This window comes from Mucilaginibacter sp. SG538B (genome assembly GCF_013376065.1).
Classification (GTDB): domain Bacteria; phylum Bacteroidota; class Bacteroidia; order Sphingobacteriales; family Sphingobacteriaceae; genus Mucilaginibacter; species Mucilaginibacter rubeus.
This window is the reverse complement of record NZ_JABMJI010000001.1, coordinates 6,330-64,000: the sequence shown is the minus strand read 5'-3', so window position 1 is coordinate 64,000 and position 57,671 is coordinate 6,330. Positions and strand designations below refer to the sequence as shown.

Sequence of the window (57,671 nt, the reverse complement as noted above, 5' to 3'; positions counted from 1 at the left end):
GGTAATTAGTTATTAAACAAATTTAACGGAAAATGCCACCTTTATTATACAGCGAAACCGCTTGTTTTCAATTAGCTGCCTTCAAATGTTAATAGATGTTAAATATGCCTTGTGCAGCACCTGAAATTGGGTTTCCATACAACAGATACCGTACTTTCGTCGGCACATTTTGCCCCATCGTCTATTACATTGAATGCGGGTTTAAAATGAGGCTACCTTAGCATGATATGTTTAAACGGATAAAGCCGGCGTTGATTATCGAAATTTGTATCCACCTGTTATTTTGGGCATTGATCATTTTTACGCCCATCATTTCCAGGCCGGATATGCGCGGTTTTCCGCAGCCTGCTTTTTCACCGGGACACATTATCAGTTTTAACCTGGTGCTCGCGGCCGAATTTTATCTGAACGCTTTTTTCCTTATTCCCAGGATCTTAAAAAATAATATCTGGCTTTACTTTTTTGCCTTGCTTGCCTCCTTTGTGGTGTTCAATGCAATACTAATGGAAGTACGGCATTATTTCCCTGTGCCTCATTTTCCCTGGATGGGGCATCATCGTCGCCCCCCGGGGCCGTTCCTGGTTATTTTCCCCTTATTATCTGTTACCGCCGGCAGCTTTGCCTATCATTACCTGGCCGATCAGTTTAAGGCTATCAACAAAAAAAAGGATATTGATAATGCATCACTGATCTCTGAACTGGCTTTTTTACGCTCACAAATCAGTCCGCATTTTATTTTTAATGTGATTAACAGTGCGGTGGCGCTTTCGCGTTTAAACCCTTCGGCAGTTGAACCTACACTCATCCAGCTTTCTAAATTGCTTCGTTATATGCTTTATGTAACCGATGCCGAAAAAGTTACGCTTTGCCAAAAGGAAGATTACCTCCGCAGCTATATCGAGCTGCAACAACTCCGTTTCCGCGATCAGGTAAAGATCAGCTTCAGCTCGGATATCAAAGCTCCCGAAAAAAGTATTGAACCCATGCTGCTGATCCCCTTTGTTGAAAATGCCTTTAAGCATGGCACGGGCGATATTGAGGCGCCGGCTATAGCCATCACTCTTTTTACCGACGAAAAGAACCTGCGTTTCAGTGTACAAAACGTGTACAACCCAACCGAAGAAAGTAAAGATAATGCCTCGGGTATTGGTCTGGCTAATGTTAAACGCCGGCTTGAGCTGTTATACCCCGGCAAACACAATCTATATATCAACAAAAACGAGCAGGCTTATATAGTTATGCTACAACTGGAACTTAAATGATGCGATGTTTAATAATTGACGATGAGCCACTTGCGCTCGACTTGCTGGAAGATAACCTGAAGCATGTAAACACCATACAGGTAGTGGCGCGTTGCCGCAACGCGGGCGAGGCGATCATTGCCATGCAAAAAGAACAGATAGACCTTATCTTCAGCGATATATACATGCCCGGCATCAATGGTTTACAACTCATCAGGAGTTTGACACAGAAGCCCATGGTGATATTTGTAACCGCTTATGAAAAATTTGCGTTGGAAGGTTTTGAACTTGATGTGGTTGACTACCTGGTTAAGCCCGTACCCTTAGACCGCTTTTTGAAGGCCTGCCACAAAGCGCTCGACTTATATGAGCTTCGCCGCAGTTATGTGCCGCAGCCAACCACTAAAAACTATTTCTTTTTGCATGCTGATTATAACCTCGTTAAGATCAGCTTTGACCAGGTTGAATACATTGAGGGGCTTAAAGACTATATCAAAGTACACCTCATCAATCAGCAAAAACCTGTATTATCCCGCATCAGCCTCAAAGCTATTGAGCTGCAATTACCGCCCGACCAGTTTTTCCGGGTACATAAATCATACCTCGTTAACCTCGACCATGTATCCCAAATGCGCCGTGCCCGTATCAAACTCATCAATACCGAGATACCTTTAAGCGACGGATATCGCGATGTGATCAACAGGATGATTGGGAAGGTGTAGGGTATTTCCTATTCATCTTGGTTCTGTTTTTGAGGCCTTTGCCTTCAGACAAGGTTAAAGGCAATTTCCAATTAACATATGCAACCGCCCGCCATTGCCTCTAACTAATATTCTTTTTCCAACCTGCAACTGCTACTAAGCAAAATCCCCCTGCCACACATCCGGGCATCTGGTCTACAGAAAACCTCCCATGGTCGATTTTATTTGAGGTGCTTCAAAACATGCTGCATTTTCGGCATCGAAGAAAATATACCCCTACATGAAGAAATTTTCCCTAATGTTAATAAGCTCCCTGATTTTGTGCGGTACGGTGGCCCATAGTCAGCAAACCCAACAAAAGCTAAAAAAGATTGTAGTTAACCATTTTTTTTCGTGCCCGCTTGATGAGCTCTTTGATACACTGGCCATGAACTATAAGGTCCGCATCGTGTTTGAACGCGAACCCCTACACGAAATGGACATTGTGGAGCACTTTTTTGAGGAGCCGCTTAAAAATGTCATTGCCAAGGTTTGTAACGAAAATAACCTGCATTACTGGATAGAATCAACCGGCACTATCTACATCCTCCAAAACACCGACGACCTGGCGCGGCTGCAAAAGCTCAACAAGTTGTCATTGCAGGCAGCCAATGCGGTAAAGGCTAAAGAAATTGAAGCGCCCAAAGCCAAACCCAAACATTTTTTGATGAGTATTAACGGTCGGGTAATTGATCAGCAAACAGGCGAGTCGCTGCCATCGGCAACGGTAAAGATCAGGGGAACCGACCTCAACGTTATGACCAATGCCGACGGTTATTTTACCATGTTCAGGGTGCCTTCAGATACATCGGTAGTGGAGGTATCCTATACAGGTTATCAAACCGACTATTTCAGGCTGAGCAGCGAAAAGCTGAATTCGCCGCTGATCTGTGGGTTATATTCATCGCTCAACAGTTTAAATGAGGTTACCATTACCGGTAAAAAAAGCGGCGTCATGAATACCGACAGCAGGCAGGTTGGCGTGTTACAGCTTTCGCCGGCCAATTTGGATAAGCTACCAACCATGGGCGATAAGGACGTACTGCGGGCATTTCAGCTGATGCCCGGTGTAAGCGGTACCAACGAATCGTCATCAGGTGCTTATGTACGTGGCGGTACCCCCGACCAGAATTTGGTTGTACTGGATGGTTTTACCATTTACCAGGTTGATCACCTGTATGGCTTTTTCAGTGCTTTCAATGCCAGTGCCATTAAGGATGTGCAATTATATAAAGGCGGCTTTACGGCCAAATATGGCGGCAGGCTTTCGAGCGTTACCGAACTCAACGGCAAGGAGGGTAACAAGAACGAAACTAATATTGGTACCGATTTGAGTTTGCTGAGCGCCAGCGGTTACCTGGAAACGCCGCTTTCTGATAAATCGACCTTGCTGTTAGCGGTAAGGCGCTCATACCAGGGGCCGTTTTACAACAAGATCTTTAACCAGTTTAACCAAACGTCAACCACGCAGGGGGGCGGCCCGGGTGGTGGTGGCCGGGGAGGCTTTGGTGGCGGCGGTTTTGCCAACCAGATTACCCCAAGCTCCTACTTTTATGATTTTGATGCCAAATACACATACAGCATCAGTCAAAAAGATAAGGTATCATGGACTTTGTACACAGGCACCGATAAAACCGATAACAGCAGGGAACTGGGCCTGCCATCGTTCCTGTCGTCGGGCAGCAGCGGTATCAACATAACCGATTATACCAAATACGGTAACCTGGGCAGCAGTATCAAATGGTTCAGGCAATGGAATAAGAAACTATACTCCAACAACTACATCACCTACTCATCCTATTTCAACGACAGGAACCGCAGTACTTCGGGCTTTTCACAAATCGATACCAACGGTATCTCACATACGCTGAGCAATGGCACGCTCGAAACCAACAACCTGAAGGATGTAAGCTATAAATCTGAGTGGGAATGGACAGTTAGTAACAAATATAAGCTGCTCTTCGGCGGTTTTGCATCCTACAAAAAAATAGATTACGAGTATACCCAAAACGATACAAGCAAACTCATCAATCAGCATAACAATGCCATGTTAGCGGGTTTCTACACCGAGCTGGCTATCGACCCAAACAATAAATTTCATATACAGCCTGGTTTACGGGCCAGTTATTTCGGCCCTACATCCAAACCGTACTTTGAGCCCCGGCTGTCGGCAAGTTATAGCCTTACCGATAAATTTACCATAAAAGGCGCTACCGGGCAGTTTTACCAGTTTGAAAACCAGGTGATCCGCGAGGATATTTTAGCCGGTAACCGCAATTTCTGGGTGTTATCCAATAACAGTAATATCCCGGTGGGTATGTCAAGGCATTACATTTTAGGCACCAGCTACGAAACGGACGAGCTTTTGTTCAGCGTTGAGGGATACTACAAAACACTTAGCGGCTTAACCCAGTACACTGTAAGGCAAACACAGCCTGCCGGCGGCGGTTTCAGGATAGAGGCTAACCAAAATCAAACACAAAGCGTGACGGAAGATTTTTACCGGGGAACCGGTCGTGCTAAAGGCATTGAGTTTTTGGTACAGAAAAAGATGGGGCGTTATACCGGCTGGATCAGCTATACCCTTGCCCAGGCCCAGAATAAATTCTTAGCTTTTGGAACCGATTATTACGCTGCCGACCAAGATGTGCGCCATGAGTTTAAATCCATTAACATGTACCATTACCAGCGCTGGAATTTTGCTGCTACTTTCCTGTTCAGCACCGGGCATCCTTATACTGCCCCCTTATCCAGCTACACCATTAAAACGGTTGACGGCAACAGCATCACTTACCTCAACATAAGCGATAAAAATGCCGAACGTTTACCGGCTTATCACCGGCTGGACATGTCGGTGTCATATGACCTGCTGAAGATAGACGGGCATAAAATAGGCTCCATAGGCTTGTCGCTGTTTAACGTTTACAATCATACTAACACCTGGTACCGCGAATACCAAATGCAGAACAACCAGGTTATTACCACCGACGTTAACTACCTCGGCTTTACCCCTAACGTTACATTAAGCTTAAGATGGAAATAAAAACATACATACGATTTTTTGCACTGATAGCCGGCTACCTGATGATGGCATCGGCCTGCAAAAAAAACTCTTCTGATACTGATGCAGTGAACAAACCTGTTGTTGAAGCATACCTGGTTGCCGGCCAACCGCTTTCAGTAAAAGTTTATCAGCAAAAAGACCTGACGGATACTGCTACTTATGGATCGGCTATTACCGGGCTGACAATTAATGTAAGCAATGGTACGCAGACCGTAAAACTTACCGAAGGAACAAACGGAACTTACACTTACAGCGATGCCTGGTTCGTAACTGCCGGTAAAACTTATTCCATGCAGTTTACCTATAACAATGTGGTTGTGAGCGCGTCAACAGTGATGCCGGGCAAACCAGTTGGATTTAAACTAACCGACAGTGTATTCCATGAGCCTAATACGCTTGATCAGGCTTATAACGATAAGGTGCGTGCTACCATTACCTGGACCAACCCCGATTCGTTACAGCATATGTTGCTTTTCAAAAACACCGACAATAATCCTTTTGAGATTATAGCGGTAAGGAACAACAGGAACCCAAGCTTCGAGATCAATACCGAAAGAGCCTCTACTTACAGCATAACGCAAACCACTTTCAAATACTACGGGGCTTATAAAGTAATATTGCTAAGGGTAAACGACGAATACATTAATATATTAACCAGCAATACCCGGGGCAGCTCACAAAACCTGGTAAATACCCCAACCAATGTTGTTAACGGGCTTGGTATTTTTACCGCAATGCAGGCCGATACCTTGAATTTGAGGGTAACGACAGAGTAAAATCTGATAATTGGTATTGAATCATCTATTGGCGCAAGTTTCCCCGGTCCGGGCTGACTTGCGCTTTTCCTAAAAAACGGCGCTGAATCCAGATTTACGAAGTTTCAAAACTTTGTAAATCTTCCCTGGTGTTGTCATTTATCTCCCCTAAGTTTTATCACTCGTAATTGACATGGTTTATATATTGTCGCCTCGTCGCAAATCCCCCTTTTAATCCCCCCATTGTAAAATCCCCGGTTACATCATAATAGTGTAACTTATACATTACAAATGCACTATTTGTAAAAAAATAAAAATTCAGCATGTAACATTTAAAGTATTTTCGCCTCCAATTACCAAAATAATACTAAATGAAACGTTTTTACATACTTATTGCATTATTCTGCTTCGCGTTATCGGCTCAGGCCCAGTTTGGTGTGGGCGGCGGCGGACCTACAACAACAGGCAGAATATCAGGCACTATCATTGATTCGCTAACCAAAAAACCAATGGACTACGCCTCGGTTGGTTTATATCGCAGCGGAGGCAAATCGCCAATTACCGGTGTTGTAACCGATGAAAAAGGTAACTTTAAATTGGACAATATAAAGCCGGGCGTATATAAGCTGGCTATCTCTTTTATAGGTTACCCAACTAAATATATTGATCAGGTAACCACTACCCCATCAAAACCAGATGCTAAGCTTGGTCAGGTACTGTTGGCCCCAAGCTCACACGCGCTTAAAGAAGTTTCCGTAGTTGGCCAGGCCGCATTAATCGAAAACAAGATCGATAAGATAGTTTATAACGCCGAAAAGGATCTTACATCGGTAGGCGGTAACGCTACCGATGTGTTACAGAAAGTGCCTTTGGTTGCTGTCGACCTTAACGGTAACGTATCTATTCGTGGTGACCAAAACGTACGCGTATTGATCAATGGCAAGCCATCCGGTGCTACATCTGCCAGCTTATCGGATGTTTTGAAAACCATCCCCGCCGACCAGATCAAGAGTATCGAGGTGGTAACTTCACCATCTGCCAAATATGATGCAGAAGGTTCGGCCGGTATTTTGAACATCATTACCAAGCAAAAAAATGTTTCAGGTATCAGCGGTTCAATCAGCGGTGGTGTTGGTACACGTCAAAACAACGGCAACGCCAATATCAACTATAACCACAACAGGTTTAGCTTATCGGCAAACGCTGGTGGTAATGCAACATGGCCTCAAACCTCGCTTACCTCAAGCGATCAGAACTTTAATTATAACGACCCTACCAAACACTATGAGCAAACATCTACCGGAACCAGCCGCGTTAAACGTCACGGCGTAATAGGTTCTGTTTCGGCTGGCTATGATTTTAACGCGTACAACAACTTACGTACTTCCATCCGTTTAAATCAGGGTGGGTTTGATCCGCATTCGCTGTCAACCACAAATCAAACCTATTATTTTGATCACACCAAAGATCAGTCTTACACTTCTGATGGTCGCGGTCACAATAGTTTTGGTGGCTTTGACTGGAACATTGATTACACGCACAAATTTAAAAAAGAAGGTCATGAATTGGACCTGTCTGCACAATGGAGCCATAGCAAAATTGTTACCGATTATACTAACTTGTATTCGGCGGTGTTTGATTCCCTTCAAAACAATATTAACGGTAAAAACAACGAGTATACCATACAAGCCGACTATACTTTACCTGTAAGCAAACTGCTTAAGCTGGAAGCCGGCGGCAAAAACATCATCAGGAGGATAAAAAGTATTTCGGATTATTTTGTACCGGACGGAAACGGCGGTTTTGTATTCAGCGATCCAAACTCAAACAGGTATAATTATAACCAAACAGTTTGGGCCGGTTATACCGTATTAACTTTCTCTCTGCCTAAAGGCTACTCCATCATGACAGGTGCGAGGCTTGAAAATACGGATATTCACGGCGAGCCAATCAATAGTGCTCAAAATCTTAGCCCTTTTGATCAAAACTATAATACGTTTATACCAAGCTTAACTTTTCAAAAGGCACTTACACCTACTCAAACTATCAAATTATCATATAGCAAACGTATCACACGCCCGAGCTTACAGTTTTTGAACCCCTTTGTTAACAGGAGCAATATTACAGCGCAAACAGTTGGTAACCCCGACTTAGCGCCCGAAATATCGCAAACAGTTGAATTGGGATACAACACATTCATAAAATCGTCTGTGATCAACCTGTCGGCTTATTATAAGCATACATCAGGCCTAATTGAAGGTATAGTTGAAAACCTGCCACCTAATGGTGATCAGAACGCTACTTTAACTACCTATCAAAACATTGGCGTAAATAACTCATATGGCGCAAGCTTTTTTGGTTCGGTAACCCCGTTCAAGATCCTGACCATACGCGGGCAAATCAACGCTTACACCTATAAGCCAACCGCTATTGACCAGTTTACGCACCAGCAAACGCAAACCAATACTTATGTGCAGTACAACGCATTTTTAAGTGCTCAGCTTACACTGCCAAACAACTTTATAGCTGAGGCATTTGCTGTTGAAAATTCGGCACGCCGCACCATTCAGGGCTCAAACCCATCGTTCAGCATTATGGGCTTTGGCTTTAAAAAACAGTTTATGCAAAAGAAACTTGCATTGGGTATTAATGCCATTGAGCCATTCAATACTTACAAAAACTTTAACACCGATATAAAAACGCCAACATTTACACAAAGCAGCAAATTTGCGTTCCCATTCCGTTCGTTTGGTGTAACGTTTAGCTACAGCTTCGGTAAATTAAGCTTCAGCAACCCTAATCAACAGAAAAAAGGCATCAACAATGATGACATGAAACAAGGCGACCAGGGTGCCGGCGGTTCACCTACAGGAGGCCGATAATCTTTAAGAGTCAAGACTGTTAGAGTCAGGATATAAGAAAAAACTAAAGAGCCGGGAGCGTAAATGCTTCCGGCTCTTTAGTTTTTATACGTCATTGCGAGGTACGAAGCAATCCCCAATATGCAGGGGGGCTTTGCAAATCAGCCCTGTACAGTTCGCGATTGCTTCGTACCTCGCAATGACGGCGAAGAGAGTTACTCCGCATCCACCTCAATCCCTATCTGCTTAAGCAGCAATGAGGCATTAAAAGTTTTGCATTCACCGTGCTTGATCTTGTAATCAAACAGCATTTCGCCGTTCACTACCTGGATATCAAAATAAAAATTACGTACGTAATCAGGATATTTGGTTTCGAGATGGGCTATCTGCAAATCGTGAGTGGCTACCATACCCACCGCATTTTTGCGGATGAGCTGCTCGATAACCGCTTTTGAGCCGAGGTATTTATCAACCGAATTGGTACCGCGCAGCATTTCATCAATCAGGAAAAACACTTTAGGCTCATTTTCGACCGCGGCCAGCAGCATCTGCAGACGGTCGAGCTCGGCCTTAAAAGTCGAAGTACTTTCATTCAGCGAATCCTTGATCCGCATATAACTGATCATGGTGATCACCGATACCTGCATACTTTGGGCGCAAACCGGTGCACCGCTTAAGGCCAGCACGGTATTAATGCCCACGGTACGCAAAAAGGTACTCTTGCCGGCCATATTTGATCCGGTGATGATGTCAACTTTAAAGGTATTATCCAGTTCGTAATCATTTTCGATGCGTTTGGTGACATCAATAAGCGGGTGGGCAATGGCTTTAGCTGTAAGGGTATAGCCCTGCCTGTCGTCAATAACAGGAAAGCACCAGTCCGGGTAATTTACAGCCAAACCGGCCAGGCTCAATAGTGATTCAAATTCGGCAATGACATCAAAAGCGGCTTCAAGGCTGTCCTGGTTTTGGCGTTTCCAGTTTTCAATGGCGATGATCTGGCGGATATCCCATAAGAAAAACAGGTTGAGCACAAAGCCGATTAACAAGTTAAGATGATAATTAAGCTTATTGATCAACTCCCCCAGTTCTTTTATTTTGGCCGATGTCTTGTCTGTTTTTAGCTGTTGCGCCAGGGTGTTGCTATAACCGGCCTGCCATTGCTGGTCTTCAATGCACTTAAATACATTTGCATAGTTGGATAAAGTATCACCTATTTTACCGGCAATAAGATCGGCTTTGCTGATGTAGGCTGCTTTTGAAAACACCACCCCCATATTAAACAAGCCAACCACGATGGCCGCAAGCTTCGCCGGCGAATAAAAATAAGCGACTACCAGCAACGCCGTAAACAGGTAAGGCGCTATTTTGGTATAAGCGGCAAGCCATTTTTCGCCTGGCATATCGAGCGGAATGTGCAGGTATTTGAAAAGGTTTTTAAGCTGGTTAACATCCTGCTTTATGGCGAAAATGAGCCGTGTTTGCAGATCGAGCTTCCAGCTGTTCTTAGCGGCTATTTCTTTAACGGCGTCCTGCCGCTGTAATACGGTTTGCTTGCTTGCCGGGGCATTGAGCCAACCTGCCAGTTTATTATTTCCCGGGGTAGTAGCTGCACGGTTGATGAGCTGGTATAACGATGCATTACCGTAAATATCCAGGTCGGAAGTGTAAAAGTGTTTGTCGTTAGCGTAGCGCGCGCCATCGTTGTAGATATTGCCGTGGGTTTGGATACTAACTATCTCGTTTTCATTTACCTGCTGCAGATCGTCATAATACTGTTTCTGCTTTTCAAACGCACTTTGGCGCGCTACCAGCCAGGCAAAGGCAAAAACCAGCAATACAAAAGCAATGGCGATGATGCTGAAATTGTCGAAGTGAATGGCAAAGGCTATAGTTACAGCCACCATGGCAAAAATGCCGAGCCTCAGCAGCGAATAGGTATTGGCAAGCTTTTTATATTTGGCCGCTTCTGCAGCGGCGAGGCTTGCCCTTTGCGTATAATCGTTTATAATTGTTTGTTCCATTTGCAGATAAATTCAACCAAAATAAACACATATATTTTAAATAAACGTTTATTTGTTGCAGATATGAAGATCACGTTCCTTACCGTTGGAAAAACAGAGGATGCCTATTTAAAGGAAGGCATTGATAAATATGTAAAACGGCTAAAACACTATACCAAACTGGAGCTTGCCGAAATCCCCGAGCTTAAGAACACCAAAGCCCTGAGCCCCGAGCAGCAAAAGGCCAAAGAGGCTGAGTTAATTCTCAAGAAAATCACCCCGCTTGATTTTGTGATCCTGATGGATGAAAAAGGAATGGAATTTACATCAAGCCAGTTTGCGGCTTATATCAATAAAAAAGAAGTTACCACATCTGCCAATTTAATATTCATCATCGGCGGGCCTTATGGCTTTGATACCTCCGTTTACCAGCGGGCTAACGACAAGATCTCCCTTTCGCGCATGACATTTTCGCACCAGATGGTACGCCTGTTTTTTGTGGAGCAACTGTACAGGGCATATACCATTATGAAGGGTGAGCCTTATCATCACGAATAATCCGAACCATGATTTTTAGGATTTAAGGATTGCCCTGATGATTGATCAAATAAACAGATACGGAGCGGGATTATGACCACAACGATGTTACAGCAAATGCTTATTTCAGGAAATCCTAAAATCATGCGAATCAAGGTTTTTACCTACCTTTGTTAAATGTCAGCAGGTCACGATCATTCACACTCACATTCGCACGGGCACCATCATCACGACCATGCCCCTAAGCTTGATCATTTAAATTCGGCTTTTATTTGGGGCATCGTGCTTAACTCGGTGTTTGTGGTGGTTGAGGCTATTACAGGTTTTGTTACCCACTCTTTGTCCCTGTTAACCGACGCCGGCCATAACCTGAGCGATGTGGCCTCGCTCGCATTAGCCTTACTTGCTTTTAAACTTACCAAAGTAAGCGCTAATAGTAAGTATACCTACGGCTATAAGCGGTCGACTATCATCGTATCTTTTTTTAACGCGGTAATATTATTTGCAGCCGTTGGTTTTATTATTTATGAGGCTATTACGCGCTTCATGAACCCCGAAATAGTATCGGGCGGCACCATGGCCTGGGTTGCTTTTATAGGCATTGGCATTAACGCTTTTACAGCCTGGCTGTTTGTGAAAGATAAAGATACCGACCTCAATATTAAAGGCGCTTACCTGCACATGGCTGTTGATGCCATAGTATCCTTTGGTGTGGTGATATCTGGTATTATCATATACTTTACCAAACTATACTGGATTGACAGCGCAGTGAGCCTGATAATTGGTTTTGTGATATTACGCGGCACCTGGAGCCTGCTTACGGCCAGCCTGCGTTTGGAAATGGACGGCGTACCTGCCGAAATGGACCTTGACAAGATCAAAGCCGAACTTAAAAAAGCCAAAGGTGTGGTTGATGTTCACCACATGCACGTTTGGGCACTCAGCACCACCGAAAACGCACTTACTGCCCACCTGGTGATCAAGCCTGAAGCCATGGCCGATTTTGATAATATCAAGCATGACCTTCGCCACCGTTTGGAACATCTGGATATCAGCCACAGCACTTTTGAACCCGAATTTTCGGAAGAAGGGTGTAAGCAGCCGGAGTGTTTGTAGGTTAGTTTTTCCTATTTCATAAAATTCCTCATTTTCTTATTTTTAAGGTAAACAATTACCTTAAAATGAGCAAAGCCCAAACCTTAAAAATACTATCCGTTATCACCTTTCTTGAAATCGTCGGGATGTAGTATGGCCAATTATATTGGGCTGGGGCCAGCTTATGAGCTCGGCGGGAAAGCTCCTCTTTACAATTTTCTTTCTCCCCTTTATTTACTACATCGGCTTCTTTGTATTCCTTTCGCGTTATGTAAAAAGAGAAAATAATGATCAAAATATTGGCCTCTTAATATTCTCTAATGTGGTACCTATTATTGGGTTGCTTTATGTTTTAGACGTATTTTGATATACCTTTTTAATAAACAATAATGATAAGACTTACAAGATATTGGTTTGAATTTGATATTAACGTTGTTGACGGCGACCTACCACCAGGGATTGCTGTAGGGTGTGGCTTAACTGCCGTTAATTATGAAGATGCCCTATTTATACTCCAAAATGATATATTTATAGGCAAACAGATTCCTCCGGTAAAAAGATATATTGAAGACATTGACATATCCACTTTAGAATCGGGACATGTTTTACCAAATATTATGACTCCATCCGTTTATCGGGGCGTTTGGTATCCACAAGGATATAGTTTTCTTTAATAATTCTTACTACCTTGAAAGCGATTATTTAACCTGTCATGAAATCAACCCGAAGAAAATTCATAACCACAACAGCGGCACTGGCTGCAGGTACAGTTACAGCATCGGCAATATCGCTGAAAGAGCAAAAAGAAGAATGGCCAATAGTTCACCATGTGTTTTTCTGGCTTAAAAATCCGGGATCAACAGAAGACCGTGATAAATTGGTAGCCGGAGTTAAAACCCTTGCCAAAATTGAAACCATACGCAAACTTCGCGTAGGTATCGTAGCCAGTACCGAAAAACGCGACGTAGTAGATAACTCCTGGGCGGTGTCCGAACTGATGTTTTTCAGCGATCTGGCCGGACAAGCCACTTATCAAACCCATCCTATCCACCTGGAGTTTATTAAAAACTGCAGCCATCTTTGGGAAAAGGTTATTGTTTATGATGCGATGGATGTATAGCTTTTAACAAAAGCTTAATCAGATTCCTGCAAACCAATCATTTATGTTTGAGTTAATTAATACAAGTTAACCAAAACACTAAATGATATGAAAGTTAAACACCTGGCTATTTGCCTTGCTATTTCAAGCTTCACATTACATTTAAGCGCCACCGCTAATGCAAAAAGCGGAGGCGCCTATCACAAACCAGCAAAGGCTGCTCCTGCCGTTGAAGGATGGTATTTCAGGGCTGTAAGTGGCTATCCTGCTGCCATTGCCTTTGAACCCGTAGTATTATTTAAAAACGGCGAATACTTTGACGTTGGTGATGAGCCAATTGAAACGCTGGATGTAACAGCCGCTAAAAGCAGCCGCCCTAAAGCCTGGGGAACCTGGAAAAAAACGGGCGCAACCTTTTATCTTACTAATAACGAAGGAAAAACCTATGATTATAAGTTGGGTGAAGGCAATTGGTTCCCGGCCTATCCGTATACAGGCAGTATTAAGCTAAAAAAAGGATATGAAAAAGTAAGCGGCGGCGATTATGGCAACGGCACAAATGCCCTGGTAATCAAAAAGATCAATTTTATTGATGATACTCATTTTACTGAAGGATCAAACGGCGGAATCATGACACCTGCTGCCAGCGCCTGGAAAAAAACCGGAGGCAAAGGCGGCACCTACAAAATTTACGGCAACACCATCGAACTGAATTATGGCAGCAAGGTGATCAAAAAATCATTTGCCTTAGGTGCTTCGGGTTCACCTGCACACGCAACAAATACAATGATCTTTATTGGGGGCGATGCTTATACTGATACCGAGTAATGCTCTTAAATACCCGTATGTTCTTATAATATCATAAAGAAGATGTCATTTCGACGAACCGGCCGGGGAACAAACGGGATGGGTGAGGAGAAATCTTCTACGACATAAAATCAACGTTTTACAGGGCGTATAAGATTTCTCGGCCTTGCCTTCACAATTTCCATCCTTCCAGGCTTCGAAATGACATCATTTAAAGCACGCAGGACGATGGGAATCGCTATAACTAAAAAAAGCCGATTATTCGGCTTTTTTTGTGGCTTTTTTAGCTTTTGCTTTTGGTGCTGCTGGCTCAGCTTCCGGTTCAGCTGTTACAGCTTCGGCAACGGGTTCTTCTGCAACCGGGGCAGGTGCCTGGGTAGGATCGGCCTCTTCAAAAATTGGAAGCGGCTTTAATATCTGGAACCAGGCTATTACCTTTTTAATATCAGATGAGTAAACTTTTTCTTCATCATGATCTGGCGCTACTTCATAAAAGAAGGTACGCAACGCTTTACCGTCGGCTTTAACGTCAGGTATGTTTGATGCTGATTTCATGCGCTCAAGCACATCAGTTAACCTGATATCATCCTCAACACCAAAAATGGTGATCTCACTTAAAGCAGCTAATTTGGCTGTAGAAAGGTTGGCTATCAGTTTTGTTTTCTGTGCATCTAAACTTTCCAGCACATAGCCGGTTTTATTTTGTGCCAAAGCTTTCCATAAACCCGGTTTTCCTGATACCGATACAATTCCCTGTAAATTCATATATTTTTTGTTGGGGCTGATTAGATGAGTAGTTTATTATGTTTAACCAATAAACTACTCACCTCATCAAAATTCACTTAATCTTCAATAACTTCGATTCCTAAAATTTTATCTCCCTGGCGAATAGCGTCAACAACGTCAACATTTTCAATCACTTTACCAAAAACGGTGTGGTTACGGTCAAGGTGGGCAGTGTTTGTGCGATTGTGGCAGATGAAAAACTGTGAGCCACCAGTGTTGCGGCCTGCATGTGCCATTGAAAGCACACCACGGTCATGGTATTGGTTGTTGCCGGTAAGCTCGCAATCAATTTTGTAGCCTGGGCCACCAGCACCGGTACCGGTTGGATCGCCGCCCTGAATCATAAAATTAGGGATAACACGGTGAAATATCACGTTATCATAAAAGTTTGATTTTGCTAATTTTTTAAAGTTAGCAACGGTATTAGGGGCATCCTGATCGTAAAACTCTACGGTCATGTCGCCTTTTTCGGTTTTGATTATTGCTTTGCTCATGTTTTTGTTTTTTAGAAAACAGTTGGCAAAGGTAATAAAATTGAGGATTAAAGAAAAAGGTTAAAGGCGAAAGGTTAAAGGTGAAAGGTTTGAATATTTATTAATTACCAGGGTGTAAAAGTCATGGTAAGTAATCTTTGTTTTGGCGAATAACTAATCTCGCCTTTTCTTTTTGAATCAAACATTTTAATTTCCGAAAGCGGCTTTTTATAATCTTTACCCAATTCGGCCAGTTGGGCAAAAAACCAGTCGAGTCCTTCCTGATCACCCAAAGTATTGGCAAACCAGGCCAGTTTTTGCAGTTCGGCGAGGTTCACTTTTTCGTCGGCGGTAAAAACGTAAGTCCATTTAACTATTGCCAGCTCATCGGGCTTGCCAATTAGTTGGGCCCGGCTTCCATTGGCATCTGTGGCGACAAAATTTGGCAACAGGCTGATATCTGTGTCCTGCTTAAAAACAAGACTGCTGTCGGCTTCTGTAAGCTTTTTAATCAACGCATCACGATTGAGGCGCATACCCGAACTTCCGTTCTGCGCGTGCGCGGCCAAACAGGATATTAATAAAACACCGACAAGGAAAATATTTCTGACAATAACAGATAAACTCATTTAAGGACCAGATTTAACAACGCCATAAAGCTAAAACAACATGCATATAGCCAGAAGCCCTTATGTGTTAAAAATGGTTAAAATACATTAGCCCTTTATTCGTTACATTTGATAACCCGGCAGTAAACAAATTAACAAGGATCGTGAATAATTCATCAGGCAATAACTTTTCACCTCTTACATTTCGTCTATTACTTATAAAGCTAAAGTTCCTTTTACCTTTCGCCTTTTACCTTTTACCTTTAACGTCGCGGGCTGCATCTATCTTAATCCCTATGGATGATGAGCAAAAGGACCATCTGAAATCGTACGGGATAGCTTTCTGGGTGCTCAAAAACGGCGAAGAAGTCGACTGGCTGCTCAACTATCGTGGTGGCAGTTTCATGATGAAGTACGGGCAAAAAGTTGAGGAAGAGTGCAAGATCCGCGGGGTAAGCTACGAAGTTATTGCCGATGCCAAAGCCACCGAAATTATTACCGAAGTAAGCGATCCATCGGTAAATATGGACCTGGTTAAACTGGAGAAAGCCCCCCGCATGGCGGTTTACTCCCCCAAAAACAAGCTGCCCTGGGATGATGCAGTTACCTTGGTTTTAAAATATGCCGAAATTCCGTACGACGTAGTTTACGACGAAGAGGTGATCCACGGCGAACTGCCTAAGTATGATTGGCTGCACCTGCACCACGAGGATTTTACAGGGCAATACAGCAAGTTTTATGGCGCCTTCCGTTACGCGCAATGGTATACCGATGATATCAAAATCCAGGAGACCATGGCCCATAAACTGGGCTTTAGCAAGGTATCAAAAATGAAGCTGGCCGTAGCCCAAAACATCCGAGATTTTTGCGCAGGCGGCGGCTTCCTGTTTGCCATGTGCTCAGGTACCGATACTTTTGACATTGCACTATCGGCTGCTAATACAGATATCTGCGAACGTATGTTCGACGGTGATGCTGCCGACCAGGACGCGCAATCCAAACTCGATTTTAGTCAAACGTTCGCCTTTCAGAATTTTACGCTGGATATGAACCCCATTTCGCATTCCTTCAGCAATATCGACGTTACCACCACCCGCCAGGTTGATCGTACCCGGGATTTCTTTACGTTGTTTGATTTTTCGGCCAAATGGGATGTTGTGCCGAGCATGCTTACGCAGGATCATGACAAAGTAATAAAAGGCTTTATGGGCCTTACCACGGCCTACAACAAAAGTATGCTCAAACCGGGCGTTACCATCATGGGCGAAATGAAAACCGCCAATGAAGCCCGTTACATTCACGGCGAATACGGCAAAGGCCAATGGACCTTTTACGGCGGCCACGACCCTGAAGATTACCAGCATGCTGTAAATGATCCGCCGACAGATTTGAAACTACACCCCAATTCTCCCGGCTACAGACTGATCCTAAACAATGTGCTGTTCCCAGCTGCTAAGAAGAAAAAGCAGAAAACGTGATTGCTTTTAAAAGATGTATAATAAAAATGTCATTGCGAGCGAAGCGTGGCAACCGCACGGAGGCATAGCCGCTCTGTATAGCATGCGATTGCTTCGTCGTTCCTCCTCGCAATGACATGTTTTTTTAACTGGTATTCATAATAAACTCACGTTATAAACAGATGCAAGTTCAAAAAAGACCTGCCTGCGGGAATTTTTGCTGGTCTATATAATTAAACTGCTTCTTAAAATAAACCCGGGGTACTTTGCTTAAAAACGTTTCTATTATCTTATCATATAATAGCGAAGGCACTGTAAATTTGGTAATGAGTATCTTTTTATCATCAATGGTATAAATCACCATATAATCATACTTCCCAAACTTACCCATATCCTTTTGCTCATACAGCTCAACCCTAACAAGATCAGCCCTGTTTAATACAAGGGTTTGATCCTGATATATTAAAGTGGCCACTTCTCTGCCGTCACTTATAATTAACTGTTTCCCTCGATCATATTCATTAAACTGATTTATCACCCTAACAACATAAACCTGGAAGTAAAGAAACGTTGCCGGCAAAAGTGCTAAAAACAGCGCAATTAATGGATGCTGGTAAACTTTGATAACAATGAAAATAATTAAAGCAACATTAACGGCCATAATAATCACCTCAGCTGTAAGCTTATTATTTTTAAAAGTGTATACCTTGGGTTGCTTCATTTATCCATAAATATACCATAACGACCTTAAACAAAAAAGAGGCTGTATCATAAATCAATTTCGCGAAGACGTAGGTCGGCCTCAAAATGGAATGAAAAAAGGGCAATTTTCAAATCGAAAATTGCCCTTTTTGATAAGTAACTGACCGGTATCAAAATTTTATCCTGATCTCGCTCGTTTGCAACGAGTGTGTAACCAAGGCTTGCGTTTATAACGCACGAGCGATGCAATCGCCAAATCATATTAAGTGCTCGTTGCAAACGAGCGCAAGGTTAAAGAAGCAGAAAACGTGATTTTAACAATTGCTTATTGCACCACATCAAAATGAAACTCCTGTACCAATGGCGGGTTTTCGGGTGTAAGTGTAAAACTCACTTTGATATTTCCAGTTTCACATTTGATAATAAAATAACCGCGCAACTGGTTCTCGGCAACAATATCACCGGCACTTATTATTCTGCCTGTTTTTGCAAAAGCTTCAGTTGCGGCTGCTTGAAGTTTATCGGGGAAATAATCCATAAAAAAGTTATCAGCAAAAATGCCGCTTTCTTTAGCCTTGCTCCAATCAGCAATAACTTTAAGCAGATCATTTTTACGTTGCTCTAATATGGCTGATGCCGGCAATTGCCGTGATTTTATACCCGAAAGGGCCAACAGTGTATCCAGGGCCTGGGTATTAGGATAACCGGCGCGGGCGTAAGTAAGGTTAGCAAATGAAACAACGCCAATACCATACTCCGGCAAAATATTCCATTGGCTCCCAAAACCGGGCAAACCGCCGGTATGACCAATGTAAACCCGGTTATCGCAATCTTTTGCCCAGCGTAAACCGTAAGCGTAGGCACTTACATTGGGGCATGGCCTGCCAGTGGTTGTTTTAGCGTTAGCCGTTAAATAATTCACATCCCAGGGGTACTGCATTTCCCGGATAGAACTGCGTTTTACAGGCAGGGTTTCGGCATCATCACGTGGGGGCCAGGCATCTATATGTACGGCCATATATTTACTAAAATCATCAATAGTAGTGATCAGGCCACCCATCGCACCGTAAGCCCCATCATGCAGCAGCGGTTGCTCAACCCATTTACCATCAAGCCAGCGATAGCCATGCGCCAGTTTATCTTTGGGCACTTTGGTATATTCCCAATAGGTATGTATCATACCTAATGGTTTAAGGATATTTTCTGTGATGTATTGCTCGTAAGTTTTGCCCGATACCTTTTTGATGATATATCCCAGCGTAGCAAAGCCAAGATTGCTGTACTCGTAACCCTGACCGGGATTGTTAGAAAATGAAACACCTTTTTTGTACAAAGCCAATAGTTCATCATCACTAACTCCAAGTTGCCTGTCGCCCCATGGGTTATCTTCCGGATAACCAGCTGTATGCGTAAGCAGGTGCCTTATGGTTACAGGGACAGCGTCTTTGGTCAAATATTTCAACCCCTTCATCTCGGGGATATAAATATAAGCCGGATCATCCAGTTTTAGCTTGCCCTCATCCCTGAGTTTTAGGATGGCCATAGCGGTAAGGCTTTTGGTCATGGAGGCGATCCGAAAATCCGACGATGAATCGGCCTTGATCCTGGCATCAATATCGGTATGCCCTAAACCACCGCTGTGCACCAGCTTACCATCAACCACAATGCCATAAACCAGGCCGGGCCAGTGATTATCTTCAGCATATTTTTTATAAAGCTGATCGATTACCGGAAAAGTAGCCTGGATCTTTTTTAACCTGTCGGGATCAGTAAACATTGCGGGCTTGTAGGGTTGAGCCATAGATGAGTAGCTTGCCGCAGCTAACGAGATGAAGAAGACTGACTTAAGTAGATTTTTGACCATATACATAGATACGGAAAAAGTACTCCAAATTATTTTTAAAAACTAAAAAATCCCGGCCAAAACATGACCGGGATTCTCAAATATTAAAAAGCTTTTCGCTTTCGGCTTTCAGCCTTAGGCTTTACGCTAACTTAGCCAATTCTTCAGCCATGGCAGCGCCAATTTCAGCAGGCGACTCAACCACGCGGATCCCGCACTCGGCCATGATCTTCATTTTAGCAGCAGCAGTATCGTCAGCACCACCTACGATAGCACCTGCGTGGCCCATACGGCGGCCCGGAGGCGCGGTTTGACCAGCAATGAAACCTACTACAGGTTTAGTGCCGTTCGCTTTGATCCAGCGGGCAGCATCGGCTTCCATATTTCCGCCAATTTCACCAATCATGATGATACCGTGAGTTTCCGGATCGTTCATTAATAATTCAACAGCTTCTTTGGTTGGTGTACCAATGATCGGGTCGCCACCGATACCAATAGCTGTAGTGATACCCAAACCGGCTTTAACCACCTGGTCAACCGCTTCATAAGTTAAAGTACCTGATTTTGAAACCACACCAACGTTACCTTTTTTGAAGATAAAGCCAGGCATGATACCAATTTTGCTTTCATCGGCAGTGATGATACCAGGGCAGTTAGGACCAATCAGGCGTGCATCCTTATCGGTAAGATATTCTTTTACCGCGATCATATCCTTTGTAGGGATCCCTTCAGTGATACAAACAATAACCTTAATGCCGGCTTCAGCAGCTTCCATAATAGCATCCGCACCAAAAGCAGGAGGTACAAAAATGATGGATACATCGGCACCGGTTGCAACAACGGCATCTTTTACCGTGTTAAAAACCGGCCTGTCTAAATGGGTTTGACCACCTTTGCCTGGTGTAACACCACCAACTAACTGAGTGCCATAAGCAATCATTTGCTCGGCATGGTATGAACCCTCTTTACCGGTGAAACCTTGTACAATAACTTTTGAATCTTTATTTACGAGTACACTCATTGGTTTTTTCGTTTTAGTACGGCAAAGCTAAAGTTTTTGCCCGAATGTCAAACCCTATTGTAATCTAAATTTATATGTTAACATAAAAGTGACTTTTAAGGGGATTGGATGTGGTTATAGGGTGTTTATGTGTTTTAAATTTTTTATGATTATAAAGTTCCCGTTGAATAAAACTGTCAACTGAAAACTATCTACTGCCAACTAAATTAGGGCGTTGCCTGCGGCCCAGGCTATTTGTCTGAACTCGAATTAAGCGAATTTTAGCAATTTATTGAATTTGCTTTTCATTCTGGTAGATTCGGGTTCAGACAAAATCCGAAATCATTACACTGCCATCCATAACGTGGCCAATTACTAATTGAATGCAATTGCAAATTCAACCGCTGTAATTAAAACGAACACCAAAAACGTAGCAAGAAATATAATCCCGGCTTTTTTAAGTTTCACTTTATCGCCAGAAATACCCGGGATAAAATTGATCGCAGTAAATGTCAAACCAGTTAACAATACCAGTGCTTTGAAAATTGTTAATAATATATATATATCCGATTTATTCATTAACTCCCCTTTCAGCCGGCTGTTCAACAAACTCCCCCTCACTCTTCGCAATCACAATAGTAGCAACACCGTTCCCTATCACATTGGTAATGGCCCGTGCTTCCGACATAAACCTGTCAACCCCTATTAATATCGCCAAACCTTCTACCGGTATTATTTTGATGGCTGTAAGCGTACTGGTGAGCACAATAAAACCGCTGCCGGTTACGCCCGCCGCACCTTTGGAGGTGATCATCAGGATGCCGATTATGGTTAGCTCCTGCCCCAGCGAAAGCGGAATATTAAACACCTGCGCCAAAAATATCACGCACATGGAAAGATAAATGGTAGTGCCATCCAAATTAAAAGAGTACCCCGTGGGGATCACCAGACCCACCACCGATTTGGAACAGCCAAACTTTTCCATTTTCTCCATCATGGCCGGTAATGCCGATTCGGATGAAGAGGTACCAAGCACTATCAGGATCTCTTGCCTGATGTATTTCAGATATTCCCAAAGGCTGAACTTAAACAGCCGACAAATAATATTCAATACCACAAATATGAACAGGAACATGGTCAGGTAAACCGAGCCCATCAACAGGGCCAATGGTTTTAGGGTTTGAATACCATATTTGCTCACCGTAAAAGCCATACCCGCAAAAGCCCCTATCGGCGCCACCTTCATCACTATCTTCATGATATTAAAAAACACTTTCGAAAGCTTATCAAATAGCTGAATAACCGCTTCGCCACTTTTACCCATCCGGCTTAACCCAAAACCAAACAGTATCGCAAAAAACAGGATCTGCAAAATATCGCCTTCAACAAAAGCTTTGAAGATGTTTGAAGGTACTATGTGGGCCAGGAAGTCGCCCCAGTGCATTTCGGCGGCGGCTTTTTCGTATACGGCTAATTTGCCGGTATCCATTTTTGCAGCATGGTTTTCAAAACCGGCACCGGGTTTAATAATATTGGCTACGGTAACGCCGATGACAAGCGCGAACGTGGTTACGATCTCGAAATATAACAAAGCTTTACCGCCTACCCTGCCCACTTTTTTCATATCGCTCATGCCGGCAATGCCCAGCACAATGGTTAAAAAGATGATAGGCGCAATCAGCATGGTGATGAGACTGATGAACTTCTTGCTAATCAGTTCGGCAGTTGGGGCAAAGCCTTTAACGTATAAGCCGGCCACTACCCCAAGGGCAATGGCAATAAGTACCTGAAAAGTTAGGTTTGATAAGAGGCGTTTCATGATTGATCCCCCGGCGCCCTAAAGGGGGAGCAACAGGATGGGACGGCAATATAATAAGTTATTGTTTCAGGCACAAAAAAGCCCCGTACCGAAAACCGGCACAGGGCATAATTGATTGATTGAAAGATCGTGATTATGCAGGCGTTGATTTACCGGTTAGTAAATCAATTAAGAAAATTTTATTAAGGAAAGTCAGCTTTGCCTTGTGGTTGCCCAGGAAAACGATAGTGCCGCTATAATCCCAGCCGCCGCCGTTTGTTTTTCCTTCCGAACGGAAAGTAGCTGTGCCGCTGCTGATATCAAACTTATCGTTGCCATGTACATACAGGTTAGTAAACACGTAGGTATTATGCACCCTGCTAAACGTTTTGTATTTGGTGTATTCGTTATCAACATAGGCTTTCATAGGGCCATCAAGCGAGAAGTTTGAGTTATTGGTGTTAAGGCCCCTAACCTTATATTTCTGCACAATATTGTAAACGAATGAATAACCCGGGCCACTGCCTACCGTGTTTAATGAATCAACCGAATCGTAACCAACAGTTTTGTTGCCGTCACAAATAAAATAATATTTGGTACCGCCTGTTTTGGTTGCTTTTAAGGTATCACCTTGATTAAATACACGGTTCAGGCTGGTATCAATATAAAAACCGCAACTATATGTACTCTGTACTTTAAGCTTTGATGAGGCATTGGTTGAGGGGGTAACACCGTCGTTAAGGCTGGCCCCTCCAAATGAACCGGCCAATGATTTTGCCAGGTTATCTGCAATTGCCGAACTGGCTACATTATCGCTTGCTTTTACAGTTGATGGATCGGATTTTACATTAATTCCTGTTTTTGTACAGGCCGAATAAAAAATAGCCACACCTGTTAATAAAGGTAATACACTGCGTAGATTTAGTTTCATAAACGTATAAGATAAAGTTTAGATCTCTTTGCCTCAATTGGCAATAAGCATACCACCAGGTAAAAAATTCGCAAAAAAAACGGCCGGGATATGTGTTTTTAGGCTCATTTTCCTTTTTTATAAAACAGTTAAAGATTTATACTACTGATAGCAACGGAACAACAAAACACACCCACTACCTGCTTTCCCCGCTTCGGGGAAAAATACGTGGAAAATATTCCCCGTTTTTTTTATCAAATACACAGGTGATAAAAAGCATGCCGTTTTGAAAAACCATAGCATACAAAAAGCCCTGCCTCCGGTTAGGGAGCAGGGCTCTACATATATTTAAAAAGAATTTAATTAACTTCGCCTGTCATCAGATCGGCAGTATAAACAGTGCCGTCGATAGTGATCTTAGCTTTGTGCCCCCCTAAAAACGTTATCGTCCCTTTATAGTTCCAGACATTTTTTCCGATACTTCCTTTACTCGAAAAGGCAGCACTTCCGCTTAAAATAAAATCGGGGTCTTTTGTTGGATCAACAACAATTGATTTAAAATTGTAGTTAAACGTGCCTTCAACATTTGGCTGGTCTGTTGTAGGTTTGGTGTAGTTAACCCTGGCATAATAATTCACAGGGCCATCAAAAGAGTATTGGGCGTGTTCAACACCCGGATTAAGGCTTCTGAGTATCAGGTTTTCACCCATTTTTAAAACCATTGTAAAACCGCTGCCTGCCATAGTCATATTTAAACTATCATTAGCGGTAACCCCTGAAGGTACTCCATTGGTACAGGTAAGCTCATATTTAACCTTAGCCCAGATATCTATTTTTGAGGTATCGCTTTGATCTAAATTAAATGCTATCGTAGTATCCATTTTGGCGCCGCACTGTGGCTGAGGGTCAACAGATTGTACTTTGATCTTACCTTTTTTGTTCAGGGATAGATCGGTTGGCATACTTAAACCGCTCTTAAAATCAAACCCGCCGTTTTCGGGGTTAAAAATGCCAACAAGGCTTTGCGCAATTTGCACACTCGCTTCTTTTTTACTTACTGTACTTTGATTGTTAGGCGCCATGTTAAGCTTATGGCACGAAGTGTAAATGGCAGTAATACCGGCAAGCAGCAATACTATAATTTTGTACTTGTGTTTCATGTTTAGGATTTTAATTCCGCGCAAAGTTAACTTATTATCAATTAATTAAAGAAATTTTGAAAATATTTAGGAGCAGAATGCTATAATATTGTTCATACCCATTTTGAACGATGAATAAGGGCAAAAGGTTAGCCAATGTGTCGCCCACGGTTAGGAGACTCGGTTGGAGCCTGCCATTCTTTAAAGTTTCTATAACTTATCAGAGCTCTCTGAGGCCGAATGGCAGGCCGGCCTGTTTAGAGCGCCTGAGTCCCCCCTCCCGCCGCGTATTACAAACCATGAGACTGGTTCGATCACTACCCAAGAAATGAAACAACAATTATAATTTCACTTCAATCTCTCCGCTTTTATTCTCTATTATTTCTTCCTGAAGCTTAACCCCATCAAAACCATGCAAAACAAATTTCAGCTGCATAAACCTCGATTTAGATGAGCCTTCAACTGATGATAAACTGAGGCTCTTTTCTATGGGATTGAAACTGATAACACGTTTATAATAAATACCCTGCTCATAATCATATGATACGCCATCATCTTCGTAATAAATAAAACTATTTGCTTCCCTGCCGTTCCATACGTGTACCTGCAATATACCGTCGCCTTTTTCATTGGTGCTTTGTACAACACTTTGCATAGGGATAATGCCGCCTGCCTTTACAAATACCGGCAGATCGGTTAATGGCGCCTGAACATTAACAATCTGTTCTCCCTCATAAAACTTATCGCTGCTTAACCTATACCACGAGCCTCGGGGCAGGTAAACATCTTCGGTTAGTTTAGTGCTTTCAACAGGAGCAACCAGCATCGCGTCGCCAAACATAAATTCATTTTGAAAGCGCTCATCAAAAACATTCCCGTCAAAACTGTGCTCAATAGCTAATGTACGGCTTACCGGCAGGCCGGTTTGGGTTGATTGATAAAAGCTGCTGTACAGGTAGGGCAGGAGTTTGTACCGTTGTTCAATGTCCTTCTTAATGGTCTGTTCATTATTTTTACCCCATTCCCATGGTTCGCGCATTTTACTACCTTGTATGGCATGATTGCGGAACATTGGGGTATATGCACCCAGGGAGTTCCAACGTACCATGAGCTCAGGCGTAGGATTGCCGCTGAAGCCGCCGATATCCACCCCGATAAAACTCATACCTGTAATGCCCAAACTATTTACCAGTCGTTGTCCTAAAAGCATATGGGCATCGGTGCCGGTGTTGTCGCCCGTCCACACGGCCGAATAGCGCTGCGTGCCCGAATAGGCTGCCCGGGTAAGTACAAACGGTCGTTTGTTTCCCATGATCTTTCTTGTGCCATCATAAGTGGCGCGGGCCATTTGCATGCCATAGGCATTACGCACTTCCGGCATAAACTTATCTCCAAATTTTACTATCCAGGGGATATTTTGCCCCCAGGCGGCAGGCTCGTTCATATCATTCCAGAAACCTTCAACGCCGGGTTGGGTAAGAGCGGTGAAGGCTGCTCCCCACCATTCGCGTACCTCTCCCCTGAAAAAATCCGGAAAGTGACAGCGGCCCGGCCACACATAGCCGGTATAATTTTCGCCGTCGGGATATTTGGCAAAATAATCCTGCTCAATACCCTCATCGTATTCCTTATAACCTTCTTCTACCTTAATTCCCGGATCAACAATGGTAACCAGCCTAAAGTCCATCGCCTTTAGTTTATCGAGCATTTGCTTGGGTTTAGGGAAAGTTTTTTTGTTCCAGGTGAAGATCTTGAAATCGTCCATATAGTCGATATCGCAGTACATTACATCGGCAGGGATCTGTTTTTTGCGGAAGGTTTGGGCGATGTTCAATACTTCATCGGCGCTCATATAACTCCATCGGCATTGCTGATAGCCCAGGCTCCAGAGCGGCGGCATTTCCATCCTGCCGGTAAGCCCGGTATAATCTTCAATTATTTTCGCAACACCTTGTGCCCCGAAAAAGTAGTAATTCAAATCGCCGCCATCTGCCCCGAACCAGCTTGTTTCCTCATCTGTGGATGCACCAAAGTCGAAGTAGCTTTTATGGGTATTGTCAAGAAACAAACCGTAAGTTAACCCGCTGTGCAATCCTATAAAAAAAGGAAAGGTTTTATACAGCGGATCGGATTCGGGCGTGTGGTTTGGCGCATCGGTATTCCAGTTTACGTAGGCCGCGCTACGCCTGTCGAGGTTACCGGTTTTTTCGCCCAGGCCAATAAACTGTTCACCCTCAAACAACCGGCGATAACAGGTCACCCGTTCGCCCTGCCAGTTTGTACCAAAGCGGGCGTCATCTTCACTCAGCGAGCTACCTGCAGCCGTGAAAAAGTTGAACCTTAAAGGCGATTTCTGAATACTGAGCTTCAAGGCTGGTGTAGTAATATCAATATTGGCCGATGACTCATCAAAATCGAAATCGGCCAGCGGCTGCCTGATTACCGCAAAGGAAGGATCATCCGGGTTGAAATTTTTACTGATGCTTACCCTGATAATTGTAGGGCTATAGATATAAACCCTTGCTTCGGCTTCGGCGGTTTTAATTGTTAAAATACCATCCTGTTGTTTAAAGCCCTGTACGTTACCTGCAATTTCTAAATTCATGCCTGTGGGGTACCCGGAATAGATAAAGGTACTTAAAGGCAACGTTGTTTGGTTAGGTTGGTTTTGTTAAATGTAGATTTTGAAAACGTTGCATGGATTTTTCTATTTCATCCCCGAAAACGACCAACCCGCTTTCCTGCCCGATCAACACCCTTTAATTTTCGACCAACTTGTAAAATACTGATAATTAGTGCGTTTTTGGTGTTTGCCGAATGCTTTTGGGTATTGGTCTATATCTTTTCGGTGCTGGTATAACACTTTTTAGCACTTAAAATTAATGTTGTTCATTTGATCATTGAAAATAACAAACACAAAATATTTAACATACTTAAAAGCTCAAAATCATGAAAACTTCAATAAAATTATCAGCACTATTCTTCTTATTAAGCGCAGGTGTATTTGCTACTACAGCAGCTAAAGCCGCCGATGTAACTCCTAAAGCTAAAGAGGTTGTTACCTTTAAAGCCCTTGACCACGACCGCGGTGTTAAGTTAACGCTCGCAAAATCAGAAAACGGCCGTTCATTCGTACGCGTTTACAGCAAACAAAATGAACTTTTGCTGAAAGACGTTGTATCAACCAAAACCGATGTTGAAAGGGGTTATGTTTTAACCAACCTTGAAGATGGTGATTACATTATGGAAGTTAAAACCAATAACCAGGTGGTTAAGAAAACCCTGCACGTTTATGAAGACGGTGATCAAAAAACATTCTTTATTTACCAGGACTAATTTAGGAAGCCATATCAAACAGAAAGCTCCCGTTCCAACCGAACGGGAGCTTTTTGTTTGAAGGAGCAAATATTAATTAGTCCCAAAGTTTTTCGGGGTAAACGCCACCTGTTACCAGGTCGGAGATACATTTTTGCACTATTGGCTTATCTTCTTTGTAAGTAACTCCAAACCATTTTGCACCGGTTGGGATCACCTTAAAAGAGGCTGTACCATTTTTGATCAGCTTATCGGCAACCAGGGGAATAAAGAACTCCGATTTCGGGTTGTTTTCGTTAGCAGCAACAAACTCCTTGAACATATCTTCACTTTGCTTGAAAATAGCCGGTGTAAATCCCCAGAAATTCATCGATACACGTGTTTCATTATCAAGCGGATGTTCGCCGGTTGCGTCTTTATAAGCTACGCTGCCGTCCTCTTTAAAATAAACTTCAGTACGTTCGTTAATTTCAACCATGTTACCATTATCATCAACGCTGCAAACACCACGCGATACTGAGCCATAGTCAGATAATGTACGGTCAATCTGGTATCCGATTATTGAATACTGGTCGTCTTTAACGTCGGTGGTTAAAAATTTAGCCATTTTTTCAAATGAATCATAGCCGTAAAAGTCATCAGCATTAATCACACAAAAAGGCTCGTTGATCTGGTTGCGGGCCGCTAACACGGCATGGGCTGTTCCCCATGGTTTGGCACGTTCAATCTCTTTATCAATACCAAATGGCTTAAGATCAAAGCTTTGATATACATAGTCTGTTTCAATGCGGCCGGCAAGCTTAGGCTCAAAAATCGCCTTGAAGTTTTCGGCAAACTCTTCGCGTATAATAAAACTCACCTTGCCAAAGCCCGCTTTTATAGCATCATATATTGAGTAATCAATAATTGTTTCGCCGTTGGGGCCAAAGCCGTCAACTTGTTTCATACTGCCATAACGGCTGGCCATCCCTGCGGCCAATATCAGTAAGGTTGGTTTCATAGATAGTATCGGGGGTATTTGTTAAAAGCTATTTTATAATTAATGTTAATAAGGAATGGATTTTTGCCCTTATTGTTTTACAAATTGTACTTTTTGTTATTTGATGTACCTAAAGTCCTGGCCGGCCTGGATATTCAGCAGCGACTCGTATATCAAACGGATTACGTTATCAACATCTTCTTTGTGGATCATCTCGACCGTGGTATGCATATACCGTAAAGGTAATGAGATTAATGCCGATGGCACGCCGTCATTTGAGTAAGCAAAAGCATCGGTATCGGTCCCTGTTGACCGTGATGATGCCTGACGCTGGAACGGTATGCCCGCTTTTTGAGCACTTTCAATAAGCAGCTTATTCAGGTTGTTTTGTACTGCCGGAGCATATGATACAACAGGGCCTTTACCGCAGGCTAAGTCGCCCTGGGTAATTTTGTTGATCATTGGTGTTTGGGTATCATGCGTAACATCGGTAACAATAGCCACATTGGGTTTAATTTTATGCGCTATCATTTCGGCACCGCGTAAACCTATCTCCTCCTGTACCGCGTTAACTATATATAAACCGAAAGGAAGTTTTACATTGTTTTCTTTAAGTAAACGGGCAACCTCGGCAATCATGAACCCGCCTGCACGGTTATCAAGCGCACGGCCAACATAGTAGCGGTCGTTAAGCACCATAAATTCATCTTCGTAAGTGATAACACAACCTACGTGGATACCCAGTTTTTCAACTTCTTCTTTTGAGGTGCAACCGCAATCTAAAAAGATATTTTTAAGGGTAGGCGCTTCTTCTTTATCGCCGCCCAGGCGGGTGTGGATAGCAGGCCAGCCGAAAACAGCTTTAACCACGCCATTATCGGTATGGATATTTACACGTTTTGAAGGTGCTATCTGATGATCGGAGCCGCCATTGCGGATAACATATATTAAACCATCGTTAGTGATGTAATTCACAAACCATGAAATCTCATCTGCATGAGCTTCAATAACTACTTTGTAATCGGCTTTAGGATTGATGATGCCAACCGCGGTGCCGTAATTATCAACATAATGGGTGTCAATATAGGGCTTCAGGTATTCGAGCCAAAGCTCCTGGCCTTTCCATTCAAAACCTGTAGGTGAGGGGTTGTTGATATATTTTTCAAAAAAAGCGAGTGAAGTTTCGTTTACAACAGACGTATGCTGTGGGGCGTCAGATTTCTTTTTGGCCATATTGAATTAATGTTTTCAATCTAAATGTAGTAATACAGCAAATATAATAAAGCTCATGACATTGCACTAAAATTAAGCCGCATATAAGCAGTAAATCAATTATATAAAATCAATATTAAACGTTTTTGAAAATATTTAGTCACAATGAGGGCGCTGGTTTGTTTTGATACAAAAATGACCGGCTATTTCATGAAGCATTCATGCTTATGTTATACCTTTCCGCGATATTTAATTTTTAATAAGGTGAAACTATTCAGGCTAACTTGTATCTTATTTGCAGCATGTTTTTTAGCAGCATGCAGCGTACCTCAATATGTAAATGTTCCGGTTGATTACGCGCCGAAGCTGAATTTTAACAGGGCAAAAACAACTATCGTGGTTATTAACCACTACATGCCCGATTCAACCCGTAACCGCAATAAACGCGTATTGACTACATTTAAAGCCGCCGCTTATACCGCTATAAACCATGCAGCGGTACAGCTGCATGCGCTGCCCGGTGTAAAAGTTGTACAACTGGTTGATTCGGTTAACTTTACCGCCAATACCGATTCGGTGAAATTTCTGGCAAAAAAATACAACGCTTCTTATGTGCTCGCGTTTGAGGATTTTAAAGGCGAAACCAAATTGCAGCAGGATTATTATAACGGCGTACCGTCGGTTTACCGGGTATCGGTGGTTAAAACCAGCTTTACTCTTTATGAAGCCAATGGCATCTACTTTAAAAAGCTAAACGGCGAGGCTGAAATAAATGACAATAATCCTTATGGTAATGCATCCAGCTTACTTGCCCATGGCGGTCCTTTATTTGATGCTATCCGTAATTCGGCATTGGATGCCCTAAAGGATTACCTGCCTTACACCGATTATCATGACAGGCCCCTGTATACCAATGGCGACCAGCTAAGCAACTCGGTAGAACTGATCAAAGCCGGAAAATTTGATCAGGCTTTCAAGGTACTAAACCCGCTTATTGACGGGCCCGACCTGAAGCTTGCCAGCCGTGCAGCTTACAACCTTGCGGTGGTTTATGAGGCGCAGGGCGATATCGAGGCCGCACTTGAGGTGGCTAAGACCTCGAACCAGAAACAGCCCAATGATTTTGCCAAAGCTATTATTGTTGATTTGATGAAAGAGTAATTATAAAGCGGAAAGCAAAATGCACAAAGCCTAAAACAGTTGTGCGCTCGATAGCTTACCACTCTTGTTATTGCTGGCCTGGAGAAGGAATAAGTTTTTTTTCGAGGATCTCATAGTCGAAGCCGTTTTTTGAAAAAAGCTTGCCGGTATGTGTGAAGCCATGTTTTAAATAGAAACCAATGGCCGATACCCTGGCATTGCACCATAATAACGCGCCTCCATTGGTAAGGGCAAAATCGGTTATATGCTCCAACATTGCTTTACCGATGCCCATTTTTTGAACTGTTTCATCAACAGCAAATTTGCGAAACTGCCATTCGGTGCCTTTATTAAAAAGGGATACTACCGCTATGATATGATTATCTTTAAAAGCAGCAAAGTGATAGCCGTGGTTATCCTCTTCCATCTCCATTTCATAAAGTTTGCTTTCGGGATATAAGATACGTTGCCTTAACCGCCAGGTAAGCTCCGGACGGATTTGTTCGATAGAGATGTTTTTCATTGCGGATTTCGGATGTTCGATTTCGGAATTAGAAACGCAAAGGTAAACAAATCCGACTTTCTATTGCCGAAGGCACAAGTAATCACGGCACCGGCAGCCGCACAATACTTGCGCCCGTAAACAGCCAGAAAAGGCAATTATGACATCTACAATAAAAAAGAAAATAAATCCGAAATCGAACATCCGAATTCCCAAATCTACAGTGGAATATTCCCGTGCTTCTTCCTCGGGTTATGCACTACTTTATTTTCCAGCATTTTAAATGCCTGGATCAGTTTAATGCGCGTTTCGGCGGGTTCAATAACTTCATCGATAAAACCGCGTTCGGCAGCACGGTAGGGATTGGCAAAGGTATCTGAATATAATTGTTCCATCTCCAGCCATTTGGCTTCATGGTCTTCGGCCTTCGTGATCTCGCGTTTAAAAATGATTTCGGCGGCCCCTTTGGCGCCCATTACCGCAATTTCGGCCGATGGCCAGGCGAAGTTCATATCGGCACCAATATGTTTGGAGTTCATCACATCATAAGCACCACCATAAGCCTTGCGCGTAATTACAGTAACACGCGGAACGGTGGCTTCACAAAAAGCATATAATAGTTTAGCGCCATTGGTGATAATAGCATTCCATTCCTGGTCGGTACCGGGCAAAAAGCCGGGAACATCTTCAAACACCAGCAGCGGAATGTTGAAGGAATCGCAAAAGCGCACAAAACGGGCAGCCTTGGTTGATGAATGGATATCCAATACCCCGGCCAAAAAAGCGGGCTGATTAGCCACTATGCCAATACTGCGGCCTGCCAGACGCGCGAAGCCCACCACAATGTTTTCGGCAAAATCTTTATGCACTTCCAAAAACGAAGCTTTATCGATGATATGATCAATAACCTCACGGATATCATAGGGTTGTGAGGCTATTGATGGCAGGATGGCGTTTAGCTCAGGCCTAAGCTCGTCGCCGTTTTCGTAGGGAGCGGCAGGAGCTTTATCCTCACAATTTTGAGGCATATAGCTCAGCAGGCTTTTGATATGCTGAATGGCGGCTATTTCATTAGCACAGGCAAAATGAGTAACGCCCGATTTGCTGGCGTGGGTGTTGGCGCCGCCCAGTTCTTCGGAGGTTACCACTTCATGCGTAACCGTTTTTACTACGTTGGGTCCGGTAACAAACATGTATGAGGTATGCTCAACCATTAAAATAAAATCGGTAATGGCGGGCGAGTAAACAGCACCACCTGCGCATGGCCCCATAATAGCCGAGATTTGCGGGATAACACCCGATGCCATGGTATTGCGGTAAAAAATATCGGCATAACCGCCAAGGGATACCACACCTTCCTGGATGCGCGCACCGCCCGAGTCATTAAGACCGATAAGGGGAGCGCCATTCTTTAGGGCGAGATCCATGATCTTGCAGATCTTTTCGGCATGGGTTTCGGAAAGCGAGCCGCCAAACACTGTAAAATCCTGGGAAAATACGTAGGTTAGCCGTCCGTTTATGGTGCCATAACCTGTAACAACACCGTCGCCGGGATATTTTTCTTTCTCCATACCAAAATCAATGGAGCGATGGGTAACCAGCATGCCTATCTCCTGGAACGAGCCTTCATCCAATAAAAAATGCAAACGTTCACGTGCCGTTAATTTTCCTTTTTTATGCTGACTTTCAATACGTACCGGGCCTCCGCCCTGCATGGCTTCATGACGTTTTAGCCTTAACAGATCAAGCTTTTTATCCACAATTCAGGTTGTTAGTAATTGTCTAAAAATAGTAATTATATTGTAAGAATAGCTTTTGCTTACTTATTCTGGTGGTTTAATAACGGATTTTTATATATTTGTGTTGATGAAGATCAGGAATAATAAAATATGGGTAGTGGCGCTGTTCATGACCGTCTTTGTAATAAAGATGGGCATTTCGCTTGCACCTGTTTTTTTATATCTTGATAATAAAACGGTAAGTGCGGTGATCCTTCAGTTGGAGCAGGAAAGCAAAACTGAAAAAGACAGCCCCGAAAAAGACCTTGTGAAGGAGAAAAAAATCTTCGATGAGTATGACCTTCATACCATAAACTTCATCACATTTATTGCCGAAACCAAAGTTCTCCATAACCAGGAAAACGCCTTATATAAGCAGGTATATCACCCTGTGGTCCCCACGCCGCCGCCCAACGTTTAAAATGATTAACCGGATACTTCCCTATCCGGATAGCAATGCTATTTAATTCATTTTAAAGTTTTACTCAATTTTTCATTCTTATGCAAATCAAGCAAGGTGAGGCTGCTATGGGCAATCTCAACCTAAAAAAATATTTTCTGCCCAAAAATTTAAAAAGGGATATTCCTTCAAGTGTCGTTGTTTTCCTGGTGGCTTTGCCGCTATGTTTAGGTATAGCGCTGGCATCAGGAGCGCCGCTCTTCGCAGGCGTATTAACAGGCATTATTGGCGGTATAGTAGTAGGTACGCTTAGCGGCTCGCAACTGAGTGTGGCCGGTCCTGCGGCCGGTTTAACGGTAATTGTACTTAATGCCATTACTACACTTGGCGCTTACGAAACCTTTTTAATGGCCCTGGTACTGGCGGGTGTCTTCCAGATCATACTTGGAATTGTTAAAGCCGGCACCATTGCCAATTACTTCCCGTCATCGGTTATTGAGGGGATGCTGGCAGCGATAGGTATTATTTTGATCATGAAGCAGTTTCCGCACGCGGTTGGCTATGATGCCGATTTTGAGGGAGATGAGGGCTTCAGCCAGATTGATGAACACAATACCTTTTCAGGTATAACGAGGGCTTTTGCCCGGATCAATTATGGCGCGGTGATCATCAGCGTGGTATCCCTGGCATTCATGATTTACTGGCCTAAGTTTAAAAAGCTGGCTGTTGTTCCGGCGCCATTGCTGGTGGTGCTGGCCGGGATAGGTTTAAGCCTGGCCTTTAACGGCACAAGCTTCGCCTTGCTTGATAAGCAGTTTGTACGCATACCGCTGGTGAACAGCAGTGCCGAATTTTTTGCGCTGTTTAAATCGGCAGATTTTAGCCAGATAGGCAACAAGCAGGTTTGGATAACGGCCTTCACCATTGCGGTGGTTGCCAGTTTAGAAACGCTGCTGAGCCTGGAGGCTGTAGATAAAATAGATCCTATCAAACGTATCTCGCCCACCAACCGCGAACTGCTTGCCCAGGGAACGGCCAATATCGTTAGCGGTATGCTTGGCGGCTTACCCATGACGGCAGTAATTGTGCGTTCGTCGGCAAACGTAAATGCCGGTGCCCGCACTAAAGTGAGCGCCATACTGCATGGTATATTGTTATTGGTTGCTTTACTGGCGATACCGTCTTTAATTAACCATATCCCGCTGTCGTGTTTGGCAGCGATCCTGCTGATGACTGGGTATAAACTGGCTCGTATAAGCCTTTTCAAGCACATGTGGCACCAGGGCTTGAGCCAGTTTATCCCTTTCGTAGTTACCATTGTAGCCGTTGTTATGACCGATCTGCTTATTGGTGTGGGCATAGGCATGCTGGTGGGGATCTTTTATATTCTGCGTACCAACCTGCGAAATCCTTATTTCTATCATCTGGAAAAGAACGGCAGCAAAAAAGTTATCAGGATTAAGCTGGCCGAGGAAGTATCCTTCCTGAACAAGGCTGCCATACAGGTAACGCTTACCAGCTTACCGCAAGGCGCCGAAGTGGTGATCGACGGATCAAACTCAAGGTACATCGATCCGGATGTGCTGGAGATCATCCACAATTACAAGCACAATGCCTATACCAAGGGCATTATAGTGCAACTGAACGAAGTAAAGGACAAGTACGATGTACCTCCTTTAAAAGAACTGGTTTATAACCCTAACTAAAAAATCGAAAAACAATGTCAACACAAGAAAAAACAAACGGCAAAGCCGTAATAGATACAAACAATATTAAACTGGCCCAATCAAGCAGTTACAGTACTTTAATTAAAAACAACGCCGCCTGGGTTGAGCGTAAACTTGCCGAGGATGGTGAGTACTTTAAGAACCTGGCCAAAGGGCAGAGCCCGGAAGTACTGTGGATAGGCTGCTCAGACAGTCGTGTACCGGCTAACGAAGTAACCGGAACCAAACCCGGCGAAGTATTTGTGCACCGCAATATTGCCAACGTATGCGTACACTCAGACATGAACATGCTGAGCGTGCTTGACTATGCCGTTAACGTACTAAAAGTAAAACACGTTATTGTTGCCGGGCACTACGGTTGCGGCGGTGTTGCCGCCGCTATGAGCAGCAAACAATTTGGCTTAATTGACAACTGGCTGCGCCATATTAAGGATGTGTACCGTTTGCATAGCCATGAACTCGACCGTATAACCGACGAGACTACCAAAGTTAACCGCCTGGTTGAGCTTAACGTTACCGAGCAGGTATATAACCTGTGTAAAACCACCATTATCCAAAACGCGTGGAAAGAACGTCATGACCTTGAAGTACACGGTTGGGTAATTGACCTGGGCAGCGGCCTGGTTAAAGATCTGAAAGTTAGCAGCAGCAGCCCGCATAATTTAGGCTACGTATACGAGCTTGACGTTGAAGCTGTAGCTGCACACTAAAATATAATTTGATCAGTGCTTCCGACGCTGTAAGGGGCGTAGGGAGGTTTGATTGTTAAGTTGATCCCGGCTCTTAGGAAGTGGCCGGGATTTTTTTTAGCCCCAACCCAAACCCTCCCCGGAAGGGAGGGCTTAAAATTAAAAATCCCCCTTCCGGGGGAGATTTAGAGGGGGCTTATTAAAATATTACCCCTTGCATCAAACAAGCTTATGTAAACTTGGTTAAGGTTTTGTAAATTGTAACTGAACCCCTGCCGTGAAATATCTATGCTTAAAGCTGTAAAAGAACAACGTACCCTTAAAGAAAACCTGATGCTGGCCTCATCAACGGCATTTGTAGCAGGCGTTACCAATGTGGCCGGCATGCTGGCTTTTTTGGCTTTTACCTCAAATATTACCGGGCATGTGGCTAACCTTGCCAAACACATTATTGAACAAAACTACCGCCAGATGATCATCTTTTTAGTTTGGCTGCTGATGTTCTTTGCAGGGGCTTTTGTATCCAGTTTCATTGTACGCTCATTTGATGATAAAAGCAGGTGGCGGGCAAACTCCACCCCAATGGTAATTGAAGCTATGATTTTACTGGGAGTTGCCATTTACGGGCATAATTTTTACCGGGAAACACAGATGGAGCGCGAAATTGTGATCAGCGCTATTTTGTTTTCGATGGGATTGCAGAATAGCCTGGTTTCCAATATCTCGGGCGGCCTGATCAAATCGAGTCATTTAACCGGTTTATTTACTGATCTGGGCAGTGAGGTGGCCGAATGGTTTCATCCCCGCACAGAAAATACCGAAACGGCAGGTAATAAAATATTGATCAGGTTTACAGTGCTTGGCTTTTACCTGTTTGGTGCACTGGCAGGCGGATACTTTTTTAACCTGTATGAGTTTGCCATATTTTATTTTATCCCTGTTATTTTGCTCACCATCATGTATTATGACGTTTCGCCGCTTGCTTTACATAAACTTAGCCGTATGTTTGCATCGGGCAGAAAACGTCAAACCGCATCTTAAAACATCAATCTCAAAAATATATGTGCGCTCAAATTCATGATACCAGTCATATCACCTATGAAGGCTTACTGGAAGGGAACAAAAAATTTATTGAAGGTGCTTTAGCCGAAGACCCTCAATATTTTGATAAGCTGGCTAACGGGCAAAAGCCCCCTATACTTTGGATAGGCTGCGCCGACAGCCGCGTACCTGCCAACCAGATCACCAATACCGCCCCGGGTGAGATCTTTGTGCACCGCAACATTGCCAACATGGTTATCCACTCAGACATGAACATGCTGAGTGTGCTTGACTATGCCGTGAACGTATTAAAAGTAAAACACGTAATTGTTACCGGCCACTACGGCTGCGGTGGTGTTAATGCCGCTATGAGTAACAACCAGTTCGGCCTGATTGATAACTGGCTGCGCCACATTAAAGACGTTTACCGTTTACATGCCGATGAGCTTGACGCCATTGAGAACGAAACAGAACGCAGTAACCGCCTGGTTGAACTGAATGTGATAGAAAACGTGAACAACCTTTGCAAAACATCTATCGTGCAAAATGCCTGGAAAAACGGCCAGGAACTTTCGGTACACGGCTGGGTTTACAGCCTCAGCACCGGCCTTATCAACGATATGAAAGTAAGCACATCCAGCAACGAAAATATGGATGCTGTGTTTAAATTCAAGTGAGAATAGAAGCAAGAGGTCAAGAGTCAGGAATCGAGAATATAGATTCAAGAAGTCAAGAGTCAGGAATCAAGATTAGAAGATTCAACAACTTATAAGAAAACAAGAAAGAGTCGAAAAATCGGGTTTTAACATTTCCGATCTTCGACTCTTTTTATTTCTAAGCTATGACCTAAAGATTCTTAAACCAGCTTCTTCTTGTCTCTTGAATCTTGGTTTCTTGACTCTCTTCTCAACTACACTTCCTTAGCCAAAAACGGATACCTGTAATCTTTTGGCGGATCAAAGGTTTCTTTGATGGTGCGTGGCGATACCCAGCGAAGCAAGTTAATCATTGAACCGGCTTTATCATTAGTGCCCGACCCTCTTGCGCCGCCAAATGGCTGCTGACCAACTACCGCGCCTGTAGGTTTATCATTAATGTAGAAGTTACCTGCCGCGTTGCGTAAACGGGTGGTAGCTTTTTCAATAGCATACCTATCCTGCGAGATGATTGAGCCTGTAAGCGCGTATATGGAAGTTTTATCTACCACCTCAAGGATCTCATCAAATTTATCATCTTCGTAAACATATACGGTTAGTACCGGGCCAAAAAGCTCCTCGCACATGGTTACGTAATATGGGTCTTCAACTTTTAGCACAGTTGGCTCAATGAACCAGCCTTTGCTTTTATCGTAGTTACCGCCGGCAACAATTTCAACGCCCTCATCGGTTTTAGCAGCGTCGATGTATTTGGCCAGTTTGTCAAACGACAATTCGGTGATCACGGCATTGATGAAGTTTTCAAAATCTTCTACCGGGCCAATTTTAAACGAAGTAATGTCGCGCTGCATGTTTGCTTTTACCGCAGGCCACAATGAAGCCGGGATATAAGCCCTTGAAGCAGCCGAACATTTTTGTCCCTGGTATTCAAAAGCGCCGCGAACAAGGGCAGTGCTTACCACATCGGCGTTGGCGCTCGGGTGGGCAAGTACGAAGTCTTTACCGCCGGTTTCGCCCACAATGCGCGGATAGGTTTTGTATTTGTGGATATTGGTACCGATAGTTTGCCAGATGTTCTGGAATACTTTGGTTGAACCGGTAAAGTGGATTCCTGCAAAATCAGGGTGGTTAAAGATCACCTCGCCTGCAACAGGGCCATCAACGTAGATCAGGTTGATAACGCCATCAGGTACGCCGGCTTCTTTAAAAATCTTCATGATCACGTTAGCAGCGTAGATTTGCGTATAAGCAGGTTTCCAAACCACTACATTGCCCATCATGGCTGCAGATGCAGGCAGGTTCCCGGCAATAGCCGTGAAGTTGAATGGTGTAAGCGCGAACACAAATCCTTCAAGCGGGCGTTGTTCTACACGGTTCCAAACACCTTTGCCCGATACCGGCGGCTGTTGTTTGTAGATCTCGGTCATGTACTCCACGTTGAAACGCAGGAAGTCGATCAACTCACAAGCCGAATCGATCTCGGCCTGGTAAGCGTTCTTTGACTGACCAAGCATGGTGGCTGCGTTGATTTCGGCACGGTATGGGCCGGCAATCAGTTCGGCAGCTTTCAGGAATATGGCAGCACGTTGTTCCCAGGCCAGGTTTTCCCAGTCGGCTTTGGCTGCAAGGGCAGCGTCAATAGCGGCTGTGACATGGCTTGCATCACCTTCGCTGAAGGTTGCCAGTAAATGTTTATGATCATGCGGCGGACGGATTTCCAACTTGGTGTTGGTACGTACTTCCTTGCCGCCAATGTACATAGGTATATCTAATTGTTGGGCACGACCGGCTTCTAAAGCTGCCTTAAGCGCCACACGCTCCAAACTCCGCGGACCGTAATTTAAAACGGGCTCATTTACCGGTGCTGGAACATTAAAAAATCCTTTAAGCATAGATGATAATTTATGTTGCCGCAAAGATAGGAATTTTGCAGGGGAAGGTTGGGTAGGCGAATGTCAAAGGGAGGTTTATTTACATGAATTATTTAGTATTTATTGTTTGCTCATTTGAAGATTAAATTTCTTATCGTTGTATTATTTTATTCATTGAAAATAAGGGGATAACTTAATTAGCCAGAGAACATAAATATCTGAATGAATTTTAGTAAAAATAGAGTTATAGCGTCTTCAGTTCTTATAATTGGATCAGTTATAGTTTATATTATTTATTATAATCTTAAAGACGAACTTAAAAACATTGTAAACTTTTTTACCTTGTACGGTACATTTGGATCTTTATATGGATTATGTTTAGCCTATTTGCAAATTCAAAGCATAAAAGAAACAAGTGAAAAGACGAGATTAGCTGTAGATAGTTCACTGGTGAGAATAAATCAGGTATTATCGATATCGGAAATAGCTCGCTCCTTAAAGATTATTCAAGAAATTCAAACATCAATACTACATGATAAAAGCGAATTGGCGCTTTTAAGAATGAAAGACCTAAAACAAATTCTGATTCAAGTTAAATACAATGGTGATTTGCAAGATTATACCAATAGTGGGGCATACAATCAGCATATAACTGATATAAGTATTGATATAAATAACATCAATGATTCGCTTTTGAAGAAAAAGACAGGTGTTAATTTTTCTAAGGTTAACCAGAATCTCGAACAACTCGCAACGGTATTAACTGAATTTGAAAACAAATTAAAATTTGAAAGACATGACTGATGAATTTAAATTGTTAATAGAAAAACTTATAAAAAAGACATCTGCCAAGCAAGCTATATGGTCAAAAACAAGTCGAGATAATGAATATAAGTTAGAATTGCAAAAAGGTGCAATCACCGTAGATAATTGGGATAATGGCAATGGGGTGGATTTGGTCGATATAACTATTCTAAATGAATATGGCGATACGGTAGATAGGGTATATTTTGATGGTAGTGATGAAGATGATTATACGCTCTTAATAGAATTGCATACTTTGGCAAAGCGCGCTTTTTATAAGGTTGAAGAAACGATAAAAGGTATTGTATCTGAATTAGATAGTGAAAAGACTGTTGGGAAAGAAAGGCGAATAGACGACAGTTTAGATTTTTAATTTCATAATCTAATTCTTGGAAATCTATGTGTCTGTTAAGATAGATTATAACTTGCTTGAATAAGTTTTTCATTACAGTTAATATTGGTTGTTGTATTTGTGCAGCTCACCCCAATCGATCAATTCCACCTCACCAAAGATGAACCTAACCGAAGCTGCCTGTTAGCCCTGTGCGATATTATCCTGGCACAGGATCCCGATATCACCGCGGAATGGAAATTATAAAGGGTTGTAATTAACAAAATAATGATTTATCGATTGAGCGGAGCAAGGTTGCGCGTGAGGTTGAAACAGAAATCTTGTACGCCATGCAAATCCGGTAGGCATGGTGGTTGATTATCTTTATTTAATTTAAAGAGACCGGAAACCATCCTATTCCCTTTAACCTTTTACATTTGCCCCCATGCAATCCCTACTCTTCGAAGATCAAACTTTTACCAAAATAACCGCCGGCCAGCTCACCGGCACCACTTACGAAAACTGCAAATTCATCAACTGCGATTTTTCCCACGCCCGGTTTGCGGGGATCACTTTTGTTGATTGCCTGTTTGATACCTGCAACCTGCTCCTTGCCGAATTAGGCAATACCGGTTTGCAGAACATCCGCTTTAAGCACTGCAAAATAAGCGGAGTAAATTTTGGCAAGGTTAACGACTTTTTGTTCGAAGTGCATTTTGAGGATTGCATTTTAGACAATGCCGTGTTTTACAAAAAGAAGAATAAGAAGGCAACCTACACCGATTGCTCCATGATGGAAACCGACTTGACCGAGGCCGACCTGAGCGATTGTAAATTCATTAACTGTAACCTTAAAAACGCTTTCTTCAGTCGTACCATCCTTAAAAACGCCGACCTGAGCACATCCTATAACTTCATCATCGACCCGGATGATAACGTCATCAAAAAAGCAAAGTTCTCGCTTCATGGCTTACCAGGATTGCTTAACAAATATGATATCCGGATAGGATAATATTTTGGCGACTTATTAGTTAATATCAAAAGCATAAAATTAAGAATCGTCATTGCGAGTAACCATCAGGGAAGCCCTGAAAAAAACCTAATGACATGTAAAATATATTTTAGCGGTGTTGCGCGTGGGCCGCGTTAGGGATTGCAGTGTAAAGCCCGCAGCGTGTAGAGAAGTTGCGGGCAGGAAAAGCGAGGACTTGCAACGGAAAGCCCGGGCCGCAGGCAACGCCCTTGTTACACAACTGATCGAAAAAAAATATACTTAATAATCAATAACTTACAATCACGTCATTATAAGACACGAAGACAACCGAGCGAAGGGAGCTCATTAATACCTATAAAAAACAAATTATAGATATTAATAATCGTGAACTATACAGAGCGGATCTGCTAATCGGGGATTGCTTCGTTCCTCGCAATGACGCGTTTGAAATCTTGAAACTACTTACTGACCACAAACCTTATGCAAAAACTTGTCCTGTTTTTTTCTTTTCTGTTGATTAGCATCGGGGCTTTAGCCCAGGCCGACACTTCTGCGTTTACCAAATTCAATGATTTTAATAACCTGGTTTTAAACGGTGGTGTCAAAAAACCGGAAGCTCAAAAGCAATTTGAAACCCTGTTAAAACGAATTAACATCCTGGAAATGATCCGTGCTGAGCGGATCATTCCAAAAACACAATGGGTATTCCCCTTAAAGGGCTATAAAAGCAGCGCCATTGGTGGTACCCATGGTAATGGTTACTTTGATAAGGGTTATCGTTACCTTGACGGCAATAAACATGGCGCCCATCCTGCTCACGATATTTTTATTAATGATAAAAACCAGGATTGTATCGATGACCGTACCAGTAAGCCTGTTGAGGTAGTTAGTGTAGATGATGGCTGGGTAATAGCCTGTACCAATCAATGGGAACCGAACAGCAATATGCGGGGAGGCAAATTTATCTGGATCTATCATCCGGCAACTCATATTTTTACGTACTATGCGCACAATAACCAGATTTTCGTAAAACCGGGTGACTACGTTACGCAAGGCCAAAAAATAGCCGAAGTAGGCCGCAGCGGCTATAACGCCTACAAAAAACGTTCGCCTACCCACCTGCATTTTTCGGCATTTAAACTGGCAGACGGCATCCCCGTACCTTATAACCCTTATGAACAGCTAAAAAAAGCCAAAACGTTATGAAAATCCTGATCACCTGCCTGCTCCTATTTCTGAATATTAATATTGCTCCTCCGGATAACGTGATTAAAAGATTCGCGGTACCGGCAGGCTATCAGCGTATAGCAGCGTCGCCCGACAGTTTCGGGGCATGGCTGCAGGCTTTACCTTTAAAGCCGGCGGGCACACCAACCAAAACTTATAGAGGCGATATTGCCCGTACCGATGTTTACACCGCTGCGGTTATTGACATGAGCATAGGCAACCAGGACTTACAGCAATGTGCCGATGCGGTGATGCGCCTCCGTGCCGAATACCTTTATCAGCAAAAAAAATACAACGAAATTTCCTTCAACTTTACCAGCGGTTTTAAATGCGACTATGCACATTATGCCAAGGGCTATCGCTACAAAAACGACCATTGGGTATTGAAAGCCAAACCCGATTATTCGTACCCGGCATTTTTAAATTACATGAACCTGGTGTTCAGTTATGCGGGCACCCTGTCCCTGCAAAAAGAATTAAAAACTGTAGCTAACCCCAATGATGTAAAACCAGGTGATGTGTTCATCCGTGGAGGCTCGCCCGGGCATTGTTTTATTGTGCTCGATGTTGTAGAAAATGCCGCTCATCAAAAGCAATTTTTACTGGCGCAGAGTTTTATGCCGGCCCAAAATATCCAGGTGCTAAAATATGATTCACCCTGGTTTGCTATGGACCAGCACAGCGGGATCATGTATGGCGAGCTGATCAGTAAAAACTATCTGAAGCGGTTTTAGATGAAGTGTATAAAAGAGCGTCATTGCGAGGAACGAAGCAATCCCCTATTAGCAGGTCCGCTCTGCATAGTTTGGGATTGCTTCGTTCCTCGCAATGACGTTGCAGTGGATTGGTAGAGGCAGGCTACCTCTTCTGCACCCTATCATAAAACCCGCCGAAGCTGTTCATTTTTACAGCATCCTCATTGAAAAAGTCGCCGGGGAAACCTAATTCAATAGCGCTTACTTCATTCAGCTTTTTGAAATGTTCGGGAGTTAATTTGGTATCGATGGCCTTGAGGTTATCATTTAACTGGTCAATTTTGGTAGCGCCCACAATGGGGATACAGCTAAAATCCCTGTCCATCATCCATTGCAGGGCAACATGACTTTCGGATACCCCTAATTCGGCGGCGATGGCTACAACCGCTTCAGTAATAGTTTTAGCCCTGTCGTTACGGCGGTTACTTTCCGGTTTTACACGTCCCTGTTCGCCGCGCAGGTATTTACCGGTTAAAGCACCACCTGCCAACGGGGCCCATGGGGTAACCGTCATGCCGTAATGTTTTGCCATCGGTATCAGCTCCCGCTCGGCAGTCCGGGCCAGCAGGCTGTACTCCACCTGTAAAGCGATGAACTGGCTCCAGCCCATCAGCCCGGCAAGGGTATTCCCTTTTGATACTACCCATGCGGGCGTATCACTGATAGCGGCATAGGTTACTTTGCCCTGTTTTATCAAGTCGTCTAACCCGCGCAGCACCTCATCAATAGGTGTAATATTATCCCAGATGTGCAGGTACAGCACGTCAATAAAATCAGTTTTGAGGCGTTTAAGGCTTTCTTCCACGCTCCGCATCATGTTTTTGCGGTTATTGCCCGATGCATTGGGATTGGTAGTATTATCTTTTAGGGTGTACTTGGTAGCCAGCACAAAATAATCGCGGTCATGATTACCCAGGTATTCGCCAATGATCTTCTCGCTGGTACCCAGTTTATAAACATTGGCGGTATCAATAAAATTGCCGCCTGCATTGGCAAAGGCATCCATAATGGCAAAGCTGGCATCTTTTTCGGCGCCCCACCCGCCTTCGGTACCGAAGCCCATAGTGCCCAGGCATAATTCAGAAACTTTAAGGCCCGAGCGGCCTAATAATTTGTAGTTCATATATGGTGATGTTTTGTGTAACGTTTTAAAATATGTTATTGGCGAAGCGCGGCAATCTTGTAACCATACATGTACAATTTGCAAGGTGGCTGAGCATAGCTACGCGGTTCCCGCGCTATCGCTTATAATGACGTGATTGTAGTCATTGATATTAAGTGTGTATTTTTAATCATTTTTTATATGTGCGTTGCCTGCGGCCCGGGCTTTCCGTTGCAAGTCCTCGCTTTTCCGGTCCACAATCCCTATACGCGCTGCGGGCTTTACACTGCAATCCCTAACGCTCCCCCGCACAACCCTGTTGGCAATAACATGGTTGGTTTTAAGAATTTATAAAACCATCCGGAAAAATACTTTCCAAACAATCCCTCCTTCAACTTTGTACTATTTAATACATCGCTAATATACCAAATTATGAAAATCATCACCCTCCATACCAATACCGACATCAACCAGTTATACCAGTTACTGCACGAAAAACTTAACCCGCTGTTTCAGGAGCAACGAAAAAGCGAATTAAATTTCACCGTTGAGCGCAAAGGCGGGGCGGTTGAAATTTCGTTGCCTGCTGTTTACGAAGGCGCCCTGTTCAGCATCGCGATTAACGGTAACGAACTTTGGATTACCCGGAATGAACATTATGTTGATGATGTAAATTCGCTCACTGTGGAATCGATATTGAACGATCTATTTAGCAATATTGCAGGTAATTTGGGTACGGATCTGGTGCAGGAAGGATAGTGGGCATAACGCAAAGCAAATTGAAATGAGCCAAATAATTTTTAGCTTTAACAGAAAAACATCCCTATGCCTAAAATTTATAGCCTGCTCATCCTTTTTCTGTTTGCTGCATTTACCACACAGGCACAAAAACTCCCTGAAAAAAACGGCGAACCGGTGATCATTAACCGGGATACCCTGTTTAAATTTTATGCCCCGCAGGGATTGTTTGATCCTAAAGAGCGCGCCGGGATTGTTACCCAACGCATTAAGGCCCTGATGAGCCGGATAGATTTTAACCCGGATTCGTTAACGCTTAAAAACGATACGTCCATATCGGTAATAACCTACAACGGCCAGATGATCATGGGCGTTAATAATACCGATGCCTCTTACTCCGAACTGAACCGGCCGCAGCTGGCAGCAAGCTATCTGTCTATATTAAAAAATAAGCTCGGCAACGTTTTTGAAAGCAACAGCCCTAAACAACTAATTACAAACGTGCTTGAGGCCGTGGCGGTTATTATACTGCTTATTGTGCTGATCTGGATTGTTAATAAAGGTTTTAGGTGGATAAAACTTAAAATTATACGGGGATGGGAAAACCGTGTTAAAAAGCTGGCAGAAAAAGGAGCTCCAATAGCCTATGCCTCGCGGCTACTTCCGTTTATCAGTGGACTGGTAAATATTGCGCGCCTGTTCATTATCCTGTTGCTGGTTTACCTGGCCTTACCGGTATTGTTTTATATTTTCCCTTCCTCGCAGCCTATCGCCACACAGTTGATCGGCTTTGTGGTTAACCCGTTGAAAAGTATCCTGCTGGCCATTGTCCGTTTTATACCCAACCTGCTTACCATAACAGTTATTTACCTGGTTACCCGCTACATTGTAAAACTGGTAAAATTTATAGCTACCGAAATAGCAAACGGGGCCATCGCTTTACAGGGTTTTTACCCGGAATGGGCTATCCCAACTTACAATATCATCCGGGTACTCATGTACGCGTTTATGTTTGTGGTGATATTTCCATATTTGCCGGGGTCGCAGTCTAAAGTGTTCCAGGGGGTTACGGTGTTTATAGGCGTACTGTTTTCTTTAGGTTCCTCGTCGGCCATTGCCAATATGGTATCGGGCATTGTACTTACCTATATGCGCCCCTTTAAAATTGGCGACCGCATCAAAGTTGGCGAAATTATGGGCGATGTAATTGAGAAAAACCTGCTGGTTACCCGCGTACGCACCATTAAAAACGAAGACGTAACCGTGCCCAATGCTACCATTTTAAGCGGTGCTACGGTTAACTATACTTCATCGTCAAAAACTTTGGGGTTGATACTGAATACCAGTGTTACTATAGGCTACGATGCCCCCTGGGAAACCATCCACAATCTGCTCATCAGCGCGGCCGAAGCAACAGAAGGCATTCTTGCCAACCCAAAACCGTTTGTACTGCAAACCGCTTTGAATGATTTTAATGTAAGCTACCAGATAAATGCTTATACCGATCAGCCCGGCAAAATGGCCATGATCTATTCGGTATTGTATCAAAACATACAGGATAAGTTTAACGAAGCAGGCATGGAGATCATGTCGCCGCATTTTACAGCTGTACGCGATGGAAGCCACATCCAGATCCCCGAAAACTACGTTGCCGATGGATATAAAAAACCGGGGTATAAGATAGAACGGGAAGAAAGCTAAAAGCCATTAATAAGCCGAAAGCCGAAGGCTATAGGAAAGAAGCTAAAAGCAAAAAGCTTAAAGCACAAAGCTATGAAAAAGAAGCGCTTTATCGGATAGGGCACAAGTCATTCACCCTCATGCCAGCCACACAAGACTTGCGCCAGAAAAGTGAAAAAGAAGCTTATCAAACCGATTGCAAAGCAAAGCTTTAAGCTAAAATCAACCGTTAATCCAGGTAAACTTATACTCCAGCATTGGGTTTTTCATGCGCTCGGCTACACGCAGTAAGCGGGCCGGAAGGTTTACCACGTAATCGCGGGCCTTTTCGCCCGCTTCGTCCAAACCTGTGATACTTTCGATGTGCCAGTCGGTCAAAAGCTCTTTCAGGATATCCACATAGTCGATAGCTGTATAGATCCCCAAACGCTGTGCAGCATCGGTGAAGTGACCAAAAGTTTGACCAACCTTTAAACCAACCTCACGCAGGAAGTGGGCAGGCATCACAATCTTTTTACGCATCATATCCTCAAAAGCTACCATAGCCTCACTTGGATCTACCTCAAATATTTTTTCGATAAAGTATTTGTAAGCTTTGGCATGGCGGGCTTCATCAGATGCGATAACACCGCACATTTTTGAAAGCAGCGGATCGCCGTATTTCTTGGCCTGTGAGGCCACGCGGCGGTGCGATACATTGGTTGCCAGCTCCTGGAAAGAGGTATATATAAAGTTACGGTACGGATCATGACCGGTACCGATGTCAAAACCATCGGAGATGAGGTACTGCGTGGAAATCTCCATCATGCGCATATCCACACGACCAGACAGGTACAAGTATTTGTTAAGCAGGTCGCCATGGCGGTTTTCTTCACCGGTCCAGTGGCGGGTCCATTTCATCCAGCCGCCCTCTTCATTGTCAGATACCCCTTCAACCATGGTAAGCCATGATTCGTAAGTAGGCAACGCTTCTTCGGTAATGGTATCGCCAATTAAAACGGCGATCAGATCATACGAAAGACCTGCGGCGCTTTCCTGCAATTCCTTAATTTCAGTAAAGAACGAGTCCCTTGAAGAATCGGGCAAAAAATCAGACGGCTGCCAGATGGTATCAATCGGTTTCAGGTATTCATGTATCTTTTCTAACATGAACTTTTCGATATGCACCATTACTTCTCTGCGCTTTTCTTCAAAAAATCTCATAACTGTATATTAGTGAGCAAAGGTAATAAAATTGTAACATTAATGTTTAAAATTTCACTGTACGGCGCTAATTGCGTCTTTCATACACAAGGGCAAATTTCTTATAACCGGCCTGCCGTTAACCAGTGAAAAACTACTGTTATAATCCCAAAGCATGCCAAAAATATCAAGCTCTTTTAAAGCCTTGCGTACAGATTTAATATAACGGCGGCGGCTATCGGCAGCGGCATATTTGTTATAGACGCTTTACGTACCACAATAATGGGCACATCATATTTCAGGGCGCGTTTTTTATAATTTGCTATTTATCATTTATAGATTGTTCGTTACCATCTCGCGGGTACGTCCGGTAATTGCTTTGGCCGCGGGTATTTTTTGCTTTTGGATTAAGTGCAGGAAAATTTTCCGCATTGTATGGAAATGATACCCCGGTGATTGAAACCTGGTCACCTATCCGGCTTGCGCCCCGGTGAATAAAAAAGAAAGGCCCGTAAAAGTGAAAATTGCAGATGATATGGTTATCGGCCAGCCTTTACCAACCTGCTTAGCTCATAGATGCTGATATAATTTGATGCACTTACGATCAGGGTTTGTTGTTTATCAATCTACGGATAAGCGTAACAATATTATACGCGGCAACTTTCCACAGTTTGGGGTTAATATGGGGCAGTTCCTTATAATTCTCAAAAAACAGGTTACTATAATCTGCGTTTTTATACCTTTTAGTTAATTTTAACCACAAATCAATTACCAGGGGTGTTTCTGTAAGGTAATTATTATCATTTAAGCGGCCGTAATGATAATCTATAACTAACCTAAATCCGTAAGTATTGCATTGCTCAACACCTTTATCTATATAGGTAAATAGCTGCGCAGTTGTCGCCGGGCCAAAAGGAAGTAAAAGCTACAGGCAGCCTAATACTTTTAAAGCCCAGCTTTTTGAACAGCAGAAAATCGGATTTTTTTAATGGCGTTTGGGCCGCTGAGCTTTCGTTCCGGATTTGCGCAAGCCATAAAATACTGATGCCCTTGCTTAAACTTTGGCCCGGTTTAAAAGCGACCTTCCGAACTTGCCGGGGAATTGGACGGCTTTTTGCAACGGCAATTATTACTGTTGGCAACAGTAACAACAAACCTGTTTAAATTATCGTATAACGAATATTTTTGTCTATCAAATATTTAACGGAGTTAATTTAAACAGCGGCCTTAATTTTTAATTACAATTCAAGATAACAAATAATGTTTGTTCAAATTAGCAACGAAGAATTAATTAGAGAGACCTCCAAAAAAGCATGGTATCAAACCAATAATATAATCTGGACAATTATATTGCTTTACCCTACCTTTTCCATAATTGACTATATATACGAACCTAATATTTGGTTGCAGTTTCTTATTGGCAGGTTAATTACTATCATGCTCATTTTAGGCTTACATAACCTTTTCCAAGCTAAAAAGTACAGTTACCGCATATTGCTCCATATCAGCTTTTTTATGCTATCGGCTACAACAGCCATGTTGTGCAACCTGGTGAACATACAACACCTTAATATTTACTTCCTGCTTTTTGCAACCATTATACTATTCTTTAATTTACAGGTTTTTTGGGAACCGTTGAATTCCATTATACAAACTTTAATGGCCTTTTTGCTGCTGGCTATTTTTTACAACCTTTTAAGTGAATATAATTTAGACCTTATATTAAGTAATGGCGGCCAAATATTTTTCATTATCGCGGGCATATCATGCCTGGTTCCCCGGGCGCGTTATAAGGTAATCCAGCGTGAAGTACGCGCACAGATCATGATCGAAAAATCAAACGAACAGCTTAAACAGCAAAACAAGGATATCAACGAAAAAAATAACCTCATCGATCATCAGTATGAGCAGCTCCGCAAGCTCGACAGCCAAAAGAACAGCTTTATCAATATTGCCGGGCACGACCTTAAAAACCTCATCGGCTCTATTATAATGAGCAACAACATGATCAGGGAGGAAGATTTCAGGCTGAGCAGCGACCAGAAAGAATTTGTGGGCTACATCGCCGAATCGGCTGATAAGATGCAGTATATGCTCAACAAGCTGATGGATGTTAAGGAGATCGAATCGCCGGATATGAAATTCAACATGGAGATCTTTGATATCAACGTTGAAGTGATGCATGTTTTTAAAGGCCTGTACGAAACTGCCCTCATGAAAAACATCCACCTGGTTGATAATATCCTGAAGCTGCCCCTCAACGTGCGGCTCGACAAAGTATTTGCAGGCCAGGTGTTTCAAAACCTGCTATCAAACGCCATCAAATTTTCGCAAACCAATAACAGCATTAAGGTAGTAACCAGCCTGCAGCGCCAGCGTTTTGTTTTCGAGATCATTGACGAAGGTATAGCCATAGGCCAGCAGGAGCTGGACATGATGTTCAACAAGCTTAAAACGCTTAACGATACGCACGGCGTTACCGAAAGCCGCCTGGGTTTAGGCTTATCGATAGCCAAGCTGATGACCCAGGAAATGGGCGGCGAGCTCAGCTACCGCAGTGATGACAACGGTAATTATTTCAGAGTAGAATTTTACGTAATAAATTAATATTGATATCAATGAATAAGTTTTTTACCTTATTAGCCTTTATCCTATTATTCAACACGGCTTCGCAGGCCCAGGGCAACAGCATTGCATCCTTTAAAGCCTACGGCCATGACGATGAGGTGGTATACGGCATGAGCGGCGCTATTTCATTTTACTTCAAGGTCACCCCTTTGATTGAAATGAATGGCAGTAAACTGGTTTTATTTTTTGAACCGTCGCAGGCATTGATAAAATCGCATTCGTACATTAACCTGGTTATTAATAACAAACCGGCATACAGCAGCCGCCTGGGCCCCGATTCTATCCAGAAGATCACCCTTAACCTGAGCCGTGCCGACCTGAGCCCCGATAAGTTCCTCAAGATCCAGATCAAAACCCTGCTCACCATTACCGACGACCAGTGTAAAGACCTGGATAACCCGGCGATGTGGTTAAGGATCAAGAACTACTCATACCTGTCGCTGGTTAAAAGCAATAAAAACTTTTTTGATAACGTAAATATCAGCAACTGCTTCGACTCCAAAAAAGCTATCGTTTACCCGTCAAACCCAAGCCTGCATGACCTTAAGGCCGTAGCCTGGGCCTATTCAAGGTTAAAAAAGACCCAAACACGTGAAATTGCGGTTTACGAAGAAAGCAAACTGCCCGACAGCGTTCGTAACTACATCCGGGTAGGCGCCATTGATAAATTACCTGCCGATGCGCGCGCATTGGTAAAAGTTACCCCGCAAAATACGCAGGGTTTATTCTACCTGCATAAATCAGTAAGCCTGCTCACTGATACCATTGTGCACATGGTTGATGTAAAAAGCCGGTTTGTGCCGGTTAAAACCGTAACGCAGGAGCAATCGCCTAAAGAGGTGCTGTTTGTTACCGGCGGCGATGATACAGGTTATGAAAAGGCCATCACCGCCCTGGGCAACATGAACATCCTGAACTCAACCTATGGCGATTACCTGCTGATCAACAAGGCCGAGAACACCTTCTTTAAAACTATCGACGAAAACCGTTCAAAGCTATCCTTAAAGCAAATTGGCGGCGTGAGCGACTTCCTGTCGGGCATTGGCTCATTAAAGAGCGCTTACAGCTTTAAAAACAGTGATTTCAGCTTCACCCCTAAAGAAGTGGAGATCCGTTTTGTTGCCAATTACAGCGGCCTTGCCCCCGGCGACCGCGGCTTCTTCAACATATACCTTAACGGCTTACTTATCAGCAGCGAAAAGCTGGATGCATCGGGCAAGCTGAACAGTTCCATCACCATTAACCGTTACCAGCACCATAAATACAACACGCTGGAGGCCGAATTCAGGTTTTACCCTACCAATGGCAACTGCCGCAACAGCTTTACCAACTTTTTTGCCGAAGTTGACGTTGACAAATCATACCTCGAATCAAAAAACCCCTTCATCACCAGCGACCTGAGCTTTTACCAGTATCCCGAGGCCTTTAACAACGGCACAACCAAAATTGTAGTAAGCGAGGAATACGCCAAATATGCCGCCGGTGCCATGGGCGAGATCATTTATGAGCTTAACAATAACATCAACGCCAACAACTTCCCCGAGTTTGTTTACTCGAAAGATTTGAAACCAACTGACTTCAAACAATACAATATCATAGCCCTGCTGTCAAAAGATGATAAAATACTTAAGGAGTTTCGCGATGCCCCTATCCAGTTCGACAGGAACTTCAGGCTGTACAACACCGATAATAATAAACCGGTTTACGCGCTTTCGGATACGGTATCAAACGGCCTGGCGCAAATCTTTTACGGCGTAAGCAACAATGCCACCCTGGTGCTTACCGCTACCGGCACGCATGTTTCTGAAGCTTTTTTGGCGGTATCCAAATCCATTACCGAGCAGCTTTCAACCCTGTCGAGCAACGTTTGTATCTCGGATGTTAACTCCAACAAATACCTGTTCAACATCAACAAATCCAGCGAAAACCTGGAATACATCGATACCAAGAGCGGCCTTACCCGTTTCTGGGACAGCTATAACCTGTACATTTTGCTGGGCATCCTGATCCTGATCCTGCTTTCGTTCTTGTATGTGCGTTCAAAAGTTCAAAAATCGCAGGATCTGTTTAACGATTAGTACCTCACCCTGTCCTCTCCAAAGGAGAGGGTTTTAAGAAAAATGAAGTTAAAGTCCTCTCCTTTGGTGAGGATTTAGGTGAGGCTAAGGCATCATCATAAATACAATGACAAACCGCCTGCCCTCTCCAAAGGAGAAGGCTTAAAAAAAGCTTCCTCTCCTTTGGAGAGGGCGGGGGTGAGGTTATAAAACACCTAATATGGATACATTGAGTATTTCTGTTCCTGAAATTTTGGTTGCCCACGGATTTATTTCGCCGGCCGACCAGGAAAAGATCCATGCTTTTTCGGAAAGATCGGGTATGTCATACCTCAAAATAGCCCTTAACTTCGGCTATGTTTCCCGCAAAAACTATGAACGCGCCTTGGGCAACGCAGGCTACCACTTTGCCGAGATCCGCCAGGAAGCCTTCGACCAAAAGATCCTCGACCAGGTTGACCTTAAATTTGCCAACGATCAGCTGGGCCTCCCCCTCCGCATCGAAAACAATAAAGTGGTTACCGTTATGGCCGACCCAGGCAATGAACTTTTCCTCGATTTTGTAAGGTTTACGTATGACATGGAACCCGAAGTTATCGTAGCATCCGACCTGGAGATCACCTGGCTAAGCCACAAGCTTACCGGGCAAAAATATGTGAAGGCATCCGTTTTCGAGCTCCTTAAGCGCGATCCTAAAAGCTCGGCCTCAACAACGTTCACCACATCGCAGCTGGTTTTCATTTTTGCCTTGTGGGGCATTACCGCCATCGGCCTGTTCCTCAACTTCAAAAATGTATCCATCTCCATTAACTTAGTCATCAGTTCGTTTTTCCTCATCGCCATTATCTTCAAACTGTTTTTGGCGCTGGTAGGCTCCCGGTTCGAGCTACACCAGGCCGTCACCAAAGATGATTTGCGCACTATCGTAAACGAAGAACTGCCTGTGTACACCATCCTGCTGCCCGTTTACAAGGAGGATAAGCTGATCAAAAAACTCATCTGGAACCTGCAAAGCCTCGACTATCCGCGCCAGCAGCTGGATATCAAATTGCTTATTGAAGAAGATGATGATAAAACATTAAACGCCGTAAAAAACCTCGATTTCCCCTCGGTGTTTGAAGTTATTGTGGTGCCTTTCCACATGCCTAAAACCAAACCGAAGGCCTGCAACTACGGCCTGCATTTTTCGAGGGGCGAATACCTCACCATTTACGATGCCGAGGATATCCCCGATACCGATCAGCTTAAAAAAGTGGTGGCCCTGTTTCATAAGCTGCCCGAAAACTATATCTGCATTCAAAGCGCCTTAAACTACTTTAACCGCAACGAAAACTTCCTCACCCGGATGTTCACCCTCGAGTATTCGTACTGGTTTGATTATATGCTGCCCGGTTTGGATACGCTGGATATCCCCATCCCGCTGGGCGGCACCAGCAACCACTTTAAAATGGACGCGCTGATTGAGCTTGGCGCCTGGGACCCCTTTAACGTAACCGAAGATGCCGACCTTGGCGTACGCGCCTATGCCAAAGGCTACAAGGTGGCCATAGTAAACTCCACCACGTATGAAGAAGCCAATAACAACTTCTGGAACTGGATCCGTCAGCGCTCGCGCTGGATCAAGGGCTACATGCAAACCTACCTGGTGCACATGCGCAACCCGCCGGCCCTCATCCGTAAAATAGGCTTTCGCGGTTTCCTGGGTTTTAACTTTTTCATCGGCGCCACATCAGCCACCTTTTTAATTTACCCGGTGCTGCTCATCATCTTTATCTGTTACCTCATATTTGATTTTTCAACCATCCGCAATTTGTTTCCGGACTGGGTGCTGTTCATGTCGATATTTAACCTCATGGTGGGTAATATCCTCATGATCTATATCAACATGATGGCCGTATTTAAACGCCGCTATTTCGAGCTCATTTTGTTTGCCATAGCCAACCCGGTTTACTGGCTCATGCACTCCGTAGCAGCCTATATGGGCCTGTACCAGCTCATCACCAATCCGTTTTACTGGGAAAAAACCAACCACGGTTTAAGTAAGGTTAATAACCCCACAAACGTTATTAAATGAAAATTGCCAAAAGTACATACCTGTTTATATTTACCCTGGTGCTGGCAGCCTGGTACCTGGTTATCGGCATATACCTTAACCACTTAGGCTATTATAACCAGGAAAGCCTTTTTTATATCGAAAAAACAAAGATCGTGTTTGAGGGGCTGGGCAACCGCCTCAAGGTAATGGGCTTAACCGCCCCGCTGCTGCCCTTTTACTCCTCGCTTATATTTTCGTGGGTAAACGGTTACCTCGCCCCGGTCATAGCATCGGCACTGGGTACGGCAGGCTTCTTCTATCTTATTTCGCGCTCGTTTGTTATCCGGGTGAAGGATGATTTTTACCTCATCATGGTAGCCCTGCTATTTTTGCTGCACCCCGGTATCATTTACATGGCCTGCTCGGGCAAAGCCATTTACCTGGTAGTGATCTTCGTGTACCTGTTTTTCCTTAACCTGCTTAAGTTTTACCGCTCAAACACCACGTTCCACGTATCCATAGCCAGCATGTGTTTGGTGATGCTCATTTTTTGCGATTACCGCTTCATCTGGCTTACCCTGTTCTTTATTCCGCTGGTGCTGTCTATCACGCTGGCCAGCCTAAACCTGGGCGAAAAGGAATCCATTTTCAGGCTGTTCATGAGCTTTAACAGTCCGTCGTTAAGGCGTAAGCTTATTAATAAAACCTTTGCCATTTATGTGATCCTGTTCATCCTGCCCGTGGTATCGCTGGTTTGCTATAAACTGCTTAACCAAACCCACGCCAGCGACTATAACTACTTTATGGAAAGCCCCCTGGCCACCTGGAACGTACTGGTCGACAAGCTGAATTACGATACCGCCGCCACTGCCGTAAACTACCAGCTGCCCGAACTCAGCATCCTGGTATCATTAAGGGTTATTTATTTTTGTCCGCTGATACTGTTTGGCCTGTACCTGCTGCGCGAAAGTACTTATCATGTGCTAACCGTGCTCACCCTGTTTGCCTTTGTTGAGTTTTTGCACATTAAGTACGATAAGCTTTTCCTCACCTACCAGTACTACCTTATATTTTTATTTGTGGCGCTGCTGTGTATCATATTTAAGGTGCGTACCATTAAAAATATGCTGCCCCTTAAACTGGGCCTGGCCTTTGTAATGGTACTGCAGCTGTATACCGGCTACACCTTTTTAACCAACTCGCTCATTACCGACGAGCGCCGCTTCATCACCACCCTTAGCCGGCTGGAACCTAATACCGATCAAAACGAAAGCAAAGAAATAGCAGCCTATATCAATAGCCTGCCCGATGGTACGCACATCCTCATGGACGATGCCGTATCATACCCCATTGTGGCCTTTACCAACAATATCAAAAAACTAACCCTGCCCTACCAGCTCAATTCGTTCCTGTCGGCCATTGAAACCCCTTACAAATATGACGACTATATCCTGATAGCCACCCCCAAAAATCCCTTCACCGGCTACACCCAGCTCAGCGACCGGTACATCCCCGAAATCCGCCGCCTCAACAGCGGTGTAAACTACAAACGGGCGTATGAAACGGATGGGTGGATTTTGTACAAGGTGGTAACGTTGCAATAATCAGTTGGCAGTTTTTGGTGGGCAGTTTGCAGTTAGTTTTTTAGTGGCAGTAGCAGCAGCAGTTGCAGTGATAGCGGCCTGTCACCCTGAGCCTGTCGAAGGGTCGCGCGCAGAGGCCTAACCCACCATGCTTCGAGAACCTCAGCATGACACCCGTTTTAATGTTGTCAACCTGAGTGCAAAGGCCTGTCACCATCAGCTTGTCGAATGGTCGCGCGCAGAGGCCTCACCCACCATGCTTCGAGAACCTCAGCATGACACCCGTTTTAATGTTGTCAACCTGAGTGCAAAGGCCTGTCACCCTGA

General features: G+C 43.7%; 48 protein-coding genes. 30 read left to right on the top strand and 18 right to left on the bottom strand.

Annotated features, from left to right (window positions below):
• Positions 1-227 precede the first annotated feature (227 nt).
• From FHW88_RS00270 to FHW88_RS00250, 5 genes are all read left to right on the top strand, one after another.
• Entirely contained in the window at positions 228-1,262 is a 1,035-nt protein-coding gene (locus FHW88_RS00270) for a sensor histidine kinase (RefSeq protein ID WP_176622264.1), read from the top strand.
• Positions 1,262-1,963, top strand: coding sequence for a LytR/AlgR family response regulator transcription factor (locus FHW88_RS00265; RefSeq protein ID WP_176622262.1), 702 nt, complete (start codon positions 1,262-1,264; stop codon positions 1,961-1,963). Before FHW88_RS00270 ends, FHW88_RS00265 begins: the two co-directional genes overlap by 1 nt.
• A gap of 259 nt (positions 1,964-2,222) precedes the next feature.
• The gene (locus tag FHW88_RS00260) at positions 2,223-5,024 is read left to right on the top strand and encodes a TonB-dependent receptor (RefSeq protein ID WP_090534207.1); all 2,802 of its coding nucleotides are present in this window, start codon (positions 2,223-2,225) and stop codon (positions 5,022-5,024) included.
• Positions 5,015-5,821, top strand: coding sequence for a DUF4249 family protein (locus tag FHW88_RS00255; RefSeq protein WP_176622260.1), 807 nt, complete (start codon positions 5,015-5,017; stop codon positions 5,819-5,821). The genes FHW88_RS00260 and FHW88_RS00255 overlap by 10 nt, the downstream gene beginning before the upstream one ends.
• Before the next feature lie 350 nt (positions 5,822-6,171).
• A complete protein-coding gene (locus FHW88_RS00250) occupies positions 6,172-8,682 on the top strand; it encodes an outer membrane beta-barrel family protein (protein WP_176622258.1) in 2,511 nt (836 codons plus the stop codon).
• 194 nt (positions 8,683-8,876) lie between these two features.
• On the opposite strand, the gene FHW88_RS00245 is transcribed toward FHW88_RS00250, so the two are convergent.
• Complete coding sequence (locus FHW88_RS00245; RefSeq protein ID WP_176622257.1) at positions 8,877-10,685, bottom strand: MutS-related protein; 1,809 nt, start codon at positions 10,683-10,685, stop codon at positions 8,877-8,879.
• Positions 10,686-10,748: 63 nt separating this feature from the next.
• Between FHW88_RS00245 and rlmH the strand changes: the two genes are divergently transcribed.
• The 5 genes from rlmH to FHW88_RS00220 all read left to right on the top strand — a co-directional run bounded on the left by rlmH (position 10,749) and on the right by FHW88_RS00220 (position 14,223).
• Positions 10,749-11,222 carry a 23S rRNA (pseudouridine(1915)-N(3))-methyltransferase RlmH gene (gene rlmH, locus FHW88_RS00240; RefSeq protein WP_176622255.1) on the top strand — a complete coding sequence of 158 codons (474 nt, stop codon included), beginning with the start codon at positions 10,749-10,751 and terminating at the stop codon, positions 11,220-11,222.
• 156 nt (positions 11,223-11,378) lie between these two features.
• Positions 11,379-12,317: a cation diffusion facilitator family transporter gene (locus FHW88_RS00235; protein ID WP_176622253.1), complete on the top strand. Its 939-nt coding sequence runs from the start codon at positions 11,379-11,381 to the stop codon at positions 12,315-12,317.
• A 368-nt stretch (positions 12,318-12,685) separates the two neighbouring features.
• Positions 12,686-12,970, top strand: a complete 285-nt coding sequence (locus tag FHW88_RS00230) for a hypothetical protein (protein WP_090534218.1) — start codon at positions 12,686-12,688, stop codon at positions 12,968-12,970.
• 38 nt (positions 12,971-13,008) lie between these two features.
• Positions 13,009-13,416, top strand: a complete 408-nt coding sequence (locus FHW88_RS00225; protein WP_176622251.1) for a Dabb family protein — start codon at positions 13,009-13,011, stop codon at positions 13,414-13,416.
• Positions 13,417-13,503: 87 nt separating this feature from the next.
• Entirely contained in the window at positions 13,504-14,223 is a 720-nt protein-coding gene (locus FHW88_RS00220; RefSeq protein ID WP_176622249.1) for a hypothetical protein, read from the top strand.
• Positions 14,224-14,460: 237 nt separating this feature from the next.
• Here the strand turns inward: FHW88_RS00220 and FHW88_RS00215 are convergent, their stop codons facing one another.
• The 3 genes from FHW88_RS00215 to FHW88_RS00205 form a co-directional block, all read right to left on the bottom strand.
• Positions 14,461-14,967, bottom strand: a complete 507-nt coding sequence (locus FHW88_RS00215) for a DUF5606 domain-containing protein (RefSeq protein WP_176622247.1) — start codon at positions 14,965-14,967, stop codon at positions 14,461-14,463.
• A gap of 77 nt (positions 14,968-15,044) precedes the next feature.
• The gene (locus tag FHW88_RS00210) at positions 15,045-15,482 is read right to left on the bottom strand and encodes a peptidylprolyl isomerase (RefSeq protein WP_090534226.1); all 438 of its coding nucleotides are present in this window, start codon (positions 15,480-15,482) and stop codon (positions 15,045-15,047) included.
• A 104-nt stretch (positions 15,483-15,586) separates the two neighbouring features.
• A complete protein-coding gene (locus FHW88_RS00205; RefSeq protein WP_139160067.1) occupies positions 15,587-16,090 on the bottom strand; it encodes a hypothetical protein in 504 nt (167 codons plus the stop codon).
• Positions 16,091-16,365: 275 nt separating this feature from the next.
• Here FHW88_RS00205 and FHW88_RS00200 point away from each other — a divergent pair, with 275 nt between their 5' ends.
• Positions 16,366-17,547, top strand: a complete 1,182-nt coding sequence (locus FHW88_RS00200) for an asparagine synthetase B (RefSeq protein ID WP_218117107.1) — start codon at positions 16,366-16,368, stop codon at positions 17,545-17,547.
• A gap of 169 nt (positions 17,548-17,716) precedes the next feature.
• Here FHW88_RS00200 and FHW88_RS00195 read toward each other — a convergent pair whose 3' ends face one another.
• The 7 genes from FHW88_RS00195 to FHW88_RS00165 form a co-directional block, all read right to left on the bottom strand.
• Positions 17,717-18,247, bottom strand: a complete 531-nt coding sequence (locus FHW88_RS00195; RefSeq protein ID WP_090534230.1) for a hypothetical protein — start codon at positions 18,245-18,247, stop codon at positions 17,717-17,719.
• 306 nt (positions 18,248-18,553) lie between these two features.
• On the bottom strand, positions 18,554-20,092 hold the full coding sequence (locus FHW88_RS00190; protein ID WP_176622245.1) for a serine hydrolase domain-containing protein: 1,539 nt from the start codon (positions 20,090-20,092) through the stop codon (positions 18,554-18,556).
• Between the two features lie 121 nt (positions 20,093-20,213).
• A complete protein-coding gene (sucD, locus tag FHW88_RS00185) occupies positions 20,214-21,092 on the bottom strand; it encodes a succinate--CoA ligase subunit alpha (RefSeq protein ID WP_090534235.1) in 879 nt (292 codons plus the stop codon).
• A gap of 550 nt (positions 21,093-21,642) precedes the next feature.
• Complete coding sequence (gene dctA, locus FHW88_RS00180) at positions 21,643-22,890, bottom strand: C4-dicarboxylate transporter DctA (RefSeq protein ID WP_176622243.1); 1,248 nt, start codon at positions 22,888-22,890, stop codon at positions 21,643-21,645.
• 133 nt (positions 22,891-23,023) lie between these two features.
• A complete protein-coding gene (locus FHW88_RS00175) occupies positions 23,024-23,800 on the bottom strand; it encodes a hypothetical protein (RefSeq protein WP_176622241.1) in 777 nt (258 codons plus the stop codon).
• A 338-nt stretch (positions 23,801-24,138) separates the two neighbouring features.
• Positions 24,139-24,939 (bottom strand): hypothetical protein, encoded by an 801-nt coding sequence (locus tag FHW88_RS00170; RefSeq protein WP_176622239.1) that lies wholly within the window; start codon positions 24,937-24,939, stop codon positions 24,139-24,141.
• A gap of 319 nt (positions 24,940-25,258) precedes the next feature.
• Positions 25,259-27,565, bottom strand: a complete 2,307-nt coding sequence (locus FHW88_RS00165) for a glycoside hydrolase family 31 protein (RefSeq protein WP_255485177.1) — start codon at positions 27,563-27,565, stop codon at positions 25,259-25,261.
• Positions 27,566-27,867: 302 nt separating this feature from the next.
• Here FHW88_RS00165 and FHW88_RS00160 point away from each other — a divergent pair, with 302 nt between their 5' ends.
• On the top strand, positions 27,868-28,254 hold the full coding sequence (locus FHW88_RS00160) for a hypothetical protein (RefSeq protein WP_090534246.1): 387 nt from the start codon (positions 27,868-27,870) through the stop codon (positions 28,252-28,254).
• A 76-nt stretch (positions 28,255-28,330) separates the two neighbouring features.
• On the opposite strand, the gene FHW88_RS00155 is transcribed toward FHW88_RS00160, so the two are convergent.
• Together FHW88_RS00155 and FHW88_RS00150 are read right to left on the bottom strand one after the other, a co-directional pair.
• Entirely contained in the window at positions 28,331-29,233 is a 903-nt protein-coding gene (locus tag FHW88_RS00155; RefSeq protein ID WP_176622237.1) for an NDP-sugar synthase, read from the bottom strand.
• Positions 29,234-29,329: 96 nt separating this feature from the next.
• Entirely contained in the window at positions 29,330-30,445 is a 1,116-nt protein-coding gene (locus tag FHW88_RS00150) for a M42 family metallopeptidase (RefSeq protein WP_090534250.1), read from the bottom strand.
• Between the two features lie 243 nt (positions 30,446-30,688).
• On the opposite strand from FHW88_RS00150, the gene FHW88_RS00145 reads away from it, so the two are divergent.
• Complete coding sequence (locus FHW88_RS00145) at positions 30,689-31,585, top strand: DUF6340 family protein (protein ID WP_176622235.1); 897 nt, start codon at positions 30,689-30,691, stop codon at positions 31,583-31,585.
• A 67-nt stretch (positions 31,586-31,652) separates the two neighbouring features.
• On the opposite strand, the gene FHW88_RS00140 is transcribed toward FHW88_RS00145, so the two are convergent.
• Both FHW88_RS00140 and FHW88_RS00135 read right to left on the bottom strand, forming a co-directional pair.
• On the bottom strand, positions 31,653-32,087 hold the full coding sequence (locus FHW88_RS00140; RefSeq protein ID WP_176622233.1) for a GNAT family N-acetyltransferase: 435 nt from the start codon (positions 32,085-32,087) through the stop codon (positions 31,653-31,655).
• A gap of 197 nt (positions 32,088-32,284) precedes the next feature.
• Positions 32,285-33,781 (bottom strand): acyl-CoA carboxylase subunit beta, encoded by a 1,497-nt coding sequence (locus FHW88_RS00135; RefSeq protein ID WP_176624828.1) that lies wholly within the window; start codon positions 33,779-33,781, stop codon positions 32,285-32,287.
• 151 nt (positions 33,782-33,932) lie between these two features.
• Between FHW88_RS00135 and FHW88_RS00130 the strand changes: the two genes are divergently transcribed.
• The 5 genes from FHW88_RS00130 to can (FHW88_RS00110) all read left to right on the top strand — a co-directional run bounded on the left by FHW88_RS00130 (position 33,933) and on the right by can (FHW88_RS00110) (position 38,378).
• Positions 33,933-34,265 carry a hypothetical protein gene (locus FHW88_RS00130; protein WP_176622231.1) on the top strand — a complete coding sequence of 111 codons (333 nt, stop codon included), beginning with the start codon at positions 33,933-33,935 and terminating at the stop codon, positions 34,263-34,265.
• Between the two features lie 80 nt (positions 34,266-34,345).
• Positions 34,346-35,950 carry a SulP family inorganic anion transporter gene (locus FHW88_RS00125; RefSeq protein ID WP_410505577.1) on the top strand — a complete coding sequence of 535 codons (1,605 nt, stop codon included), beginning with the start codon at positions 34,346-34,348 and terminating at the stop codon, positions 35,948-35,950.
• A gap of 14 nt (positions 35,951-35,964) precedes the next feature.
• Entirely contained in the window at positions 35,965-36,681 is a 717-nt protein-coding gene (gene can / locus FHW88_RS00120; protein ID WP_090534255.1) for a carbonate dehydratase, read from the top strand.
• Between the two features lie 267 nt (positions 36,682-36,948).
• Positions 36,949-37,701, top strand: coding sequence for a YoaK family protein (locus FHW88_RS00115; protein ID WP_176622230.1), 753 nt, complete (start codon positions 36,949-36,951; stop codon positions 37,699-37,701).
• A gap of 20 nt (positions 37,702-37,721) precedes the next feature.
• Complete coding sequence (can, locus tag FHW88_RS00110) at positions 37,722-38,378, top strand: carbonate dehydratase (protein WP_176622228.1); 657 nt, start codon at positions 37,722-37,724, stop codon at positions 38,376-38,378.
• Positions 38,379-38,611: 233 nt separating this feature from the next.
• Here can (FHW88_RS00110) and pruA read toward each other — a convergent pair whose 3' ends face one another.
• Complete coding sequence (pruA, locus tag FHW88_RS00105) at positions 38,612-40,249, bottom strand: L-glutamate gamma-semialdehyde dehydrogenase (protein ID WP_176622226.1); 1,638 nt, start codon at positions 40,247-40,249, stop codon at positions 38,612-38,614.
• A 201-nt stretch (positions 40,250-40,450) separates the two neighbouring features.
• Here pruA and FHW88_RS00100 point away from each other — a divergent pair, with 201 nt between their 5' ends.
• The 6 genes from FHW88_RS00100 (at position 40,451) to FHW88_RS00075 (ending at position 44,318) form a co-directional block, all read left to right on the top strand.
• Entirely contained in the window at positions 40,451-41,032 is a 582-nt protein-coding gene (locus FHW88_RS00100) for a hypothetical protein (protein WP_090534263.1), read from the top strand.
• Entirely contained in the window at positions 41,025-41,405 is a 381-nt protein-coding gene (locus tag FHW88_RS00095) for a hypothetical protein (protein WP_090534265.1), read from the top strand. Before FHW88_RS00100 ends, FHW88_RS00095 begins: the two co-directional genes overlap by 8 nt.
• 84 nt (positions 41,406-41,489) lie before the next feature.
• Positions 41,490-41,630, top strand: a complete 141-nt coding sequence (locus tag FHW88_RS00090; protein WP_175490109.1) for a hypothetical protein — start codon at positions 41,490-41,492, stop codon at positions 41,628-41,630.
• A gap of 178 nt (positions 41,631-41,808) precedes the next feature.
• Positions 41,809-42,375 carry a pentapeptide repeat-containing protein gene (locus FHW88_RS00085; protein ID WP_176622224.1) on the top strand — a complete coding sequence of 189 codons (567 nt, stop codon included), beginning with the start codon at positions 41,809-41,811 and terminating at the stop codon, positions 42,373-42,375.
• Between the two features lie 462 nt (positions 42,376-42,837).
• The gene (locus tag FHW88_RS00080) at positions 42,838-43,563 is read left to right on the top strand and encodes a M23 family metallopeptidase (protein WP_176622222.1); all 726 of its coding nucleotides are present in this window, start codon (positions 42,838-42,840) and stop codon (positions 43,561-43,563) included.
• A complete protein-coding gene (locus tag FHW88_RS00075) occupies positions 43,560-44,318 on the top strand; it encodes a DUF4846 domain-containing protein (protein ID WP_090534272.1) in 759 nt (252 codons plus the stop codon). Before FHW88_RS00080 ends, FHW88_RS00075 begins: the two co-directional genes overlap by 4 nt.
• 124 nt (positions 44,319-44,442) lie before the next feature.
• Here FHW88_RS00075 and FHW88_RS00070 read toward each other — a convergent pair whose 3' ends face one another.
• Positions 44,443-45,462 carry an aldo/keto reductase gene (locus FHW88_RS00070; RefSeq protein ID WP_176622220.1) on the bottom strand — a complete coding sequence of 340 codons (1,020 nt, stop codon included), beginning with the start codon at positions 45,460-45,462 and terminating at the stop codon, positions 44,443-44,445.
• Between the two features lie 411 nt (positions 45,463-45,873).
• Here FHW88_RS00070 and FHW88_RS00065 point away from each other — a divergent pair, with 411 nt between their 5' ends.
• Together FHW88_RS00065 and FHW88_RS00060 are read left to right on the top strand one after the other, a co-directional pair.
• Positions 45,874-46,200: a hypothetical protein gene (locus FHW88_RS00065; RefSeq protein ID WP_176622218.1), complete on the top strand. Its 327-nt coding sequence runs from the start codon at positions 45,874-45,876 to the stop codon at positions 46,198-46,200.
• Between the two features lie 66 nt (positions 46,201-46,266).
• On the top strand, positions 46,267-47,880 hold the full coding sequence (locus FHW88_RS00060; RefSeq protein ID WP_176622216.1) for a mechanosensitive ion channel family protein: 1,614 nt from the start codon (positions 46,267-46,269) through the stop codon (positions 47,878-47,880).
• A 201-nt stretch (positions 47,881-48,081) separates the two neighbouring features.
• Here the strand turns inward: FHW88_RS00060 and FHW88_RS00055 are convergent, their stop codons facing one another.
• A complete protein-coding gene (locus FHW88_RS00055) occupies positions 48,082-49,062 on the bottom strand; it encodes an acyl-ACP desaturase (protein ID WP_091172035.1) in 981 nt (326 codons plus the stop codon).
• 1,239 nt (positions 49,063-50,301) lie between these two features.
• On the opposite strand from FHW88_RS00055, the gene FHW88_RS00050 reads away from it, so the two are divergent.
• From FHW88_RS00050 to FHW88_RS00035, 4 genes are all read left to right on the top strand, one after another.
• Entirely contained in the window at positions 50,302-51,648 is a 1,347-nt protein-coding gene (locus FHW88_RS00050) for a sensor histidine kinase (RefSeq protein WP_176622214.1), read from the top strand.
• A gap of 11 nt (positions 51,649-51,659) precedes the next feature.
• Positions 51,660-53,747, top strand: coding sequence for a cellulose biosynthesis cyclic di-GMP-binding regulatory protein BcsB (locus FHW88_RS00045; protein ID WP_176622212.1), 2,088 nt, complete (start codon positions 51,660-51,662; stop codon positions 53,745-53,747).
• A gap of 199 nt (positions 53,748-53,946) precedes the next feature.
• Positions 53,947-55,800, top strand: coding sequence for a glycosyltransferase family 2 protein (locus FHW88_RS00040; RefSeq protein ID WP_176622210.1), 1,854 nt, complete (start codon positions 53,947-53,949; stop codon positions 55,798-55,800).
• Positions 55,797-57,365 (top strand): hypothetical protein, encoded by a 1,569-nt coding sequence (locus tag FHW88_RS00035; protein WP_176622208.1) that lies wholly within the window; start codon positions 55,797-55,799, stop codon positions 57,363-57,365. Before FHW88_RS00040 ends, FHW88_RS00035 begins: the two co-directional genes overlap by 4 nt.
• Positions 57,366-57,671: the final 306 nt, after the last annotated feature.

Bases quoted from the DNA above. Each gene is read 5' to 3' on its own strand.
- FHW88_RS00255 (WP_176622260.1), top strand. From the start codon at position 5,015: ATGGAAATAAAAACATACATACGATTTTTTGCACTGATAGCCGGCTAC.
- FHW88_RS00055 (WP_091172035.1), bottom strand. From the start codon at position 49,062: ATGAGATTTTTTGAAGAAAAGCGCAGAGAAGTAATGGTGCATATCGAA.
- FHW88_RS00115 (WP_176622230.1), top strand. From the start codon at position 36,949: ATGCTTAAAGCTGTAAAAGAACAACGTACCCTTAAAGAAAACCTGATG.
- FHW88_RS00075 (WP_090534272.1), top strand. From the start codon at position 43,560: ATGAAAATCCTGATCACCTGCCTGCTCCTATTTCTGAATATTAATATT.
- FHW88_RS00215 (WP_176622247.1), bottom strand. From the start codon at position 14,967: ATGAATTTACAGGGAATTGTATCGGTATCAGGAAAACCGGGTTTATGG.
- FHW88_RS00200 (WP_218117107.1), top strand. From the start codon at position 16,366: ATGGATGATGAGCAAAAGGACCATCTGAAATCGTACGGGATAGCTTTC.
- FHW88_RS00270 (WP_176622264.1), top strand. From the start codon at position 228: ATGTTTAAACGGATAAAGCCGGCGTTGATTATCGAAATTTGTATCCAC.
- rlmH (WP_176622255.1), top strand. From the start codon at position 10,749: ATGAAGATCACGTTCCTTACCGTTGGAAAAACAGAGGATGCCTATTTA.
- FHW88_RS00140 (WP_176622233.1), bottom strand. From the start codon at position 32,087: ATGAAAAACATCTCTATCGAACAAATCCGTCCGGAGCTTACCTGGCGG.
- FHW88_RS00135 (WP_176624828.1), bottom strand. From the start codon at position 33,781: ATGCAGGGCGGAGGCCCGGTACGTATTGAAAGTCAGCATAAAAAAGGA.
- FHW88_RS00050 (WP_176622214.1), top strand. From the start codon at position 50,302: ATGTTTGTTCAAATTAGCAACGAAGAATTAATTAGAGAGACCTCCAAA.
- FHW88_RS00195 (WP_090534230.1), bottom strand. From the start codon at position 18,247: ATGAAGCAACCCAAGGTATACACTTTTAAAAATAATAAGCTTACAGCT.
- FHW88_RS00130 (WP_176622231.1), top strand. From the start codon at position 33,933: ATGAAGATCAGGAATAATAAAATATGGGTAGTGGCGCTGTTCATGACC.
- FHW88_RS00265 (WP_176622262.1), top strand. From the start codon at position 1,262: ATGCGATGTTTAATAATTGACGATGAGCCACTTGCGCTCGACTTGCTG.
- FHW88_RS00040 (WP_176622210.1), top strand. From the start codon at position 53,947: ATGGATACATTGAGTATTTCTGTTCCTGAAATTTTGGTTGCCCACGGA.
- FHW88_RS00080 (WP_176622222.1), top strand. From the start codon at position 42,838: ATGCAAAAACTTGTCCTGTTTTTTTCTTTTCTGTTGATTAGCATCGGG.
- FHW88_RS00095 (WP_090534265.1), top strand. From the start codon at position 41,025: ATGACTGATGAATTTAAATTGTTAATAGAAAAACTTATAAAAAAGACA.
- FHW88_RS00205 (WP_139160067.1), bottom strand. From the start codon at position 16,090: ATGAGTTTATCTGTTATTGTCAGAAATATTTTCCTTGTCGGTGTTTTA.
- FHW88_RS00085 (WP_176622224.1), top strand. From the start codon at position 41,809: ATGCAATCCCTACTCTTCGAAGATCAAACTTTTACCAAAATAACCGCC.
- FHW88_RS00175 (WP_176622241.1), bottom strand. From the start codon at position 23,800: ATGAAACTAAATCTACGCAGTGTATTACCTTTATTAACAGGTGTGGCT.
- dctA (WP_176622243.1), bottom strand. From the start codon at position 22,890: ATGAAACGCCTCTTATCAAACCTAACTTTTCAGGTACTTATTGCCATT.
- FHW88_RS00160 (WP_090534246.1), top strand. From the start codon at position 27,868: ATGAAAACTTCAATAAAATTATCAGCACTATTCTTCTTATTAAGCGCA.
- pruA (WP_176622226.1), bottom strand. From the start codon at position 40,249: ATGCTTAAAGGATTTTTTAATGTTCCAGCACCGGTAAATGAGCCCGTT.
- FHW88_RS00245 (WP_176622257.1), bottom strand. From the start codon at position 10,685: ATGGAACAAACAATTATAAACGATTATACGCAAAGGGCAAGCCTCGCC.
- FHW88_RS00070 (WP_176622220.1), bottom strand. From the start codon at position 45,462: ATGAACTACAAATTATTAGGCCGCTCGGGCCTTAAAGTTTCTGAATTA.
- FHW88_RS00210 (WP_090534226.1), bottom strand. From the start codon at position 15,482: ATGAGCAAAGCAATAATCAAAACCGAAAAAGGCGACATGACCGTAGAG.
- can (WP_090534255.1), top strand. From the start codon at position 35,965: ATGTCAACACAAGAAAAAACAAACGGCAAAGCCGTAATAGATACAAAC.
- FHW88_RS00060 (WP_176622216.1), top strand. From the start codon at position 46,267: ATGCCTAAAATTTATAGCCTGCTCATCCTTTTTCTGTTTGCTGCATTT.
- FHW88_RS00065 (WP_176622218.1), top strand. From the start codon at position 45,874: ATGAAAATCATCACCCTCCATACCAATACCGACATCAACCAGTTATAC.
- FHW88_RS00190 (WP_176622245.1), bottom strand. From the start codon at position 20,092: ATGGTCAAAAATCTACTTAAGTCAGTCTTCTTCATCTCGTTAGCTGCG.
- FHW88_RS00230 (WP_090534218.1), top strand. From the start codon at position 12,686: ATGATAAGACTTACAAGATATTGGTTTGAATTTGATATTAACGTTGTT.
- FHW88_RS00225 (WP_176622251.1), top strand. From the start codon at position 13,009: ATGAAATCAACCCGAAGAAAATTCATAACCACAACAGCGGCACTGGCT.
- FHW88_RS00100 (WP_090534263.1), top strand. From the start codon at position 40,451: ATGAATTTTAGTAAAAATAGAGTTATAGCGTCTTCAGTTCTTATAATT.
- FHW88_RS00125 (WP_410505577.1), top strand. From the start codon at position 34,346: ATGCAAATCAAGCAAGGTGAGGCTGCTATGGGCAATCTCAACCTAAAA.
- FHW88_RS00220 (WP_176622249.1), top strand. From the start codon at position 13,504: ATGAAAGTTAAACACCTGGCTATTTGCCTTGCTATTTCAAGCTTCACA.
- FHW88_RS00155 (WP_176622237.1), bottom strand. From the start codon at position 29,233: ATGAAACCAACCTTACTGATATTGGCCGCAGGGATGGCCAGCCGTTAT.
- FHW88_RS00250 (WP_176622258.1), top strand. From the start codon at position 6,172: ATGAAACGTTTTTACATACTTATTGCATTATTCTGCTTCGCGTTATCG.
- FHW88_RS00170 (WP_176622239.1), bottom strand. From the start codon at position 24,939: ATGAAACACAAGTACAAAATTATAGTATTGCTGCTTGCCGGTATTACT.
- sucD (WP_090534235.1), bottom strand. From the start codon at position 21,092: ATGAGTGTACTCGTAAATAAAGATTCAAAAGTTATTGTACAAGGTTTC.
- FHW88_RS00035 (WP_176622208.1), top strand. From the start codon at position 55,797: ATGAAAATTGCCAAAAGTACATACCTGTTTATATTTACCCTGGTGCTG.
- FHW88_RS00235 (WP_176622253.1), top strand. From the start codon at position 11,379: ATGTCAGCAGGTCACGATCATTCACACTCACATTCGCACGGGCACCAT.
- can (WP_176622228.1), top strand. From the start codon at position 37,722: ATGTGCGCTCAAATTCATGATACCAGTCATATCACCTATGAAGGCTTA.
- FHW88_RS00150 (WP_090534250.1), bottom strand. From the start codon at position 30,445: ATGGCCAAAAAGAAATCTGACGCCCCACAGCATACGTCTGTTGTAAAC.
- FHW88_RS00260 (WP_090534207.1), top strand. From the start codon at position 2,223: ATGAAGAAATTTTCCCTAATGTTAATAAGCTCCCTGATTTTGTGCGGT.
- FHW88_RS00045 (WP_176622212.1), top strand. From the start codon at position 51,660: ATGAATAAGTTTTTTACCTTATTAGCCTTTATCCTATTATTCAACACG.